Annotated in this window: 44 protein-coding genes (1 of these 44 cut by a window edge); 22 read left to right on the top strand and 22 right to left on the bottom strand. The window is 60.5% G+C overall.

All coding sequences use genetic code 11. The features are described from left to right. Window positions 1-27: the final stretch of a 2-amino-4-hydroxy-6-hydroxymethyldihydropteridine diphosphokinase gene (folK, locus tag ACP7B3_RS12230; protein ID WP_369302029.1), read on the top strand. The gene continues 492 nt to the left of window position 1, outside the view; 27 of the gene's 519 nt are visible here — the last part of the coding sequence; the start codon falls outside the window, past its left edge; it ends in the stop codon at window positions 25-27. 191 nt (window positions 28-218) lie between these two features. On the opposite strand, the gene ACP7B3_RS12235 is transcribed toward folK, so the two are convergent. The 11 genes from ACP7B3_RS12235 to ACP7B3_RS12285 all read right to left on the bottom strand — a co-directional run bounded on the left by ACP7B3_RS12235 (window position 219) and on the right by ACP7B3_RS12285 (window position 14,386). Further along, on the bottom strand, window positions 219-1,448 hold the full coding sequence (locus tag ACP7B3_RS12235; RefSeq protein ID WP_426178897.1) for a multifunctional CCA addition/repair protein: 1,230 nt from the start codon (window positions 1,446-1,448) through the stop codon (window positions 219-221). Between the two features lie 63 nt (window positions 1,449-1,511). Next, window positions 1,512-3,077: a SpoVR family protein gene (locus ACP7B3_RS12240; RefSeq protein WP_106575525.1), complete on the bottom strand. Its 1,566-nt coding sequence runs from the start codon at window positions 3,075-3,077 to the stop codon at window positions 1,512-1,514. Then, entirely contained in the window at window positions 3,074-4,345 is a 1,272-nt protein-coding gene (locus ACP7B3_RS12245) for a YeaH/YhbH family protein (RefSeq protein ID WP_106575524.1), read from the bottom strand. Before ACP7B3_RS12245 ends, ACP7B3_RS12240 begins: the two co-directional genes overlap by 4 nt. 113 nt (window positions 4,346-4,458) lie before the next feature. Continuing rightward, window positions 4,459-6,381, bottom strand: a complete 1,923-nt coding sequence (locus ACP7B3_RS12250) for a PrkA family serine protein kinase (RefSeq protein WP_003194732.1) — start codon at window positions 6,379-6,381, stop codon at window positions 4,459-4,461. Between the two features lie 285 nt (window positions 6,382-6,666). Further along, entirely contained in the window at window positions 6,667-6,996 is a 330-nt protein-coding gene (glpE, locus tag ACP7B3_RS12255; RefSeq protein WP_106575523.1) for a thiosulfate sulfurtransferase GlpE, read from the bottom strand. Between the two features lie 9 nt (window positions 6,997-7,005). Continuing rightward, a complete protein-coding gene (locus ACP7B3_RS12260) occupies window positions 7,006-7,854 on the bottom strand; it encodes a symmetrical bis(5'-nucleosyl)-tetraphosphatase (RefSeq protein ID WP_426178900.1) in 849 nt (282 codons plus the stop codon). Beyond that, entirely contained in the window at window positions 7,854-8,234 is a 381-nt protein-coding gene (gene apaG, locus ACP7B3_RS12265; RefSeq protein ID WP_106575521.1) for a Co2+/Mg2+ efflux protein ApaG, read from the bottom strand. The genes ACP7B3_RS12260 and apaG overlap by 1 nt, the downstream gene beginning before the upstream one ends. Window positions 8,235-8,465: 231 nt before the next feature. Further along, on the bottom strand, window positions 8,466-9,278 hold the full coding sequence (rsmA, locus tag ACP7B3_RS12270) for a 16S rRNA (adenine(1518)-N(6)/adenine(1519)-N(6))-dimethyltransferase RsmA (protein ID WP_145157458.1): 813 nt from the start codon (window positions 9,276-9,278) through the stop codon (window positions 8,466-8,468). Continuing rightward, the gene (pdxA, locus tag ACP7B3_RS12275; RefSeq protein ID WP_404485429.1) at window positions 9,275-10,264 is read right to left on the bottom strand and encodes a 4-hydroxythreonine-4-phosphate dehydrogenase PdxA; all 990 of its coding nucleotides are present in this window, start codon (window positions 10,262-10,264) and stop codon (window positions 9,275-9,277) included. The genes rsmA and pdxA overlap by 4 nt, the downstream gene beginning before the upstream one ends. Continuing rightward, window positions 10,261-11,601, bottom strand: a complete 1,341-nt coding sequence (locus ACP7B3_RS12280) for a peptidylprolyl isomerase (protein WP_145157454.1) — start codon at window positions 11,599-11,601, stop codon at window positions 10,261-10,263. Before ACP7B3_RS12280 ends, pdxA begins: the two co-directional genes overlap by 4 nt. Next, window positions 11,576-14,386 carry an LPS-assembly protein LptD gene (locus ACP7B3_RS12285; protein ID WP_145157452.1) on the bottom strand — a complete coding sequence of 937 codons (2,811 nt, stop codon included), beginning with the start codon at window positions 14,384-14,386 and terminating at the stop codon, window positions 11,576-11,578. The genes ACP7B3_RS12280 and ACP7B3_RS12285 overlap by 26 nt, the downstream gene beginning before the upstream one ends. Before the next feature lie 130 nt (window positions 14,387-14,516). On the opposite strand from ACP7B3_RS12285, the gene ACP7B3_RS12290 reads away from it, so the two are divergent. From ACP7B3_RS12290 to ACP7B3_RS12300, 3 genes are read left to right on the top strand one after another with little or no spacing between them, the layout of a single operon-like run. Next, entirely contained in the window at window positions 14,517-15,542 is a 1,026-nt protein-coding gene (locus ACP7B3_RS12290) for an aminoglycoside phosphotransferase family protein (protein WP_404485423.1), read from the top strand. Beyond that, a complete protein-coding gene (murU, locus tag ACP7B3_RS12295; RefSeq protein WP_369302034.1) occupies window positions 15,539-16,213 on the top strand; it encodes an N-acetylmuramate alpha-1-phosphate uridylyltransferase MurU in 675 nt (224 codons plus the stop codon). The genes ACP7B3_RS12290 and murU overlap by 4 nt, the downstream gene beginning before the upstream one ends. Before the next feature lies 1 nt (window position 16,214). Then, window positions 16,215-16,982: a TerB family tellurite resistance protein gene (locus ACP7B3_RS12300; RefSeq protein ID WP_145157446.1), complete on the top strand. Its 768-nt coding sequence runs from the start codon at window positions 16,215-16,217 to the stop codon at window positions 16,980-16,982. 56 nt (window positions 16,983-17,038) lie between these two features. On the opposite strand, the gene ACP7B3_RS12305 is transcribed toward ACP7B3_RS12300, so the two are convergent. Continuing rightward, window positions 17,039-18,013 carry an alpha/beta hydrolase family protein gene (locus ACP7B3_RS12305; protein ID WP_426178904.1) on the bottom strand — a complete coding sequence of 325 codons (975 nt, stop codon included), beginning with the start codon at window positions 18,011-18,013 and terminating at the stop codon, window positions 17,039-17,041. Between the two features lie 77 nt (window positions 18,014-18,090). On the opposite strand from ACP7B3_RS12305, the gene ACP7B3_RS12310 reads away from it, so the two are divergent. From ACP7B3_RS12310 to trpE, 10 genes are all read left to right on the top strand, one after another. After that, window positions 18,091-20,085, top strand: a complete 1,995-nt coding sequence (locus ACP7B3_RS12310) for an ATP-binding protein (RefSeq protein WP_426178906.1) — start codon at window positions 18,091-18,093, stop codon at window positions 20,083-20,085. 18 nt (window positions 20,086-20,103) lie between these two features. After that, complete coding sequence (locus ACP7B3_RS12315) at window positions 20,104-20,733, top strand: response regulator (protein WP_106575511.1); 630 nt, start codon at window positions 20,104-20,106, stop codon at window positions 20,731-20,733. Window positions 20,734-20,962: 229 nt separating this feature from the next. Beyond that, a complete protein-coding gene (locus ACP7B3_RS12320) occupies window positions 20,963-22,075 on the top strand; it encodes an ABC transporter ATP-binding protein (RefSeq protein ID WP_145157440.1) in 1,113 nt (370 codons plus the stop codon). Window positions 22,076-22,118: 43 nt separating this feature from the next. Further along, window positions 22,119-23,159, top strand: coding sequence for an ABC transporter substrate-binding protein (locus ACP7B3_RS12325; protein WP_145157438.1), 1,041 nt, complete (start codon window positions 22,119-22,121; stop codon window positions 23,157-23,159). Between the two features lie 213 nt (window positions 23,160-23,372). Beyond that, a complete protein-coding gene (locus ACP7B3_RS12330) occupies window positions 23,373-24,620 on the top strand; it encodes an ABC transporter permease (RefSeq protein ID WP_426178909.1) in 1,248 nt (415 codons plus the stop codon). Between the two features lie 12 nt (window positions 24,621-24,632). Continuing rightward, window positions 24,633-25,457 (top strand): ABC transporter permease, encoded by an 825-nt coding sequence (locus tag ACP7B3_RS12335; protein ID WP_028618151.1) that lies wholly within the window; start codon window positions 24,633-24,635, stop codon window positions 25,455-25,457. A 195-nt stretch (window positions 25,458-25,652) separates the two neighbouring features. Continuing rightward, complete coding sequence (locus ACP7B3_RS12340) at window positions 25,653-26,801, top strand: iron-containing alcohol dehydrogenase (protein WP_242201934.1); 1,149 nt, start codon at window positions 25,653-25,655, stop codon at window positions 26,799-26,801. 84 nt (window positions 26,802-26,885) lie between these two features. Further along, entirely contained in the window at window positions 26,886-27,560 is a 675-nt protein-coding gene (gene rpe / locus ACP7B3_RS12345) for a ribulose-phosphate 3-epimerase (protein ID WP_003194703.1), read from the top strand. Continuing rightward, window positions 27,557-28,375, top strand: coding sequence for a phosphoglycolate phosphatase (locus tag ACP7B3_RS12350; RefSeq protein ID WP_426178912.1), 819 nt, complete (start codon window positions 27,557-27,559; stop codon window positions 28,373-28,375). Before rpe ends, ACP7B3_RS12350 begins: the two co-directional genes overlap by 4 nt. 68 nt (window positions 28,376-28,443) lie before the next feature. Then, window positions 28,444-29,925, top strand: a complete 1,482-nt coding sequence (gene trpE, locus ACP7B3_RS12355; RefSeq protein ID WP_426178914.1) for an anthranilate synthase component I — start codon at window positions 28,444-28,446, stop codon at window positions 29,923-29,925. A 133-nt stretch (window positions 29,926-30,058) separates the two neighbouring features. Here trpE and estP read toward each other — a convergent pair whose 3' ends face one another. Beyond that, complete coding sequence (gene estP, locus ACP7B3_RS12360; RefSeq protein WP_426178916.1) at window positions 30,059-31,981, bottom strand: esterase EstP; 1,923 nt, start codon at window positions 31,979-31,981, stop codon at window positions 30,059-30,061. A gap of 421 nt (window positions 31,982-32,402) precedes the next feature. Between estP and ACP7B3_RS12365 the strand changes: the two genes are divergently transcribed. The 4 genes from ACP7B3_RS12365 (at window position 32,403) to ACP7B3_RS12380 (ending at window position 35,741) form a co-directional block, all read left to right on the top strand. Next, a complete protein-coding gene (locus tag ACP7B3_RS12365) occupies window positions 32,403-32,996 on the top strand; it encodes an aminodeoxychorismate/anthranilate synthase component II (RefSeq protein ID WP_145157424.1) in 594 nt (197 codons plus the stop codon). Window positions 32,997-33,005: 9 nt separating this feature from the next. After that, the gene (gene trpD, locus ACP7B3_RS12370; protein ID WP_010206948.1) at window positions 33,006-34,055 is read left to right on the top strand and encodes an anthranilate phosphoribosyltransferase; all 1,050 of its coding nucleotides are present in this window, start codon (window positions 33,006-33,008) and stop codon (window positions 34,053-34,055) included. After that, on the top strand, window positions 34,052-34,888 hold the full coding sequence (gene trpC, locus ACP7B3_RS12375) for an indole-3-glycerol phosphate synthase TrpC (RefSeq protein WP_145157423.1): 837 nt from the start codon (window positions 34,052-34,054) through the stop codon (window positions 34,886-34,888). The genes trpD and trpC overlap by 4 nt, the downstream gene beginning before the upstream one ends. Before the next feature lie 157 nt (window positions 34,889-35,045). Beyond that, window positions 35,046-35,741, top strand: a complete 696-nt coding sequence (locus ACP7B3_RS12380) for a lipoate--protein ligase family protein (RefSeq protein ID WP_426178918.1) — start codon at window positions 35,046-35,048, stop codon at window positions 35,739-35,741. Here the strand turns inward: ACP7B3_RS12380 and crp are convergent. After that, a complete protein-coding gene (gene crp, locus ACP7B3_RS12385) occupies window positions 35,738-36,382 on the bottom strand; it encodes a cAMP-activated global transcriptional regulator CRP (protein WP_106575498.1) in 645 nt (214 codons plus the stop codon). The genes ACP7B3_RS12380 and crp overlap by 4 nt on opposite strands. A 250-nt stretch (window positions 36,383-36,632) precedes the next feature. Here crp and ACP7B3_RS12390 point away from each other — a divergent pair, with 250 nt between their 5' ends. Then, on the top strand, window positions 36,633-37,055 hold the full coding sequence (locus ACP7B3_RS12390) for an OsmC family protein (protein WP_005792019.1): 423 nt from the start codon (window positions 36,633-36,635) through the stop codon (window positions 37,053-37,055). Window positions 37,056-37,122: 67 nt separating this feature from the next. On the opposite strand, the gene coq7 is transcribed toward ACP7B3_RS12390, so the two are convergent. The 6 genes from coq7 to hemJ all read right to left on the bottom strand — a co-directional run bounded on the left by coq7 (window position 37,123) and on the right by hemJ (window position 41,575). Beyond that, the gene (coq7, locus tag ACP7B3_RS12395) at window positions 37,123-37,770 is read right to left on the bottom strand and encodes a 2-polyprenyl-3-methyl-6-methoxy-1,4-benzoquinone monooxygenase (protein WP_426178921.1); all 648 of its coding nucleotides are present in this window, start codon (window positions 37,768-37,770) and stop codon (window positions 37,123-37,125) included. A 117-nt stretch (window positions 37,771-37,887) separates the two neighbouring features. Beyond that, window positions 37,888-38,226 (bottom strand): histidine triad nucleotide-binding protein, encoded by a 339-nt coding sequence (locus ACP7B3_RS12400; RefSeq protein ID WP_106575496.1) that lies wholly within the window; start codon window positions 38,224-38,226, stop codon window positions 37,888-37,890. Window positions 38,227-38,271: 45 nt separating this feature from the next. Beyond that, on the bottom strand, window positions 38,272-39,060 hold the full coding sequence (locus ACP7B3_RS12405) for an SDR family NAD(P)-dependent oxidoreductase (RefSeq protein ID WP_426178923.1): 789 nt from the start codon (window positions 39,058-39,060) through the stop codon (window positions 38,272-38,274). A 62-nt stretch (window positions 39,061-39,122) separates the two neighbouring features. Continuing rightward, window positions 39,123-40,088, bottom strand: coding sequence for a DUF805 domain-containing protein (locus tag ACP7B3_RS12410; protein ID WP_426178925.1), 966 nt, complete (start codon window positions 40,086-40,088; stop codon window positions 39,123-39,125). 71 nt (window positions 40,089-40,159) lie between these two features. Next, window positions 40,160-41,122, bottom strand: coding sequence for an NAD(P)H-dependent flavin oxidoreductase (locus ACP7B3_RS12415; protein ID WP_169367715.1), 963 nt, complete (start codon window positions 41,120-41,122; stop codon window positions 40,160-40,162). A 24-nt stretch (window positions 41,123-41,146) separates the two neighbouring features. Continuing rightward, window positions 41,147-41,575 (bottom strand): protoporphyrinogen oxidase HemJ, encoded by a 429-nt coding sequence (hemJ, locus tag ACP7B3_RS12420; RefSeq protein WP_119737710.1) that lies wholly within the window; start codon window positions 41,573-41,575, stop codon window positions 41,147-41,149. 136 nt (window positions 41,576-41,711) lie between these two features. On the opposite strand from hemJ, the gene argC reads away from it, so the two are divergent. Next, window positions 41,712-42,746: an N-acetyl-gamma-glutamyl-phosphate reductase gene (gene argC, locus ACP7B3_RS12425; protein WP_145157408.1), complete on the top strand. Its 1,035-nt coding sequence runs from the start codon at window positions 41,712-41,714 to the stop codon at window positions 42,744-42,746. 165 nt (window positions 42,747-42,911) lie between these two features. Beyond that, window positions 42,912-43,262, top strand: coding sequence for an iron-sulfur cluster insertion protein ErpA (gene erpA, locus ACP7B3_RS12430; RefSeq protein ID WP_003176443.1), 351 nt, complete (start codon window positions 42,912-42,914; stop codon window positions 43,260-43,262). Window positions 43,263-43,326: 64 nt separating this feature from the next. Here the strand turns inward: erpA and ACP7B3_RS12435 are convergent, their stop codons facing one another. Next, window positions 43,327-44,418 (bottom strand): anhydro-N-acetylmuramic acid kinase, encoded by a 1,092-nt coding sequence (locus ACP7B3_RS12435; protein WP_404485386.1) that lies wholly within the window; start codon window positions 44,416-44,418, stop codon window positions 43,327-43,329. Between the two features lie 3 nt (window positions 44,419-44,421). Beyond that, on the bottom strand, window positions 44,422-45,834 hold the full coding sequence (locus tag ACP7B3_RS12440; RefSeq protein ID WP_426178928.1) for a peptidoglycan DD-metalloendopeptidase family protein: 1,413 nt from the start codon (window positions 45,832-45,834) through the stop codon (window positions 44,422-44,424). 209 nt (window positions 45,835-46,043) lie between these two features. Here ACP7B3_RS12440 and tyrS point away from each other — a divergent pair, with 209 nt between their 5' ends. Beyond that, window positions 46,044-47,243, top strand: a complete 1,200-nt coding sequence (tyrS, locus tag ACP7B3_RS12445) for a tyrosine--tRNA ligase (RefSeq protein ID WP_145157402.1) — start codon at window positions 46,044-46,046, stop codon at window positions 47,241-47,243. Window positions 47,244-47,659: the final 416 nt, after the last annotated feature.

Here is a 47,659-nt window from a genome sequence, read left to right on the forward strand (position 1 = left end):
CCACTCACCCCGAAAAATCTCCTGTAACGCTCGTCTGCCCGGATTCAAACGTGGACGCTGGCTCGCAAATCCCCTGTGGCGAGCGGGCTTGCCCCGCGTTGGGCTGCGTAGCAGCCCCACAACAGGCGCTGAGTTTTACCAGGAAAACCTCAGTGTTTTTACTGGGGCCGCTGCGCAGCCCAACGCGGGGCAAGCCCGCTCGCCACAAAGCTTGCTCGCTACACGTTGTGGTGTTCCTTGTAGGCTTTCAGCGCCTTGAGCCGCTCGCGCTTGAGCGCCTCGCCCAGCTCGGGGCCTTTGAAGCCTTTCTCCAGCAACGGCGCCACTGCTACTTCGCGCGCAACCTTGGCCGCGCCGCGTAAATAATCCGCCTGTGGATAACTTCGTTGCTCAAGGCCTTTGCGGCCGCGTGCATCCATTTCACAGCTCACCACAAATTCCTCAAAGCGCTGCGGCCGGCGGTACACGTCAAAACTCTGCAGCAGCTCCAGCAATGTCGAGGCTTTCAATTCCAGAGCGCGGTGGCCATGGGTGTGATATTGGCCCACCAGCAGCGCCAGCTCCTGGCAATCCTTTGGCACCTTGAAGCGTTCGTTGACCGCCTTGATCAGCGTCAAGCCTGTCTTTTCATGAGCAATATGCTGCGGCAACTTATCCACAGCCGTCAGGCCCTTGCCCACGTCATGCAGCAGGCAGGCCCAGCGTACGGTGAGGGGGTATTTGTGCAGGGCGGCCTGTTGCAGCACGCTCAAGGTGTGCAGGCCGGTGTCGATCTCGGGGTGATGGGCCTCCGGCTGCGGCACGCCGAACAGCGCGTCCACTTCCGGCATCAGGGTTTTCAGCGCATGGCAGTCGCGCAGCACCTGGATGAACACCTGAGGTTGATCTTCCATCAAGGCCCGGGAGATTTCCTTCCAGCTTCGCTCGGGCGTCAGGGCTTCCAACTCGCCGGACTCACTGAGTTGGCGCATCAGTCCGAGCGTGTCGGGCGCTACCGTGAAACCCAGGGAGGCATAACGCGCTGCGAAGCGCGCAACACGCAGTACGCGCAAGGGATCTTCGGCGAACGCCGGGGAAACATGACGCAGAATGCGCGCCTGCAGGTCGCGCTGGCCGTGGTAAGGATCGGTCAGGTTGCCGTCGCCGTCCTCCGCCATCGCGTTGATGGTCAGATCGCGACGCATCAGGTCTTCTTCCAACGTGACCTCGGGGCTGGCATGAAACACAAAGCCACCATAACCCCGGCCACTCTTGCGCTCGGTGCGGGCCAGGGCGTACTCGTCGCCGTTTTTCGGGTCCAGGAACACCGGGAAGTCAGCACCCACCGGCTTGTAGCCCTTGGCGAGCATTTCTTCAGTGGTTGCGCCGACGACAACGCGGTCGATGTCGGTGACCTCGATGCCGAGCAAACGATCACGCACCGCGCCGCCAACTGTGTAGATTTTCATGAAAAAGCCTCCATTAGCGGCACAGGATACCGCCTGTGCCTGACCAATGGAGGCTTTGCTGTGTCAGAGATGAACGACGGCCAGGTCCAGGCGGCCGTAGTCGTTGTCGCTGTGATCACTGCGCGGTGGCACATGGTGAGTCTTCATCACCTGGTCGCCCTGCAGGGTTTCCAGATGAATATCGAAGCCCCACAACCGATGCAGGTGCTTGAGCACTTCCTCAGTGGATTCGCCCAAGGGTTTGCGGTCGTGCTGCTGGTGACGCAGGGTCAACGAGCGGTCGCCGCGCACATCGATGCTGTAGATCTGCACGTTAGGCTCTCGGTTGCCCAGGTTGTATTGCGCCGCCAATGTCTCGCGGATGGTGCGGTAGCCGGGCTCGTCGTGAATTGCCGGCACCAGCAGGTCGTCCTTGAGGTCGTCATCCATGATGCTGAACAGTTTGAGGTCGCGAATTACCTGGGGTGACAGGTACTGCAGGATGAAGCTCTCGTCCTTGAAGCTGCTCATGGCGAACTTGATGGTCGACAACCAATCACTGCCGGCGATTTCCGGGAACCAGCGGCGATCCTCTTCGGTGGGGTGTTCGCACATGCGCCGGATGTCGCGGTACATGGCAAAGCCCAGCGCGTAGGGGTTGATGCCGCTGTAGTACGGGCTGTCGAAGCCGGGTTGGAACACCACGCTGGTATGGGAAGTGAGGAACTCCATCATAAAGCCGTCGGTGACCAGGCCTTCGTCGTACAGGTCATTCATCAAGGTGTAGTGCCAGAACGTCGCCCAGCCTTCGTTCATCACCTGGGTTTGGCGCTGTGGATAAAAGTACTGGGCGATCTTGCGCACAATACGTACGATTTCGCGCTGCCATGGCTCCAGCAGTGGCGCGTGTTTTTCCAGGAAATACAGGATGTTTTCCTGAGGTTCGGCGGGGAAGCGTGCATTGTCTTTATCGCTGTTTTTCCCGGTTTTCTTCGGAATGGTGCGCCACAGGTCGTTGATCTGCTTCTGCAGGTGCTCCTCGCGCTCCTTCTGGCGCAGGCGCTCTTCCTCGGCGGAAATCGGGTACGGGCGTTTGTAGCGGTCAACGCCGTAGTTCATCAGCGCATGGCAGGAGTCGAGCAGGTCCTCAACCGCGTCGATGCCGTGGCGTTCCTCGCATTGCATGATGTACTGCTTGGCGAATACCAGGTAGTCGATGATCGAACTGGCATCGGTCCAGGTGCGGAACAGGTAGTTGCCCTTGAAAAAGCTGTTGTGCCCGTAGCACGCGTGGGCGACCACCAACGCCTGCATGCAGATGGTGTTTTCTTCCATCAGGTAGGCGATGCACGGGTCGGAGTTGATGACGATCTCGTAGGCCAGGCCCATCTGGCCGCGTGTGTAGGACTTCTCCGTACTCAGGAAGTGTTTGCCGTAGGACCAATGGTGATAACCCAACGGCATGCCGACCGAGGCGTAGGCATCCATCATCTGTTCGGCGGTGATCACTTCGATCTGGTTGGGGTAGGTGTCCAGGGCATAACCTGCCGCGATGCGGCTGATTTCCCGGTCATAGGCCTGGATCAGTTCAAAGGTCCACTCGGAGCCGGTGGAAATGGGTTGGCGCTTATGCTCTTTTTTGGCGGTCATGTCACTAACCTGCGCTGGAAGAGTTCACGGAAGACCGGGTAGATATCGCCGGCCGAGACCAGTTGCTGTTGGGCGAACGTGTCGGCAAAGGCTTCACCGATACGCTCATATTCGAACCACAGGGCCTGGTGCTCACGGGGAGTAATTTCGACGTACGTGTAGTACTGCACAAACGGCATGATCTGGTTGATCAGGATATCGCGGCAGATCGGCGAGTCGTCGTTCCAGTTGTCGCCGTCGGACGCCTGAGCTGCATAGATATTCCATTCATTGGCCGGGTAGCGCTCGGCCATGATCTCCTGCATCAGTTTCAACGCACTGGATACGATGGTACCGCCGGTTTCCCGCGAGTAGAAAAACTCCTCTTCGTCGACTTCCCGGGCGCTGGTGTGATGGCGGATGAACACCACGTCGATCTTGTCGTAGTTCCGCTTCAGAAACAGATACAGCAAGATGAAAAAGCGCTTGGCGATGTCCTTGGTCGCCTGGGTCATCGAGCCGGACACGTCCATCAGGCAAAACATCACGGCCTTGGAGCTGGGGTTGGGTTGTTTGACCAGCAGGTTGTATTTCAAGTCGAAGGTGTCGAGAAACGGCACGCGGTGAATCCGCGCACTGAGCTTCTCGATTTCTGCCTCGATTGCCTGGATATCGCCGAAGTTGTCTGGCTCTTCGCGTTTTAAGCGCGCCAACTCTTCCTTCGCCTGTTTCAATTTGGCGCGGCTGCTGCCTGACAGCGCGATACGCCGGGCATGGGCCGAGCGCAACGTGCGGATGATGTTGATCCTGGATGGGTTGCCTTCGTTGCTGATGCCGGCGCGCACGGTCTTGAAGGTGTCGGTGCCGGTCAGGTTGCGTTTGACCAGGTTGGGCAGCTCCAGGTCTTCGAACATGAACTCCAGGAACTCCTCCTGGGTGATCTGGAACACAAACTCGTCCATGCCTTCGCCAGAATTGCCCGCTTTACCTGGGCCTTTACCGCCGCCGCCACCTTGGGGGCGCTGGATATGTTCGCCGGTGGTGAACTCCTTGTTGCCCGGGTGCACGACGGTCTGTTTGCCGCCGCGACCGTGGTGCAGCACCGGTTCGTCAATGTCGCGTCCAGGAATACTGATTTGCTCGCCATGCTCCATGTCGGTGATGGAGCGGCGGCTGACGGCCTCTTCAACGGCCTTTTTGATGTGGTCACGGTAACGCCGCAGGAAACGCTGGCGGTTTACCGTGCTCTTGTTCTTGCCATTGAGGCGTCGGTCGATCACATAGCTCATGGGGAGCCCTCCGGGCAGCTTCACGTTACAAGCTTCAAGCCGCGAGCTGGAAGCTTAGAGACAAGCGGTCAGCTGCCAGGCCAAAGGCCCGGCAGTACACGCCCGTCGCTGCCTTACTGTGATTTACGAACCCGCAGGTACCACTCGGAGAGCAGCCGTACCTGTTTGTCGGTGTAGCCACGCTCGACCATTCGAGTGACGAAGTCGTTGTGTTTTTGCTGGTCCTCCTTGCTGGCCTTGGCGTTGAAGCTGATGACCGGCAGCAGATCCTCGGTGTTCGAGAACATTTTCTTCTCGATGACCACCCGCAGCTTCTCGTAGCTGAGCCAGGTTGGGTTCTTGCCGTTGTTGTTGGCGCGGGCGCGCAACACGAAGTTGACGATTTCGTTACGGAAATCCTTCGGATTGCTGATGCCGGCGGGTTTTTCGATCTTCTCCAGCTCCTCGTTGAGGGCCACACGGTTGAGGATTTCGCCGGTTTCCGGATCGCGGTATTCCTGGTCCTGAATCCAGAAGTCCGCATACAGCACGTAGCGGTCGAAGATGTTCTGGCCGTACTCGCTGTAGGACTCCAGGTAAGCGGTCTGGATTTCCTTGCCGATGAACTCGATGTAACGCGGCGCCAGGTATTCCTTGAGGAAGCGCAGGTAGCGTTCACGGGTTTCGGCCTGGAATTGCTCCTGTTCGATCTGCTGTTCCAGCACGTACAGCAGGTGCACCGGGTTGGCGGCGATTTCGTGCGGGTCGAAGTTGAAGACCTTGGACAGGATCTTGAAGGCGAAACGAGTGGAAAGGCCGTTCATGCCTTCATCCACGCCCGCGGTGTCGCGGTATTCCTGGATCGACTTGGCCTTGGGATCGGTGTCCTTGAGGTTTTCGCCGTCGTACACGCGCATCTTCGAATAGATATTCGAGTTCTCGGGTTCCTTGAGGCGCGACAGCACGGTGAACTGGGCGAGCATCTTCAAGGTATCGGGCGCGCAATGGGCCTTGGCCAGCGAGCTGTTGAACAACAGCTTGTCGTAGATCTTGATCTCATCGCTGACGCGCAGGCAGTAGGGCACCTTGACGATGTAGATCCGGTCGATGAAGGCTTCGTTGTTCTTGTTGTTGCGGAAGGTGTGCCATTCCGATTCGTTGGAGTGGGCCAGCAGGATCCCGGTGAACGGAATCGCGCCCAGGCCTTCGGTACTGTTGTAGTTGCCTTCCTGGGTGGCGGTCAGCAGTGGGTGCAGCACCTTGATCGGCGCCTTGAACATCTCCACGAATTCCATCAGGCCCTGGTTGGCCCGGCACAGCGCGCCCGAGTAGCTGTAGGCGTCGGCGTCGTTCTGCGGGAATTCCTCGAGTTTGCGGATATCGACCTTACCCACCAGCGCCGAGATGTCCTGATTGTTCTCATCGCCCGGTTCGGTTTTTGCCACGCCGATCTGGTTGAGGATCGACGGGTAGAGTTTCACCACGCGGAACTGGCTGATGTCACCGCCAAACTCGGCCAGGCGCTTGGTGGCCCAGGGCGACATGATGGTGTTGAGGTAGCGCCGTGGAATGCCGAAGTCTTCTTCGAGGATCGCGCCATCTTCCGTGGCGTTGAACAGGCCCAAAGGCGACTCGAACACCGGCGAGCCCTTGATCGCGTAGAAGGGCACCTTCTCGATCAGCTGTTTGAGCTTTTCAGCCAGAGACGATTTACCGCCGCCGACGGGGCCGAGCAGGTAGAGGATTTGTTTCTTCTCTTCCAGGCCTTGGGCGGCGTGGCGGAAGTAGGAGACGATCTGGTCGATGCATTCTTCCATGCCGTGGAAGTCTTCAAAGGCCGGATAGCGGCGGATCACCTTGTTGGAAAATATTCGCGACAGGCGCGAATTATTCGCGGTTTCCACCAACTCAGGCTCACCAATCGCCAATAGCAGACGTTCGGCGGCAGACGCGTAGGTACTGCGGTCCTGTTTGCACAGCTCGAGATACTCTTGCAGCGTGAGTTCTTCCTGCTGTGTGGACGCGAAGCGTTGTTGGAAGTGGCTAAAGATACTCATGACGTCGTCACCTCGCTCGATACGTGGAGCCGACGCCGGGTCAATCAGTCGATGCTGGCAGTCATTGGTGATCAACCAATGGCCGTTTTCCCCCCAAACACCCTGAAACGCTACCGATGACCCGCACGCCGGTGTACCGGCTCTCCCCTGATTCGGATGGCCTGCGCTTAAGGATAGTTCGGAATCCGGGAGGTCAAGGCGGGATACGCAATTAGTTTGGCTGCGCCGTTCGTCAGAAACGGCGCGAGCCCAAGCGTCACGCGGGGTAGCGGGGTGTGAAAAAAATTATTGCGAATCGCCTGAGGCAATTTCTGCAGGATAGGTCGCACGCCACAGCTCAAAGCCGCCGTCCAGGCTATACACGTCAGAGAAGCCCTGGCTGATCAGGTAGGCGGCCGCGCTCTGGCTGGAGTTGCCGTGGTAACAGGCGACGATCACCGGCGCGTCGAGGTCGGCGGCACGGATGAAGTCGGCAATGTTGGTGTTATCCAAATGCTGCGCACCGCTGATATGCGCGGCGGCATACGTCGGCTGATCGCGGATGTCGACCACCACCGCGCCTTGCTCGCGCAGCGCCTGGGCTTGTTCGGGAGGGATACGTTTGAATTCGCTCATGGCGGGCTCCTATGGCTTGGCGGCCGGCTGTTTCACAGAAAGGGGGGATTCGCACTGGCAGCTCAGGCGCTCGCCGGTGTCGATGTTCATCAGGGTCATGGCGCCGCCCCACACGCAGCCGGTGTCGAGGGCGAACACGCTGGGTTCATCACATTTGCCTTCAAGGGCCGCCCAGTGGCCGAAGATGATCTTCGTGTCACGGGTCTTGCGCTCCTTGTGGGCGAACCAGGGTTTGTAGCCGGGCAGGGCGGTGTCGGCGCCTTCCTTGCTCTTGAGGTCCAGCTTGCCTTCGGCGGTGCAGAAGCGCATGCGGGTGAAGTAGTTGGTGATCACGCGCAGGCGGGCCACGCCGGTAAGGTCGTTGTCCCACTTGACCGGCTCATTGCCGTACATGCCGTCGAGAAAGGCGGTGTAAAGGTTGTCATCGGCCAGGGCGCTCTCAACTTCGGCGGCGCACTTGAGGGCTTTTTTCACCGTCCACTGGGGCGGGATGCCCGCATGGACCAAAGCCATGTTGCGGCCTTCGTCGTAATGCATGAGCTTTTGCCGACGCAGCCACTCCAGCAGCTCGGTACGATCCGGCGCTTCGAGGATCTCGCGCAGCGTGTCGCCCTTTTTCAAACGCTCGATGTTATTGCCGGCCGCCAGCAGGTGCAGGTCGTGGTTGCCCAGTACGCATACCAGCGAATCACGCAGGCTATATAAGTAGCGCAGGGTTTGCAGGGATTCGGGCCCGCGATTGACCAGGTCACCCACCAACCACAGGCGGTCGCTCGCCGGGTTGAACGCAACTCGCTCCAGCAGGCACTTGAGGGGTTCCAGGCAGCCTTGCAGGTCGCCGACCGCGTACGTCGTCATCAGTGCAGGGCTCCCGGCACGGCGAGGCGGAAGGGCGCGATGACAGCGTCGAACAGTTTGCCGTCAGTGGCTTTCATCTGATAAGTGCCCTGCATGGTGCCGACTTTGGAGGTCATCACCGTGCCACTGCTATACGTATGGCTGGCGCCAATGTCGATCAACGGCTGCTGGCCAACCACGCCGGCGCCGCGCACTTCCTCGACCTGGCCGTCACCGTCGGTGATCACCCAATGGCGCGACAGCAGCTTGGCCGGCACCTGCCCGTTGTTCTTCACCGTGATGGTGTAGGCAAAGGCGAAACGGTTGTGTTCGGGTTGCGATTGGTCCGCCAGGAAGCGGGTGACGACGCTGACGTCGATCTGGTAGCGAGGATCGGACATGCAAGAGGCCTTAAAAGCAAAAGCGGAGGACAGCAGATGCGGATCAGTCTAGGCCATGAGGAGGGCACTAGGCCAGACATGTGTCGGGCAGCCGGCAAGCGTTATCGGTATAACGCTGAGCAAATGTGGGAGCGGGCTTGCCCGCGAATGCGCAGTGTCAGTCACTGAATGTGTAACTGATGCACCGCCATCGCGGGCAAGCCCGCTCCCACATTTGTATCGAATTACAGCTTATTCCACGGTCGGCGCGGGCTGGATCGCAAGCTGATCAGCCAGGCGCACAAACGCGGCCAGGTCCAGTTGCTCGGGGCGCAGGCTGCCATCGACGCCGGCGGCTTCGATTTCGGCGTTGCTGAGCAGTGCCTTGAGCGTGTTGCGCAGGGTTTTGCGGCGTTGGTTGAACGCCTCGCGTACCACGCGCTCCAGCAGTTTGTGATCCTTGGCCGGGTGCGGCAGCACGGCGTGAGGCACCAGGCGCACAATGGCCGAGTCGACCTTCGGCGGCGGGTTGAACGCGCCAGGGCCGACATTGAACAGGTGCTCAACGCGGCAATGGTACTGAACCATGATCGACAGACGGCCCCAATCACCACCGCCAGGGCCGGCCGCCAAACGCTCAACCACTTCTTTTTGCAGCATGAAGTGCATGTCGCGGATGATCCCTGCGTTGTTCAGCAGGTGAAAAATCAGCGGCGTGGAGATGTTGTACGGCAGGTTGCCCACTACCCGCAGGCTGTTGGGCGCGGCGTTAAGGCTGTTGAAGTCGAACTTCAGCGCGTCGCCCTGGTGCAGATTGAAATTGGGTTTGTCAGCAAACTGCTGGTTGAGGATCGGGATCAAGTCCTTGTCCAGCTCCACCACGTCCAGTTGCCCGCCACTGGCCAACAGGCCTTGGGTCAAGGCGCCCTGGCCCGGGCCGATTTCCAGCAGGCGGTCCTCCGGCTTGGCGTGGATGGAGCGCAGGATGCGGTCGATTACGCCAGCGTCGTGCAGGAAGTTTTGCCCGAAGCGCTTGCGCGCCCGGTGTTGATAATGCTCAGTCATATACGGGTCTCGGCCATCTGATAGGCGGTTTCCAGGGCCACGTGCAGGCTGCCGGTATCGATCTTGCCGCTGCCCGCCAGGTCCAGGGCAGTGCCATGGTCGACGGAGGTACGGATGATCGGCAGGCCCAGTGTCACGTTGACTGCGGCGCCGAAGCCTTTGTATTTCAGCACGGGCAGCCCCTGGTCATGGTACATCGCCAGCACTGCGTCGCAGTGCTCCAGATACTTGGGGGTAAACAGAGTGTCTGCAGGCAGCGGGCCACGCAGGTCCATGCCTTCTTGGCGCAGACGCTCTAATGTCGGTTCGATGATGTCGATTTCTTCATGGCCCAAATGGCCGCCTTCACCGGCGTGCGGGTTGAGCCCACAGACCAGGATGCGCGGTTGGGCAATGCCGAATTTCTGTTGCAGGTCGGCGTGCAGGATGCGCGTGACGCGCTCCAGGCGCTCGGCGGTGATCGCGTCGGCGATATCACGCAACGGCAAATGCGTCGTCACCAGTGCAACGCGCAGGCCGCGTGTGGCCAGCATCATCACCACTTGAGCGGTATGGGTCAGCTCGGCGAGGAATTCGGTGTGGCCGGAAAAGGCGATACCGGATTCGTTGATCACGCCTTTGTGTACCGGCGCGGTGATCATGCCGGCGAAGTCGCCGTCGATGCAGCCTTGACCGGCGCGCGTCAGGGTTTCCAGTACAAAGGCCGCATTGGCCTTGTTCAGTTGCCCGGCAACCACCTTGGCTGCAAGCGGCGTGTCCCAAACGTACAGGCTGCCCGCAGGTGCCGGTAGGTCGGGCCAGTTGCCCGGCGACACGTCCAGCAGATTGACAGCCACACCCAGCTGCGCGGCCCGCTCAAGGAGCAGGTCGCGGCTGGTAATGGCTATCAGGGGGTGTGGCTGAGGGTGCGAGGCGAGCAGCAGGCACAGGTCAGGACCAATGCCGGCCGGCTCGCCGGGTGTTACCGCGAAACGCTGGGGTTTCACTGTGCTGCCTGGTCGGTGCCTGTTTGCTCGGCGCCTGGCAGCTTGTTTTCCACGTAGGCTTCGTCACGGATCTGACGCAACCAGGTTTGCAGCTCTTCATCGTATTTGCGGTTACGCAACACGGTCAGTGCTTGCTGCTCGCGGGCCTGCGTGGTGTTGTCAGTGGCGCGACGGCCAAGGACTTCCAGTACATGCCAGCCATATTGGGTCTTGAACGGCTTGGACAGAACGCCTTGCGGGGTCTTGGCCATCACGTCCTGGAACTCAGGCACCAGCGCTTTCGGGTCGATCCAGTTCAGGTCGCCACCGTTGAGGGCCGAACCCGGGTCTTCCGAGAAGCTCTTGGCCAATGTGGCGAAGTCTTCACCGCCTTCGATGCGGTCATAGATCTTCTGGGCCAGTTCCTTGGTTTGCGCTTCGGTGCGGATCTCGCTTGGTTTGACCAGGATGTGACGAACATGCACTTCGTCTTTCAGCGAGGTCTCGCCGCCGCGCTTGCCGAGCAACTTGAGGATGATAAAGCCGCCTGGCGTACGTGCTGGCTGGGTAATGTCACCCACGTTCATCGCGCTCAGCTCACGGTCGAACGGAGGTGGCAGTTGAGCAGCTTTACGCCAGCCCATGTCACCACCGTCCAGAGCGTTGTCACTGCCGGACACGGCAATCGCCGTCTGGGCAAAGTCAGCGCCGGCTTTCAAGCGGTCATAAACAGCCTGGGTTTTTGCGGCTGCAGCATTGAGCTGTTCGGCGTTGGCGCTGTCTGGCGTCGGGATCAGGATGTTGGCCAGGTGCAGTTCTTCGGAGAGCTGCATCTTGCCCAAGTCCGATGCCAGGAAGTTTTTCACTTCCTGCTCGGACACCTGCACCCGCTCGGCCACACGGCGCTGACGCACACGGCTGATGATCATTTCACGGCGGATCTGGTCACGGGCGTCCTCATAGGACAAACCGTCGTGAGCCAGCGCCGCACGGAACTGGTCAACGCTCATGTTGTTGCGTTGAGCGATAGTACCGACCGCCTGGTTCAGCTCTTCGTCCGAAATACGGATGCCGGAACGATCGCCGATCTGCAGTTGCAGGTTTTCGACAATCAGGCGCTCCAGAACCTGCGGGTCCAGCACGCTGGTAGGCGGTACGCCGCCGCCACGCTTGGCGATGGTTTGCTGAACTTCCTTGACCCGTTGGTCGAGTTGGCTCTGCATGATCACGTCGTTATCGACGATGGCCACAACCTTGTCCAGCGGTTGGACCGCAGCGTGTACCGAAGCGGTCCCCAGGAACAGTGCGCCCAGTACTAGCGGGCGCAGACAATCAGAAAGCTTGGTCTTCACGTTCACGATAACCTTCAATGCCTTTGTCGAGGAAGCTCTCTACCTTGGCGCCGGTCAGGCCGCCGAGTCCTTTAAGGACGATCTGGAAGAAGAGCCCGTGGTCACCCTTTTCGTTCAGCGGGGCGATCTGGCTGTATTCGTCGTTGGAAACCCAGTAACGGTTGATGACGCGCAGTTTCCAGCAGCAGTTGTCGTACTCGAAACCACCGAATGCTTCCAGGGTACGGTTGCGTGCATAGTCATACTGCCAGCGGGTGATCAGGTTCCACTGAGGAATGATCGGCCACATCATCGAGAAATCGTGTTGCTGGATTTTGTAGTAATCCTTCACGAAGTTTGGTGAACCTTCGGTGCCGTAGTCGCCACCGAACTGGTATTTGCCAGTCAACTGGTTATAAACCACCTGGTCGTTACGATAGCGGTAACCAACGTTGATAACCTTGTTAGGGTTGTCTTCCGGCTGGTAATGGAACATTGCGCTGCCGGAACGAGGACTGTGGCTTTCGGTATCCCAGTTATAGTCGGCGGTGGCGCGCCAATCGCGGTTGAAGCGGAACTCGTAGTCCAGTGCAATTGGCGAAACATTGGATTGTGCATCTGCGCGCTGGCTTGCCAGGATACCCGGCAGTTGGACTTCACGATCCTTGAAGTACACCGCTTGCCCAATCGCAACACGTTGACGTTCGAAGCCGTTTTCTTCGATCCAGCGGCTGGTTACGCCCAGCGACAGCTTGTTCTCGTCGCCAATCCGGTCGGTACCGCTGAAGCGGTTGTCGCGGAACAGCGAGGCGTAGCTGAACGAGTACTCGCTGGAATCGAATACCGGAATATCGCTCTGGTCCTTGTTTGGCACATAGAGATAGAAGGCTCGCGGTTCCAGGGTCTGGCGATAGTCTTTACCGAACCAGTTGGTGTTGCGGTCGAAGTACAGACCGCTATCAATACTGGCGATTGGAATTGCACGGTCTTGGGAGCTTTTGAATTCTCCACCCGCATAAGGGTCAGCTGCAGTAGCTGCCGCCTGTTGAGCGACGATCTGGTTCTTACCCGTGCTGTCCAAGTCAAGATCGTACTTGGTGTAGACGTACTTGAGCTTCGGCGTAACAAAACCGTAGGTCCAATTCATCGGGTATTCAACAGCCGGCGCAACGTTCAGACGAGTACCGTTTGCACGGGTCAGGCCGGTGACGTAGGTATCCAGACGTGGCGAGACGAAGCCGTTCTCGTCGGTAAAGTTTCCGCTATCGAGGCTGCGTTCGAATCGAACAGCTTCAGTCTCGTAGGTAAAGTTCAGCCCGGCCGGGTGGTACGGCAGAGACCCGTTGAAGGTGATCTGCGGCAACCGGTTATACGGGGTGATCTGAGAGATCGTCGCCAGCTGGTAGGCCTGAAGGTTCAGGCGCGCCTGGAAATCGTCGCCACGATAAGCCACGGAACCCTGCTGGTTGACGTAGTCTCGCGGCTGAACACCTTCTTGGTAGGTCTTCAGATCCTGGAAGAAGTAAGGGTCGCTGATGTTGGTGTAGTCGACCTGCGTCGCTATACGTGAATCCAGACCGCCCTTGTGCTGCCAGTTGACCATGTAACGGTCTTTTTCGTAGTCGCTCTGACCTTTACGCTCGTCGCTGTCGTCATTCAGGTACGCGCCGCCGAACTGACCTTCGCTGGACTTGGTGAGGTAGCGGAATTCGCCTTCCACCATCATGCCGCGCTTGGTCATGTACTGCGGATACAACGTGGCATCGTAGTTCGGTGCCAGGTTGAAGTAGTACGGCGTAACCAGAGTAAAGCCGGTTTCGCTGCCGGTGCTGAAGCTTGGCGGCAGGAAGCCGGATTGACGACGGTCGTCGATCGGGAAGTAGATATACGGGGTGTACAGGATCGGAATGTTCTTGACCCGCAACGTCGCGTTGGTCGCCGTACCGAAACCGGTGGCCGGGTTCAACGTGATGTTGTTGCCTTTGAGCTGCCAGGCGTTGCTGTCCGGCTCGCAGGTGGTGTACGTGCCGTCCTTGAGACGGATGATCGCGTTCTCGGCACGCTTGGCGTACAGCGCGTTACCGCGGATACGCGACTTGTGCAGCACGTATTCGGCGTTGTCGATCTGGGCGGCGCCGGTGTCGAGCTGGACCTGGGCATGGTCACCCACGATCAGGGCGCCGTTGTCGCGCAGACGCACGTCGCCGTTCAGCTCGCCACGGTTCTCGGCCTGATACAGGCTGGCTTCCTGAGCCTCCAGCTGCATGCTGCCCTGACGCATGACAACGTCACCGGCCAGGGTCGCGACCTGTTGTTCCTGCTCGTAACGCGAGGCCTTGGCGCCGATGAAGGTCGGCGCATCGCTCTTGTTCGTCTTGTCGTTCATGCCAGGACGAACCGGTTCGATGTACGCACCGGAGCAATAAGGACCGGTTTCAGCCAGTTGGGCTGCGGTCAGCTTCTCGCGAGGCACCCAGTCCAGGTGGCTGTAGTCGGCGCTGCGCGAACGCAGGCCACGGCCCTTGGCTTCGGTGACCAGAGCGGTCTTCGGTTCGGCCTCGGCGCTGCCGCCAGCATTGGCTTGCGCCGTGCTGCCGGCCGAGCTGACGGCTGCGCCGTCATGCACCGGGCGTGGTGGCAACGGGGCTGCGGCGGTTTTTGGCGCGCAATCCCAGGCACCCGAAGCAGAGACTGAGCAGTCATACTGTTCCGCGGCGACCACGAATGAGGTGGCGAAAGGTTGCATGGCCAGCAGACTGCCGGTTACCAGCAACGGAAATTTTCTACGAAACGCGGGGGATTTCAATGCCATCTTATTAGTCCGGGCTTCCTGCGTGCCATCTGCCCGCGGTGTGGGCCGCACGCCTCTCGATGGTCTGAAAAAGATGCGTGATAATAAAGCATGACCCGCTTGACGGCTAGCGCCGTCGGAGACCCTTGTAATGCCCGAGCAAGATCTACGTTTACAACAGCTGAAAGTCTGGCTGGATGAGCAGTTGCCGATCCTTTTCAACGCTCAGGACTGGGGCGCCGTACCCCCGGCCACATTGACCGCGGCCAGCAGCGACGCGAGTTTCAGGCGTTACTTCCGGTGGGAAGGCGGTGGGCAAAGTTTCGTCGTTATGGACGCGCCACCCCCCCAGGAAAACTGCAAACCTTTCGTCGATATCGCTGATTTGCTGGCGAAATCAGGAATAAATGTGCCAAAAATTTATGCAGAAGATTTGCCGCGCGGCTTTCTTTTGCTCAATGACCTGGGCAAAAAAACCTATCTGGACGTGATTGACGAGCAAAACGCCGATCAATTGTTCACCGATGCCATCGACGCGTTGCTGGCTTTTCAGCAATTGCCGATGGACGCGCCGCTGCCCAGCTATGACGTCGCCTTGTTGCGCCGAGAGCTGGAACTGTTTCCGGAATGGTACGTTCGCCGGCACTTGGGTATCGAGTTGGATACCCAGCAACAGGCCTTGTGGCAGCGCGTCAGCGATCATTTGATCGACAGCGCCCTGGCCCAGCCTAAAGTGCTGGTGCACCGCGACTATATGCCGCGCAACCTGATGATCAGCGAACCGAACCCCGGTGTGCTGGATTTCCAGGACGCCGTCTACGGCCCGGTCACCTACGACATCACGTGCCTGTTCAAGGATGCCTTCCTCAGCTGGCCGAAAGCGCGCGTACGCGCGTGGCAACGGGGCTATTGGGAACGTGCCGGGCAACTGGGCATTCCCGTGCAGGCCGATTTCGAAGAATTCCAGCGTGCCAGTGACTTGATGGGCGTGCAGCGTCACCTCAAGGTGATCGGTATTTTCGCGCGTATCTGCCATCGCGACGGCAAGCCACGCTACCTGGCGGACGTACCGCGCTTCTTTGCTTATATAGAAGCGGTGCTGGCAGACCGTCCTGAGCTGGGCGAGTTGGGCGAACTGCTCGCCAGCCTGCGCCAACCTGTCGAGGCGAGCGTATGAAAGCCATGATCCTGGCGGCCGGCAAGGGTGAGCGCATGCGCCCACTGACCTTGCACACGCCCAAACCCCTGGTGCAGGCGGGCGGCAAGCGGCTGATCGAGTATCACCTTGAGGCGCTGGCCAAGGCCGGCTTCAGCGAAATCGTGATCAACCATGCGTGGCTCGGCCAGCAGATCGAAAGCTACTTGGGCGATGGTGCGCAGTTTGGCCTGCGCATCCAGTATTCGGCCGAAGGCGAGCCGCTGGAAACCGGCGGCGGGATTTTCCAGGCATTGCCGTTGCTGGGGGACGAGCCCTTCCTGGTGGTCAATGGCGATATCTGGACCGACTACGACTTCACCCAATTGCGCCGGCCACTACAGGGCCTGGCGCATCTGGTGATGGTGGATAACCCGGCGCATCACCCCACCGGCGGCGATTTCTACCTGGATCAAGGGTTGCTTCATGATGCGGCGCCCGGTGCCGATAACCTGACCTTCAGTGGCATTTCAGTGCTCGACCCTCAATTGTTCGCGGGTTGCAGTGCCGGTGCCTTCAAGCTGGCGCCGCTGCTGCGGGCGGCCATGGCCAACGGTCTGGTAACGGGGGAACACATGACGGGACGTTGGATTGATGTCGGCACGCTGGAGCGTCTGGCGCAGGTTGAAACCTTGCTGACTGCGGGGCAATAAGATGTTGTGGCCAGGGACACTGATCGGTGCCGGGGCTGGCTTTGCCATTGCCAGTATTCCGGGGGCCTTGTTGGGGGCATTGCTGGGGCAGGCGCTGGATCGCCGCCTTCAGCTGCAAAGTTGGGCGCAACTGCGCGAGCGGCTGGGCGGGCGCCCGGCGTTGCGCAATGACGAACTGCTGTTCGTGCTGTTGGGGCGCCTGGCCAAGAGCAATGGCCGCGTGGTGGATGGGCATATCCAGCAGGCGCGCCAGGAGATGCGTGCGCTGGACATGACCGAGTCGGCCCAGCGCCGGGCGATCAGCGCGTTCAATCGGGGCAAGTCCGGTTCCGACCGGGTGCGCAATTACCTGCGCGTGCTCAAGGCCCAGCCCCATGCCGCAGAGGGTTTACTGCGCGCCTGTTGGCGCATGGCCTGGGCGGACGGCAAGGCGGATAACGCCGAGCGCGACTTGATCGACCTGTGGGGCAAATGGCTCGGCTGGACGCCGCAACAGTTGCAGGCGCTGGCTGCCGATTACGTGCAGGAGCGCAAGCCGTTGGCCAATCGCGCGGGTGCCTATCAGGATGCGATGCGGATTCTGGGGGTCACCTCCACCAGCGAGCCGAGTGTGATCAAACGCGCCTATCGTCGCCTGCTCAGTCGCCACCACCCGGACAAGATTGCCGGCACTGGCGCCAGCGCCGCACAGGTGCGCGAAGCGACCGAGCGAACCCGTGAGCTGCATAACGCCTATGCGTTGATTCGCGAGCGCCGGGATTTTCGCTAGCCAGCACAAATCCTGAGTTGCCAACTCCCACAGTTGATTGGGTTATCAGATCAAGGTTACTCAGCCGCAGTCTGCGGGCTCAACCACCCGCGGATCCGCCGATACAACTGCTCCTGCTCAGCCGAACTGTTGCCGGGCAAGGTCTTGAGTGACACCTGTTTATAGCCGTCATTCTTCCCGCGCTTGGCGGCCTGGACGCGTGCCAGTGCGTTTTTGCGCGCCTGGGCGTCGTCCTGATAGAAAACATCCGCCGTCGGCACCTTCAGCGCCGGGGCCAGTTGTTGCAGGTCTGGCTGCCTGGCCGCCGGCGTCTTGCCTGCCACCATCACCAACTTTTGCACCTGGGCCGGTTGTTTCTCGCTCAGGTAACGCGCCGCCCACCAGGCGCCCGTGCCATGGCCAAGCAGCACCACGCTGCGCGCGCTCTGGGTCTGGGCAAAGGCAACGGCGGCATCGATACGGTCGAAAATGCGTTTGGCGTCGGTCTTGTCTTGTTCATCGGCGCCCGGCACTACCGCAGGATCAGTGCCTTCGGCTTCGGCGCTGGCGGCTTGTTCGATGGGTTTGGCCGCGGTGCTGCCGTCTTTGCTGCTGGTATCGACGGCGGCCTTGGGCGATTCCAGGACGCGCGGCGGCAAGGTGTCGACGTTCACGTCCGGCAGTGACAGGCTCAGCGTGCCCCAGTTGGCGTCGGGTAATTTGCGCCGCAACGGTGCGATTGCTTGCGGCCAGTCAGCGCTTTCCCCGGCGCCCGGCACGATAATCACCACGCCTTCGGGCTCGGCGCTGTTGGCCGGCTTCCACAGGGCCAGGAATGAATCGCTGCCGGCCTGCAATTGTTGCTGTTCCTGTTGCGGCACTTGACGTTCCAGGGCGCTGGCTTCTTCCTGGCTGCGCTCGGGCAGGGGTTGGCGTTCAACCGGTTTTTCGGCGGCGGGTGCAGGCGCGTCGGCGGCCTGAACAGAAAAGGCGCTGGTAAATAGCAGCGACAGGCACAATGCTGGCAGTGCCGAACGGTGGATAAAGGGCATCGTTAATTCCCGGCCAGAAGTGATTCCAGCAGCCTAATGGGTTGGTCAGTATTTGTCAGTGATGTGAGACGTGGATCATGGGTTTTCGCTGTCTGCTGGTTATCGGCGGTTTGTGCTTGGCCTTGATGGCGAACGCTGCGCCCGCGTCTGCCATACCGCAGGCGCCGCTCAATGCGCAGCAGCGTGAGTGGCTGGCCCAGCATCCGGAGCTGCGCGTGGGCCTGGTATTGCAGGCGCCTTACGCGCAATACGATCGGCGCCTGCAGCGTTTGTCCGGGGCCAATGTCGAGTTGATGCAGTGGCTGGCCAAGGCGCTGAACATCGAGCTGACCTGGCGCAACTTCCCCAGCCAGGAGCAATTGGACGCTGCGGTGCGCGACGGCGAGGTGGATATCGCCCCTGGCCTTCAGCAAACACCGGCCGGCTTGCGCCTGTGGTTATTCAGCGACCCTTATATGCGCGTGCCCCAGCATATCGTCGGCATCCGCGAAGGCGGCGGCGCGGTGGAGCTGGAAAAACTCGACGAGCGTTCCCGCGTTGCCGTACGCATGCCCAGCACGCTGGCTGATTACCTGCGCAGCAACTATCCCAACCTCAACCTGCAAGGCGTGCCCATGGAGCGCCAGGCCCTGCAATTACTGGTGAGCCAGCAGGCGCGTTATGCCGTGGTGGATGAGGCGCAATTGAGCCGTTTGTCCGGTGAGGCCGAGTTTGCCGGGCTGACGGTGGTCGGCGATATCGGCCTGCCGCAATTGCTGCGCGTGGCCACCCGCCGCGAATGGCCGGAACTGGCCGGCATCATGCAAAGCGCGTTGCGCGCGATACCGGCCCGCGACCTCGACCAATTGCACAGCCGCTGGCTGCAACCTAAATACCCGCAGCTGACGCAATCGCCGGGCCTGTGGCAAAACCTCAGCCTGCTGTTGGCGATGTTTTTGCTCGCCAGCCTCGCAGTGGTGTTCTGTCAACGCCGTCACCAGCGCGTGCTCGAACACAACTTGCTGGCTGCCCGTGAAGAGAGTGCCGCACGCGCTGCCGGCGCCGAAGCCTTGCGGCTGACGCAGTTCTCCATCGATCAAAGCACCGTTGGCATCCTGTGGGTCAATTGGGACAGCCACGTGCGTTACGCCAACCGCGCCGCCGAAACCATGTTGGGCTATGGGCCGGGCGCGCTGATCGAGCGACCGCTGATCGATCTCGACCCGACCCTGAACATGGACCGCTGGCTCAATGTGTGGAAGCGCGCGCGTGCCAGCGAAGAAGGCCCGCAAACCTTCGCGGCCAATTGCGTGCGCGCCGACGGCAGCATCCTGCCGGCCGACGTGTCGCTGAGTTTCCTGCGCTTTGCCGATGCCGAATACCTGGTGGTCTACCTGAATGACGTCACCGAGCGCCGCCGCTATGTGGCCGCCCTGCTGCAAAGCGAAACACAACTGCGCGAGCTGTCGGCCCACCTGGAAACCGTGCGCGAAGAAGAAAAGGCGCGCATCGCCCGTGAGGTGCACGACGAACTCGGGCAGATGCTCACGGTACTCAAGCTGGAAACCTCGATGTGCGAGCTGGCCTATGCCCAACTGGACCCAGGCCTGAACGAGCGCTTGAACAGCATGAAGCGCCTGATCGCCCAGCTGTTTCAGCTCGTGCGCGATGTGGCGACCGCGCTGCGCCCGCCGATTCTTGACGCCGGCATCGCCTCGGCCATCGAATGGCAAGCCCGGCGCTTCGAGGCCCGCACCCACATCCCCTGCCTGGTACAAGTCCCGGAAAACCTGCCGGCCCTGAGCGATGCAAAGGCCATCGGCCTGTTCCGCATCCTGCAGGAGGCGCTGACCAATGTGATGCGCCATGCCCAGGCGCATACTGTCGAGCTGACCTTGAGCGTGGAGGGCGCCGACCTGCGGCTGACCATCAGCGATGACGGCGTCGGGTTCGTCGAAACCCAGGGCCGCCCGGTGTCCTTTGGCGTCGTCGGCATGCGCGAGCGCGTATTGATGATGGGCGGGCAACTGAGCCTGCACAGCGAACCGGGGGAGGGCACCACCTTGAGCGTCACGGTGCCGTTGGATGCATAACCACAAGAGGAAGCCCCTGTGATTCGCGTATTGGTAGCCGAAGACCACACCATTGTCCGTGAAGGCATCAAGCAATTGATCGGCCTGGCCAAAGACCTGCTGGTGGTCGGCGAGGCCAGCAACGGCGAGCAATTGCTGGAGACCTTGCGCCATGTCGCGTGCGAGGTGGTGTTGCTGGATATCTCGATGCCCGGCGTGAATGGCCTGGAAGCGATCGCGCGCATCCGCGCGTTGCACAATCCGCCGGCGATTCTGGTGCTGTCGATGCACGATGAAGCACAGATGGCCGCCCGCGCCTTGAAGGTCGGCGCGGCCGGGTACGCCACCAAGGACAGCGACCCGGCGCTGCTGCTGACGGCGATTCGCAAGGTCGCGGCGGGCGGGCGTTACATCGACCCGGACCTGGCCGACCGCATGGTCTTTGAGGTCGGCCTTACCGACGCGCGGCCGCTGCATTCGCTGCTGTCGGAGCGTGAGTTCTCGGTGTTCGAGCGCCTGGCCCAGGGCGCCAACGTCAATGACATCGCCCAGCAACTGGCGCTGAGCAGCAAGACCATCAGCACGCACAAGGCGCGTTTGATGCAAAAGCTCAATATCACCTCGCTGGCCGAGCTGGTGAAATACGCCATGGAGCACAAACTTCTGTAAGCCCGGCAAACCGGCTCCAACAGAGGCGCGTGTCTGTTTACGACACGGGCTTTGCCGGCAGACGCTGATGATTGCCGCTGCACTGTTCTGTGCCCGCCATCCGTGTAGGGCAATCCCTACCCCGAACCTTCCATCCTGCTGATGCAAATCTCTCCTGGCCCCCGATTTCCGGGGCCTCGCGCCTGGACTACGCTTGTGCCACAGCCGTCCAAAACAAAAAGGTGTGGGTATGAGCGAGGTGGATTCAAATGATGTGCTGGTCAGCTTTCGTGGCGTGCAGAAGAGCTACGACGGCGAGAACCTGATCGTCAAAGACCTCAACCTGGAGATTCGCAAGGGCGAGTTCCTCACCCTGCTCGGGCCGTCCGGTTCGGGCAAGACCACCAGCCTGATGATGCTCGCCGGTTTCGAGACGCCCACCGCCGGGGAAATCCTGCTGGCCGGGCGCGCCATCAACCACGTGCCGCCGCACAAACGCGACATCGGCATGGTGTTCCAGAACTACGCGTTGTTCCCGCACATGACCGTCGCCGAGAACCTGGCGTTCCCGCTGTCGGTGCGTGGCCTGAGCAAGACTGACGTCAGCGAGCGGGTCAAGCGCGTGCTGAGCATGGTTCAGCTCGATGCCTTCGCCCAGCGTTACCCGGCGCAACTCTCCGGTGGCCAGCAACAGCGCGTGGCCTTGGCGCGAGCGCTGGTGTTCGAACCCCAGCTGGTGCTGATGGACGAACCCCTCGGCGCCCTCGACAAGCAACTGCGCGAACACATGCAGATGGAGATCAAGCACCTGCACCAGCGCCTGGGCGTCACCGTGGTGTACGTGACCCACGACCAGGGCGAAGCGCTGACCATGTCCGACCGCGTGGCGGTGTTTCACCAGGGCGAGATCCAGCAGATTGCCGCGCCGCGCACCTTGTACGAAGAACCGAAAAACACCTTCGTGGCCAACTTCATTGGCGAGAACAATCGCCTCAATGGCCGCCTGCACAGCCACACAGGCGAGCGTTGCGTGGTGGAGCTGGCGCGCGGTGAAAAGGTCGAGGCGCTGGCGGTGAATGTCGGCCAGCTCGGCGGTCCGGTGACGTTATCGGTACGCCCGGAGCGCGTCAGCCTCAATGGCTCCAGCGAGTCCTGCGTGAACCGCTTCTCCGGGCGCGTGGCGGAATTTATCTACCTGGGCGACCACGTGCGCGTGCGCCTGGAAGTCTGCGGCAAGACCGACTTTTTTGTGAAACAACCGATTGCCGAGCTGGACCCAGCCCTGGCGGTCGGCGACGTGGTACCGATTGGCTGGCAAGTCGAGCACGTTCGCGCACTCGACCCACTTCTAGAGGCGAATTAATCGCCCCATGGCTTCACCAACCCTGCACGTGGAGAGAACAACAATGTTGAGATCCCTTAAATATTCCGCCCTGGTCATCGGCTTGATGGGCGCGACACAGGCCATGGCAGGCCCGGACCTGACAGTCGTGTCCTTTGGTGGCGCGAACAAGGCGGCCCAGGTCAAAGCCTTTTACGCACCGTGGGAAAGCGCGGGCAACGGCAAGATCGTCGCCGGTGAGTACAACGGTGAAATGGCCAAGGTCAAGGCCATGGTCGACACCAAGAGCGTGTCCTGGGACCTGGTGGAAGTGGAATCGCCGGAACTGTCCCGTGGCTGCGACGAAGACATGTTCGAGCCGCTTGACCCGAAACTGTTCGGCAATGGCGCCGACTACGTGAAGGGCGCGATCCAGCCGTGCGGTGTGGGCTTCTTTGTGTGGTCCACGGTGCTGGCCTACAACGCCGACAAACTGGCCACCGCACCGACCAGTTGGGCGGATTTCTGGGACACCAAGAAATTCCCAGGCAAACGCGGCCTGCGCAAGGGCGCCAAGTACACCCTGGAATTCGCCTTGATGGCAGACGGCGTGGCGCCCAAAGACGTGTACAAAGTGCTGGCCGGTAAAGACGGCCAGGACCGCGCGTTCAAAAAGCTCGACGAGCTCAAGCCGTCGATCCAGTGGTGGGAAGCCGGCGCACAGCCGCCGCAGTACCTCGCCTCGGGTGACGTGGTGATGAGCTCGGCCTACAACGGCCGCATTGCTGCCGTGCAAAAAGAAAGCAACCTGAAAGTGGTGTGGAACGGCGGCATCTACGACTTCGATGCCTGGGCCATTCCCAAGGGCCTGGCCAAGGACCGCGCCGAAGCGGCGAAGAAGTTCATCGCCTTCTCGGTACAGCCGCAGCAGCAGAAGACCTACTCGGAAAACATTGCCTATGGCCCGGCCAACACCCAGGCCGTGCCGCTGCTGGCCAAGGACGTGCTGAAGGACATGCCGACCACGCCGGAAAACATCGCTAACCAGGTGCAGATCGACGTGAGCTTCTGGGCGGATAACGGCGAGCAGCTCGAGCAGCGCTTCAATTCGTGGGCGGCCAAGTAACGGCCTTCAGTCGAGCCTGTTCCCTGTGGCGAGCGGGCTTGTCCCGCGTTGGGCCGCGCAGCGGCCCCATTGAATTCACCGAGTTCGTTCAGCCAGAACGCGGCGGTTGGTTTGGGGCTGCTCTGCAGCCCAACGCGGGGCAAGCCCGCTCGCCACAGCGTAGGCCCAGGCCACATAGGTTTGTGGTCATTTTTCAGTATTCCGGAGTCAGCCATGGCCATCGCCGTTCCCTCCAACGAGGTCAACAGCCCCACCCTCAAGCAGCGCCTGGCGCGTGCCGAGCGGCTTAACCGCTGGAAGGCCCAGGCCCTGATTGCGCCGCTGGTGCTGTTTTTGCTGCTGGTGTTTCTGGTGCCGATTGTTGCGCTGCTTTACAAAAGCGTCGGCAACCCGGAAGTGGTGGGCGGTTTGCCGCGTACCGTGGTGGCGGTCAAGACCTGGGACGGTCGTGGCCTGCCAGGTGAGCCGGTCTACCAGGCGCTCAGCGAAGACCTGGGCGAAGCGCGCAAAAACCAGACCTTGGGCGATCTGTCCAAACGCTTGAACATGGAACTGGCCGGCTACCGTAGCCTGCTGACCAAAACCGCGCGGGCGCTGCCGTTTACCGAAGCGCCCGGCTCTTATAAAGAAGCGCTGGAAAGCCTCGACGAACGCTGGGGCGATCCGGCGTACTGGCAGGCGATCCGGCGCAACACCAGCAGCCTCACGCTTTACTACCTGCTGGCGGCGGTCGATCACCGCATCGACGACCTCGGCGAAGTGGCCCCGGCCACGCCTGATCAGGCGATCTACCTGGACATCTTTGCCCGCACGTTCTGGATGGGCCTGGTGATCACCTTCGTCTGCCTGCTGCTGGCGTATCCATTGGCTTACCTGCTGGCCAATCTGCCGGCCCGCAAAAGCAACCTGCTGATGATCCTGGTGCTGCTGCCGTTCTGGACCTCGATTCTGGTGCGGGTGGCGGCGTGGATCGTGTTGCTGCAGTCCGGCGGCCTGATCAACAGCGCACTGATGGGCATGGGCCTGATCGATCAGCCTCTGGAGTTGGTGTTCAACCGCACCGGGGTCTACATCTCGATGGTGCACATCCTGTTGCCGTTCATGATTCTGCCGATCTACAGCGTGATGAAAGGTATCTCGCCCACCTACATGCGCGCGGCGATTTCCCTGGGCTGCCACCCGTTCGCCAGCTTCTGGCGCGTGTACTTCCCGCAGACCTACGCCGGGGTGGGCGCCGGTTGCCTGCTGGTGTTCATCCTGGCGATTGGTTACTACATCACCCCGGCGCTGCTCGGCAGCCCGAACGACCAGATGGTCAGCTACTTCGTCGCGTTCTACACCAACACCAGCATCAACTGGGGCATGGCCACGGCCTTGGGCGGCTTGCTGCTGCTGGCGACTGTGGTGCTGTACCTGATCTATAACCGGTTGGTGGGCGCCAGTCGCCTGCGCCTGAGCTGAGGAGACCTTGCGATGCTGAGCCCTTATATGTCACCGGTGGAGCGGGTGTGGTTCTACAGTTTGCGGATCCTGTGCGGCTTGATCCTGCTGTTTTTGATTTTGCCGGTACTGGTGATTATCCCGCTGTCGTTCAACAGCGGCAGTTTCCTGGTGTACCCGCTGCAAGGCTTCTCGCTGCACTGGTATCAGGATTTCTTCGCCTCGGCCGAATGGATGCGCGCGCTGAAGAACAGCATCATCGTCGCCCCGGCCGCCACGGTGTTGGCCATGGTTTTCGGCACCCTGGCGGCGATTGGCCTGACGCGCGGCAACTTCCCCGGCAAGGCGCTGGTGATGGCCCTGGTGATTTCGCCGATGGTGGTGCCGGTGGTGATTATCGGTGTGGCCAGTTACTTGTTCTTTGCGCCGTTGGGGCTGGGCAACAGCTTCTTCTCGTTGATCGTGGTGCACGCGGTGCTGGGTGTGCCGTTTGTGATCATCACCGTGTCGGCGACGTTGCAGGGCTTCAACCATAACCTGGTGCGGGCGGCAGCCAGCCTGGGCGCTTCGCCGCTGACCGCGTTCCGCCGGGTGACCTTGCCGCTGATCGCGCCGGGGGTGATATCGGGGGCGCTGTTTGCCTTTTCCACCTCGTTTGATGAAGTGGTGGTGACGCTGTTTCTCGCCGGCCCCGAGCAAGCGACCCTGCCTCGGCAGATGTTCAGCGGCATCCGCGAAAACCTCAGCCCGACGATTGCGGCGGCGGCCACGCTGCTGATTGCCTTTTCGGTGCTGTTGTTGCTGACGCTTGAATGGCTGCGCGGCCGCAGCGAGAAACTGCGCACCGCCCAAGTGTAACGGTCGGAACCGGATCAACTGTGGGAGCTGGCTTGCCTGCGATAGCATCACCTCGGTTTGCCTGTGACACCGAGTCCCCGCATCGCAGGCAAACCAGCTCCCACATTGATCGTGCCATTCAGTGGGTGAATAGTTCACAACCGAAAATCCCCAGCTACTCTTGTGCCAGCCCATCATTAATAAGAGGCCGCGCACATGAGTACTTCCTCATTCAAGATCGCCCACAAACTGCTGACCGGCGCTGGCGCCATCGAACAGCTGGCCTTTGAACTCACGCGCCTGGATGTGGATAACCCGCTGATTGTCACCGACGCTGCGCTGGTCAAATCCGGCACCGTGGCGCTGGCGCTTGAACACTTGGGCGAGCGTACCTATGAAATTTTCGACCGCGTGCTGCCCGACCCGGAAATCGCCATCGTCGAAGACTGCATGCGCGTGTACCGCGAAGGCGGGCATGACGGCTTGATCGGCGTGGGCGGCGGCAGTGCCATCGACATTGCCAAGAGCGTCGCGGCCTACGCCGGTTACCACGGCGCGCTGGCGGATTTGTTCGGCGTCGACCAAGTGCCGCGCAAGGGCCCGCCGCTGATCGCGATCCCGACCACGGCCGGCACCGGCTCGGAGGTGACCAATGTGGCGATCCTCTCCGACAAGGCTGCACAGCTGAAAAAGGGCATCGTCAGCGATTACCTGCTGCCGGACGTCGCGCTGATCAGCCCGCAAATGACCCTTACGTGCCCGCGCAGTGTCACCGCCGCCAGTGGCGTGGATGCGTTGGTGCATGCCATCGAATCCTACCTGTCGCTGAATGCCTCGCCGATCACCGACGCCCTGGCGATTGGCGCGATCAAGCTGATCGCCAACGCGCTGCCCAAAGCCTACGCCAACCCGGCCAATCTGCAGGCCCGCGACGACATGGCCACCGCCAGCCTGATGGCCGGCATGGCGTTCGGCAATGCCGGCGTCGGCGCGGTGCATGCCTTGGCGTACCCGCTGGGCGGGCGTTTCAATATCGCCCACGGCGTGAGCAATGCGCTGTTGCTGCCCTATGTGATGCACTGGAACAAGCTGGCGTGTGTGGAGCGCATGCAGGACATTGCCCAGGCCATGGGCGTGAATGTCAGCGGCTTGAGTGTCAACGACGCCGCCGACCAGGCCGTCGAGGCGATGACGCGACTGTGCGCCGCAGTGGAGATCCCGGCAGGCCTGCGCAGCTTCGGGGTGCCCGAGGACGCGATCCCCGCCATGGCCACGGAAGCGGCGGGTATTGAACGCCTGATGCGCAACAACCCGCGCAAGCTCAGCGCGGCGGATATCGAGAAAATCTACCGGGCTGCGTATTAACCGTTGAGTTAGGTCACGGTGCGCGCAGCAAAGCATGAGGTATACAATGCGCGCCATCGTGATTTAGCTCAAAAAAGGTGCGTCATGCAGCCCTTCGTTATCGCTCCATCGATTCTCTCCGCCGATTTCGCCCGCCTGGGTGAAGAAGTGGATAAGGTGTTGGCCGCCGGCGCCGACTTCGTGCACTTCGATGTCATGGACAATCACTACGTGCCCAACCTGACCATCGGCCCGATGGTCTGCGCGGCGCTGCGCAAGTACGGCATCACCGCGCCCATCGATGCGCACCTGATGGTCAGCCCGGTGGACCGTATTGTCGGTGACTTCATCGAGGCCGGCGCGACCTACATCACCTTCCACCCGGAAGCCACGCTGCACGTCGATCGCACCCTGCAACTGATCCGCGAAGGCGGCTGCAAGGCAGGCCTGGTGTTCAACCCGGCCACTCCGCTGAGCGTGCTTGAGTACGTGATGGACAAGGTCGACATGGTCTTGCTGATGAGCGTCAACCCAGGCTTTGGCGGGCAGAAATTCATCCCCGGCACCCTGAACAAACTGCGTGAAGCCCGTGCGCTGATCGATGCGTCGGGCCGTGACATCCGCCTGGAAATCGACGGTGGGGTCAACGTCAACAATATCCGTGAAATCGCCGCCGCCGGCGCCGACACCTTTGTGGCCGGCTCGGCGATCTTCAATGCCCCGGACTACCAGGCCGTCATCGACAAGATGCGTGCCGAGCTGGCGCTGGCGCGTCCATGAGCGGCTTTGAGCAGCTGTTCCCCGGCAAACTGCCACGGCTGGTGATGTTCGATCTGGACGGTACGTTGATCGATTCGGTGCCGGACCTGGCAACGGCGGTGGACCAGATGCTGCTCAAGCTGGGGCGCAAGCCTGCAGGGATCGAGTCGGTACGCATGTGGGTCGGCAACGGCGCGCAGATGCTGGTGCGCCGGGCCTTGGCCAACAACATCGATGCCGAAGGTGTCGATGAAGTGGAGGCCGAACACGCCCTGGAATTGTTCAACGCGGCCTATGAAAACGGCCACGAGCTGACCGTGGTTTACCCCGGCGTACGCGACACGCTCAAGTGGCTGCACAAGCAGGGCGTGGAAATGGCCCTGATCACCAACAAGCCGGAGCGTTTTGTCGCGCCGCTGCTGGATCACATGAAGATTGGCCGTTACTTCCGCTGGATCATCGGTGGCGATACGTTGCCGCAGAAGAAACCCGACCCGGCGGCGCTGTTCTTCGTGATGAAAATGGCCAATATCCCGGCCTCCCAGTCGTTGTTTGTCGGTCACTCGCGCAGTGATGTGCTGGCCGCCAAAGCCGCGGGCGTACAGTGTGTGGCGCTCAGTTATGGCTATAACCATGGCCGACCGATTGCCGAAGAAGCGCCGGCGCTGGTGATTGATGACCTGCGGCTGCTAATCCCCGGTTGCTTGGGAGCGGGCGCTGAGATAACGTTGCCCGACATCGAACCAACCCCTTCTGGAAACGCCATCGTGGTGGTCACTCGCAAACTCTGGATGAAAGTCATCAAGGCCCTGGCCCGCTGGCGTTGGCGCGCCTGACTGATCCTGGCCGCGCTGCGGCACGTTTGCACACCTGACCGTTTGACCCTCAAGCCACGAGGCACCTCATGATCCGCGAAGAATTCCTGCGTTTGGCCGCTGCCGGCTATAACCGTATCCCGTTGGCCTGCGAAACCCTGGCCGACTTCGATACGCCGCTGTCGATCTACCTGAAACTGGCCGACGAGCCCAACTCCTACCTGTTGGAATCGGTACAGGGCGGCGAGAAGTGGGGGCGTTACTCGATCATCGGCCTGCCGTGCCGCACCGTGCTGCGGGTGCACGACCATCATGTGAGCATCACGCTCGATGGCGTCGAGATCGAAAGCCACGACGTTGAAGACCCGCTCGCCTTCGTCGAAGCCTTCAAGGCGCGCTACAACGTGCCGACCATCGCTGGCTTGCCGCGCTTCAACGGCGGCCTGGTGGGCTACTTCGGCTACGACTGCGTGCGCTACGTGGAAAAACGCCTGGGCAAATGCCCGAACCCGGACCCGCTGGGCGTGCCGGACATTCTGCTGATGGTCTCCGACGCGGTGGTGGTGTTCGACAACCTCGCCGGCAAAATGCACGCGATTGTGCTGGCGGATCCTTCCCAGGCCGACGCCTTCGAGCAAGGCCAGGCCAGCCTTGAAGCGCTGCTGGAAAAACTGCGCCAGCCGATCACTCCGCGCCGTGGCCTGGACCTCAGCCGTCCACCGGCTGCCGACCCGGTGTTCCGCTCCAGCTTTACCCAGGATGACTACGAGCGCGCGGTGGATACCATCAAGGAATACATCCTCGCCGGTGACTGCATGCAGGTGGTGCCGTCGCAACGCATGTCCATCGACTTCACGGCCGCACCGATTGACCTGTACCGCGCGCTACGTTGCTTCAACCCGACGCCGTACATGTACTTCTTCAACTTCGGCGACTTCCACGTGGTGGGCAGTTCGCCGGAAGTGCTGGTGCGCGTCGAAGACAACCTGATCACCGTGCGCCCGATTGCCGGCACACGCCCACGCGGCGCGACCGAAGAGGCCGACCTGGCGCTGGAAGAAGACCTGCTGAGCGACGACAAGGAGATCGCCGAGCACTTGATGCTCATCGACCTGGGCCGCAATGACACCGGCCGCGTCTCGGAAATCGGCTCGGTGAAGCTCACCGAGAAGATGGTCATCGAGCGCTATTCCAACGTGATGCACATTGTCTCCAACGTGACCGGCGAGCTGAAGGAAGGCTTAACCGCCATGGACGCGCTGCGCGCGATTCTGCCGGCGGGCACCTTGTCGGGCGCGCCGAAGATTCGCGCGATGGAAATCATCGACGAACTGGAGCCAGTCAAGCGTGGTGTGTACGGCGGCGCCGTGGGGTATTTCGCCTGGAACGGCAACATGGACACCGCGATTGCGATTCGTACGGCGGTGATCAAGGATGGCGAACTGCACGTGCAGGCCGGTGGCGGAATTGTGGCTGACTCGGTGCCGGCGCTGGAATGGGAAGAGACTTTGAACAAGCGCCGCGCGATGTTCCGTGCGGTGGCGTTGGCCGAGCAAACTCCGCAAAACTAAAACCAGATAGAGATCCAACTGTGGGAGCTGGCTTGCCTGCGATAGCATCACCTCGGTCTATCTGATCACCGAGGTGTCTGCATCGCAGGCAAGCCAGCTCCCACATTGGTTTTTCGCTGATCTTGCGAGCAGTTTAGAAATCCAGGCTCACTCCGACATTCACCCCTTGTTGGGTCAAATTGTCATCCTTCCTCACGTTATACGCCGCCCGTAACGCCAGCTCCTGAGTCAGTTTGTGGCTGACGCCGAGGCTTAAGCGATCCGAATTGCTGCGCGGCGTGTAGCCGTCCAGCTTGAAATCGATCCCTGGCACGCTGTTGAGCGACATCTTCACCTTCTGGGTATCGTTTTCGAATTCATGCTCGTGGGCTACTTCGCCAAACACCTGGGTTTGCGGCGTGACACGGAAGCTGCCCTGCAAGCCGACGCCCAGGCGCTTGGAGTCGCGTTGTTGATCATCAAAGGTCAGTGCGGTGGAGCGGTTGTCCTTTTCCGAATAGCCATCGACCTCGACCCGCGCATAGTCGGCGCTGATGAACGGTGACAGGTGCCAGTCGCTGCCGGCGCCGGCAATGTCGTAACCCACTCGGCCGCTGAGGGCCCAGAGCCAGCCGTCGGTGTCGCCTTTTTCCGAGCCTTCGCTGACGCCCAGGGCGAACTTGCGCTTGAGGCTGTCGAAGTCCAGTTTGCCGCCGGTCAACGCGGCATCGGCCCACCAGTGGTTTTGCTGGTATTGGGCGAAGGCGGTGCCCATGTAGCTGTTGAGCTTGTAGTCCGAATCGCTGGCGCCGGCTTCAAGCGTCTGCCGATACAGGCCGGCTGCCACGCCTACGCGCCAGTTTTCGTCGAGCCGGTAGCTGCCCCCGACATTCAGGTTGTAGCCACTGCCGTCGCCGCTGGCCGAGCTGTTTTGATCATCGAAGTTCAGGCGCTGGCCGCCACCGGCCACGATGGCGCGCCATTGGCCCACGGCTTGCCAGTTGCCGTTGTCCGCCTGCCATTGGTTGCGCAGTTCGTCCTGGTGGGCGCGCAACGTGCCTTGGGCCATCTCTGGCAGCAAGGTCAGTTCCCACGGCGCCGCAAGCAGTGAATAGGCGTAGTCGGCGATCAAGCGTTGCCCGGCGATGGTGGGGTGGACCGAGTCGTTGTAGATCAGCTTGGTCGGGTCCGGGTTGGTGCCGCCGATGCCGTAGGTCGGGTTGGCGGTGCAACTGTTGCCACTGAAGCAGGTGCCGGTGAGGTTTTGTCCGGTGGCCAGGCCAAAGCGGGCCGGGCTGGCGAAGGCTTCATTGAGCAGCAGCGGAATATTCAACGGGATGATCTGCGCGTCGATCTGTGACAGGCGCAGCACCAGTGATTGGTTGAAGAGGTTGCTCAGGGCCGAACTCGACGCCTGCAGCGGCGTGCCGTTGATGGCCGGAGTCAGGCCCAGGTCGGGCAGCATCCACACCATGATGTAGCGCGCGCCGGCTTGTTGCAGGGCTTGGGCGCTGTCGGCCAGGCGCCCGCCGGCGGCAACGGCCTGGCCTGGGCTGAGGACGCGGCCTTGCAGGAAGTCATTGCCGCCACCGGACAGGAAATACAGCGCGTTGGGGTCGGCCCGCCCGCCGTTTGCCGGGAGATAACCCTGGCGACTGCGAAGCACCGTACCGCCACCCGGGTTGCCAGGCGGAATCGCCGCGTTGGAGACCGAGGTAATGGAATCCAGGATGTTGTCGGTACGGTAGCCGCCGACTGCCCAGTTGTTGCCGTCGGGCAAGCCTTGCGCCGCGCGAACCGGCGAGGTGGAGGCATTCAAGTCGTTTGGCGCGACGCCCAGTCGGGAGCCGAGCAAGGTCGACGAAACCAGGCCGTAATCGCCCTGGAAGGTCGGCCCGGTGCGGTTGGTAAAGCGTAACGTGGCGCCATTCGAGCCATCGGGGAACTGACCGGCATCGGCCAGGCTGTCGCCGAAAACGACCATGGTTGAATACGGTGAGGAGGCTGCGAACGCCTGCGCGCAGGCCAGTGACAAGAGGCAGCCGGCAAGCGGTGCGAAAAACGGAGGTCTGAACATGCAAAATTCCATTTAGTTGTTTTTGTATCGGAAGCGAAACACTAGCAATGTAGTGAGGGTTTTCCGTGAAGAAAACAGTTTTTTCCTATAAAGATTTCGTCGTGATTACCCCGTATTCGCGGCTCCATATTGCACCGCTGGCGAGGCTACGTTACTGTGCCTGAACGTATGAACGAGACCCTCCCCGTGTTGATCATCAGCAAACTCTTGATGCGAGTAGTCAAGGCACACGCCCGTTGGCGTTGGCGCGCCTGACATTTTTCTCTGCCGGCTTGGCCGGACCTGTACCGATTTGCCTTCTTCACCCGTTGTTTGACGCCCCTTGCCGGCTCACCCTGGCAACCGGAACGTGCGTCTGGCAGCGGGTCACTCCTGGAAGGCGGTCATTCGAAATCAGTGAATTCAAGAGGTTTGAACCCACATGTTGCTGATGATTGATAACTACGACTCCTTTACCTACAACGTTGTGCAGTACCTGGGCGAGCTCGGTGCCGAGGTCAAGGTCGTGCGCAATGATGAACTGACGGTCGCCGAAATCGCCGCGCTTAACCCGGAGCGCATCGTGGTTTCGCCAGGCCCTTGCACGCCGACCGAAGCCGGTGTGTCCCTGGAAGCAATCAAATATTTCGCCGGCAAGTTGCCGATCCTGGGCGTGTGCCTGGGCCACCAGTCCATTGGCCAGGCCTTTGGCGGTGATGTGGTTCGCGCGCGCCAGGTAATGCACGGCAAAACCAGCCCGGTGTTCCATAAAGACCTGGGCGTATTCCACGGCCTGAACCTGCCGGTGACGGTCACCCGTTACCACTCGCTGGTGGTCAAGCGTGAGACCCTCCCCGAGTGCCTGGAGCTGACCGCCTGGACCCAACTGGACGACGGTTCGGTCGATGAGATCATGGGCCTGCGCCACAAGACACTGAATATCGAAGGGGTGCAATTTCACCCCGAGTCGATCCTGACCGAGCAGGGCTACGAGCTGTTCGCTAACTTTCTCAAGCAGAGCGGCGGCACGCGCTAAGGACTTTCCATGGATATCAAGACTGCCCTGAGCCGTATCGTCGGCCATCTGGACCTGAGCACCGCTGAAATGAGCGATGTGATGCGCGAGATCATGACCGGCCAATGCACCGACGCGCAGATCGGCGCGTTCATGATGGCGATGCGCATGAAGAGCGAAAGCATCGACGAAATCGTCGGCGCCGTGTCGGTGATGCGTGAGCTGGCCGACAAGGTCGAACTCAAGACCCTCGACGGCGTGGTCGACGTGGTCGGCACCGGCGGTGACGGTGCGAATATCTTCAACGTATCGACGGCTTCCTCCTTTGTGGTCGCGGCCGCCGGTTGCACCGTGGCCAAGCACGGTAACCGCGCGGTCTCTGGCAAGAGCGGCAGCGCCGACTTGCTGGAAGCGGCCGGGATCTACCTGAACCTGACGCCGGTACAAGTGGCGCGCTGCATCGACAGCGTCGGCATTGGCTTCATGTTTGCCCAATCCCACCACGGTGCGATGAAACACGCGGCCGGCCCGCGCAAGGACCTTGGCCTGCGCACCCTGTTCAACATGCTCGGCCCGCTTACGAATCCGGCCGGTGTGAAACATCAGGTGGTGGGTGTGTTCAGTCAGGCGCTGTGCCGCCCGTTGGCCGAGGTGTTGCAACGCCTGGGCAGCAAGCACGTGCTGGTGGTGCATTCCAAAGACGGTTTGGACGAGTTCAGCCTGGCCGCCCCGACCTTTGTGGCGGAACTGAAGAACGACCAAGTGACCGAGTACTGGGTCGAGCCCGAAGACCTCGGCATGAAAAGCCAGAGCCTGCATGGCCTGGCGGTGGAAAGCCCGGCCGCCTCGCTTGAACTGATTCGGGATGCCCTGGGGCGTCGCAAAACGGAAAACGGCCAGAAAGCTGCCGAAATGATCGTGCTCAATGCCGGCGCGGCACTGTACGCCGCCGATCACGCCTACAGTCTCAAAGAGGGCGTGGCCCTCGCACATGATGCATTGCACACCGGGCTCGCTCGCGAGAAGCTCGAAGAACTGGGTGCCTTTACTGCGGTGTTCAAGATGGAGAATGAAGGATGAGTGTGCCGACCGTTCTGGAAAAAATCCTGGCCCGCAAGGCGGAAGAAGTCGCCGAGCGTCGCGCCCGCGTCAGCCTGGCCGAGTTGGAAGCTCAAGCGAAGATCGCCGATGCGCCGCGTGGTTTTGCCAACGCCCTGATAAAGCAGGCCAAGGACAAGCAGCCCGCGGTCATTGCCGAGATCAAAAAAGCCTCACCCAGCAAGGGCGTGATCCGCGAGCTCTTTAATCCTGAAGACATTGCCAAGAGCTACGAGAAGGGCGGCGCAACCTGCCTGTCGGTACTGACCGATATCGATTTCTTCCAGGGTTGCGACCTGTTCCTGCAACAGGCCCGCGCGGCGTGCAAGTTGCCGGTGATCCGCAAGGATTTCATGGTTGACCCCTACCAGATCGTCGAGGCCCGTGCCTTGGGCGCCGACTGCGTGCTGCTGATCGTCTCTGCACTGGATGACGTGAAGATGGCTGAGTTGGCGGCCGTGGCCAAAAGCGTTGGCCTGGATGTGCTGGTGGAAGTCCACGACGGCAATGAGCTGGAACGTGCACTGAAAACCCTCGATACACCGTTGGTGGGGGTCAATAACCGTAACTTGCACACGTTCGAGGTCAGCCTGGAAAACACGCTGGACCTGCTGCCGCGTATCCCGCGTGACCGTCTGGTGATCACCGAGAGTGGCATCCTCAACCGCGCCGATGTGGAGCTGATGGAAATCAGCGGGGTGTACTCGTTCCTGGTGGGCGAGACCTTTATGCGCGCCGAGAACCCGGGGGCGGAGCTGCAGCGTTTGTTCTTCCCGGAGCGTGGTGTGGCGGTTAGCGGTTCCACATTAGACTGATTTGGAATGCGGTCAAAAATGTGGGAGCGGGCTTGTGTGGGAGCTGGCTTGCCTGCGATAGCATCACCAGGGTGTAACTGATACGCCGCGGTGCCTGTATCGCAGGCAAGCCAGCTCCCACATTAGTTTTGTGTCTATCCAGAGAAGTAGGTGTTTGATGATTCAACCCCTATCGATGACCGTAGAAGCAGGCCTCGCTGCCGAGCAAGACCTGTTGGCGGCCGTTTGCGCTGGCGAGCGAGCGTTCGGGCTGCTGTTCTGGCAGCCCTGCGATCAAGCACTGGTCATGCCGCGCCGCTTGAGCCGCTTGCCCGCGTTTGAAGCCGCGAGCCGCGTATCAGCCGATGCCGGTTGGCCGGTGCTGCTGCGCGAAACCGGCGGCGAGCCGGTGCCGCAGTCTGGCGCTACGGTCAATATCGCCCTGGTTTACGCGCCGCCGCGCAGCGAAGGTGATCAAGGGCGCATCGAAACCGGTTATCAGCGCTTGTGCCAGCCGATCTGCGACTTATTGATTGAGTTGGGCGGTGACGCGTCCGTCGGTGAAGTCGACGGAGCGTTTTGCGACGGTCGTTACAACGTCAACCTCAACGGTCGCAAGATGGTGGGCACCGCCCAGCGCTGGCGACAGAGCGGCGGCCGCCCGGTGGGGTTGGTGCACGGCGCCCTGTTGCTGGATGACGATCGCGAAGAGTTGATTGCAGCGGTCAACCGTTTCAATGAAGCCTGCGGCCTCGACCAGCGCGTACGTGCCGACAGCCATATCGCACTGCATGAAGCCTTTCCCGCGCCGGATGCGATCAGCCGGCTGGATACCTTGTACCGTCAAATGCTGGCCGGCTTCCTGCCGGGTTAACGCGTACCGAACACCACCATCGTCTTGCCTTTGACGTGCACCAGGTTGCGCTCTTCCAGGTCCTTGAGTACGCGACCGACCATTTCCCGTGAGCAGCCGACAATGCGCCCGATTTCCTGGCGCGTGACTTTGATCTGCATGCCGTCCGGATGGGTCATGGCATCCGGTTGCTTGCACAGCTCCAGCAGGCAGCGGGCCACGCGGCCGGTGACGTCAAAGAACGCCAGGTCACCGACCTTGCGCGTGGTGTCGCGCAGGCGCTGGGCAATCTGGCCGCTCAGGGCGTAAAGGATGTCGGGATCATGCTGGGCCAATTCGCGGAATTTCGCGTAACTGATTTCGGCAACGTCGCATTCAATCTTGGCGCGCACCCAAGCGCTGCGTTCCTGCTCTTTGCCGGCTTGTTCGAACAGCCCCAACTCCCCGAAGAAATCGCCGGTATTGAGGTAGGCGATAATCATCTCGCGACCGTCTTCATCCTCGATGAGGATGGTGACCGAGCCTTTGATGATGAAGAACAGTGTTTCGGAACGTTCGCCCGCGCAGATGATGTTGTGCTTGGCCGGATAACGCCGGCGCTGGCAATGCATCAGCAGCTTGTCGAGATTCTTGATCTTGGGTGTGGGAGTAAGAGCAACCATGGTTGTATCCCGGAAAGACTGCACGGTGTGGTTGGATCTATTTTTTTATCCAGCGATGTCGGCATTGATACACGCTGTACAAAGGATGGCAATGCGCCATTGATTTGGCGCCAGCTTACCAGACACATTCTGCCTCGATTAAGGAATTTACCGAGCAAACGCTGTCATTGATCGCTTTGCAGGCAGGACGCTGCGGTTCCAGGGCCCTGTGCTAAGCTGGCGACCCTTTTTTAGCAGTGGAGTCTGGGCGATGAAGGCACGCATCCAATGGGCGGGCGAAGCCATGTTCCTCGGTGAGTCGGGCAGTGGCCATGTGGTGGTCATGGATGGCCCGCCGGAAGCCGGTGGCCGTAACCTGGGCGTACGTCCGATGGAAATGCTCCTGCTGGGTGTCGGCGGTTGCAGCAATTTCGACGTGGTCAGCATCCTGAAGAAATCCCGCCAGGCCGTGGAAAGCTGCGAAGCCTTCCTGGAAGCCGAGCGCGCCACTGAAGACCCGAAGGTGTTCACCAAGATCCACATGCATTTCGTGGTGAAGGGCCGGGCGCTGAAAGAAGCCCAGGTCAAGCGTGCCATCGAGCTGTCGGCCGAGAAGTATTGCTCGGCGTCGATCATGCTGGGCGCGGCCGGTGTGGCAATCACTCATGATTATGAAATCATCGAGTTGGGTTGATCGCCAAGCGGCAAAAGAAAAGGGCGCCTGTGTGGCGCCCTTTTTTTGTGGGTCAGATTCAATGCACTTAGATGCGATAGGTGCTCTTGGTCATGACTTTGGCCAACAGGCTCATGCCAAACCGCACCGGTGCCGGGAAGCGGAAACCGCCGGCATCCAGTGCGCTTTCTGCGTGGTGTTCTTCATCGATGCGCATCTGCTCGAGGATGGCCCGGGACTTTTCATCCTCGGCCGGCAGCTGTTCCAGGTGTTCATCCAAATGCTTGCACACCTGATGTTCCGTCGCAGCGACAAAGCCAAGGCTGACCTTGTCACTGATCAGGCCGGCAGCGGCGCCGATACCAAACGACAAACCGTAAAACAGTGGGTTCAGCACGCTCGTATGGCTGCCCAACTGACGAATGCGCTGCTCACACCAGGCCAGGTGGTCGATTTCTTCCTCGGCGGCATGTTCCATCGCCGCACGCACCTGCGGCAGCTTGGCGGTCAGCGCCTGGCCCTGGTACAGCGCCTGGGCACAGACTTCGCCGGTATGGTTGATGCGCATCAGGCCGACGACGTGGCGGGTGTCGCTCTCGCTCATCTTCGAATCCGGCTGCACGATTGCGGGCGATGGGCGGTACGGTTGGCCGCTGAACGGCAACAGCGTGCGCATGGCCATGTCGGCTTGCAGCAACAGACGGTCAATCGGCGAGTAGTGACGTTGGGTAGTCATGCTGACCTCCGGGAAGAATCTCGGCGGCCAGTTTACCGCAAGAGAGGGCGAAGCGTTTGCGCTGAGTCAAGGGCATGAAGTCGCAGCCCTGGGCCGCGACCTCTGCAGGAAGGCTGATCAGCCCGGTGGCCAGTTCATCTGGCGCTGCCCCAGCACGTGCATATGAATGTGATAAACGGTCTGCCCGCCTTCTTCATTGCAGTTCATCACCACGCGAAAGCCTTTCTCGCAGCCCTGTTCCACAGCCAGACGCTGAGCGGTAAACAGAATATGGCCGGCCAGGGCTTTATCGTCTTCGGTGAGGTCATTGAGGGTGCGGATCGGCTTTTTTGGAATGACCAGAAAATGCACGGGCGCCATCGGGGCAATGTCGTGGAAAGCGAGGACCTGGTCATCTTCATAGATGATCTTCGCCGGTATTTCCCTGTTGATGATCTTGGTGAACAGAGTATCCACAGCTGTTTCTCCATTGTGAAAGTGCAGGGGAGTGTACCCAGGCCGTCAACGTGGGCAATAGGCCTTGTTGATGGCGCCGGCAATCTTGCGGGTCAGCCAGCGGGGGCTCAGGCGTGGGCTGAACGCCAGCCAACGGTTACGCCGCCCGGGAATGATGATGGCTTTGTTTCTTTCCAAGGCCCGCACGGTATAGAGCGCGACTTCTTCCGGGCTCATCAGTTGTTGGCTGCGGTCGAGTTTGGCGGTGTCCATTTGCGCGGTACCAAAAAAGGCTGTGCGCGTAGGGCCGGGGCACAGCACCGAGACCTTGATGCCACAGGTCTTCAATTCTTCGCGCAGCCCTTCGGAGAAGTGCAGCACATACGCCTTGCTGGCGTAATAGCTGCTCATCCAGGGGCCCGGCTGAAACGCGGCGACCGAAGCAACGTTAAGAATCTGCCCGCCGCCATGCAGCGCCATGGCATTGCCCAGGGCATGGCACATACGGGTCAGGGCCAGGACGTTGACTTCGATCAGGTCTTGTTCGGTCATCCAGTCCTGGGCCAGGAACGGTCCGCTGGTGCCGATGCCGGCGCAGTTGACCAGCAGATCGATCTGCCGCTCGCCCTCTTCAAGCTCCAGCAGGAACCCGGACAAGCGCAGCGGCTCGCCCAGATCGCAGGCGCGAAACAACACCTCGACGCCGAAGCGTTGAGTCAATTCGATTGCAATGCTTTCCAACTGATCACGCTGGCGGGCCACCAGAATCAAGCTGCGGCCGCGACGGGCCAATGCTTCGGCCAAGGCCAGGCCAATGCCGCTGGAGGCACCGGTGATCAGAGCGTAACGGGTCATGCCTTTCTCCATCGCAACGCCGCCGGGCCTGTGACAGAGGCATCACAGGCGCCGGGCGTTTCTCACTGTTCTGGAGAGTCTACAGGTTCGGCTGCGTCGTCAGCACTTTGCGCGCCGTCTTCTTCATCAACGATGACGCTTTGATCGGTGTCGTCATCGGCATTGATGGAGCTGCTTTCGTAGCTATTGCTCATGTTGGCTTCGAGTTGATTCAGGTAGCCGTTCATGCCCAGTGTGGCCAGGATGGCAAGCATCACCGGAATGAACGCCAGCCACAAGGTAGCCAGCACCTTCACCGCAGTGGAGTTGCGTGGTGGCGGAGGGCCGTATTGGTTGGCACCTGGATTACCGGGCAGCACCAGCAGCAACAGCGGGAAAATGCTGTTCACAAATGGCACCAGGTTCAGGAAATACAGCCAGCCAGACCAGCCCAGATCGTGCAGGCGTTGCACGCCGATTTGCACGCTGACCCAGACCAGCGCAACAAACAACGCGAAACCCAGCAGCGCGCCGAGAATAGCGCCGGCTGTTGGCGAGGCGGTGGCCACGGCGATACTGGCGGTGCTGATGATGCCCGCGGCGACCAGCATGGCGAGGGTCAATACCAGCGTCCAGGCCAGGTAGCGCAGGCGACCGATGCGCCCGTGAATGGTGAAAACCTTGAGCGTTGCGAATGCCTCGGTGTTATCCCCCACGGCTGCACGGGGTGGCGCGTAAGGCGAGGCGGCGGCGCGCGAAAAATCAGCGGCGCTGGTCTGCGTTTCGTGGGTTTCGGCAAGGCTGAACGCCACGGGTTGTTCATCTTCGATGCGGGCATCAACACCGGCGTTTTTCAGCGCCGTCAGGTAGGTCTCGGCATCGGCGCGCGACAGGTCACGCTTGAGCGCAACCGGGCGTCCGGTAAAGAGCTTTTCGATCGACTCGACATCGCTCTTGAACAGCTCGGCCAGGTTGAGTTTGGCCGTGGTGCTTTCGACACCCGGGAGCAAGGCTCCGTCAAACACGATCTTGAAACGGTTGTCGCTCATGCGGGCATCCTTGTCACTGGTAAAGGAGGGGAGTTGCCGGCCCGCTTCAATCGGCAGGCCTGGCGAGTGTATCAGCGTGGCCAGCGCAGTTGTGTCGCCTGTTCGCGGGCCTTGCGGTATTCGGCATCCAGGCGGGCAATCAGTTCATCGACGCCGGGCAGATCATCAATCTCACCGACGCCCTGGCCCGCAGACCACACTGTTTTCCATGCCTTGGCCTCGTCGCTCAACGGCTTGAGCTTGGAGCCGAAGTTGACTTCGCCTTTGCCCTGTAAGGCTGCGAGGTCGAAACCGGCGTTTTCCAGGCTCTGGCGCATAAAGCTGGCGGGCACGCCGGACACAGCGGGAGTGTGCACGATGTCGGCGGCACGCGATGTGAGCAGCATCTCTTTATACGCATCCGGGGCATGGCTTTCAGTGGTGCCGATAAAGCGTGTACCGAAGTAGGCGAGGTCTGCGCCTAACAGCTGGGCGGCGAGGATCTCGTGGCCATGGTTGAGGCAGCCGGCCAACAGCAGGGTTTTGTCGAAGAACTGCCGAATCTCGGCGATCAGCGCGAACGGACTCCAGGTGCCAGCATGGCCGCCGGCGCCTGCAGCCACCGCGATCAGGCCGTCGACACCGGCCTCTGCGGCTTTCTCGGCGTGGCGCCGCGTGGTGACATCGTGAAACACCAGACCACCGTAGCTGTGCACGGCATCGACCAGTTCTTTCACCGCACCCAGGCTGGTGATGACGATCGGCACTTTGTGCGCCACACAGATCGCCAGATCGGCCTCCAGGCGAGGGTTGCTGTTGTGCACGATCAGGTTGACGGCATACGGCGCGGGGTTATCCAGCTGCGCCAGGCCTGCTTCGATTTCTTCCAGCCAGGCCTTGAAGCCGCTGCTTTCACGTTGGTTCAGTGCCGGGAAACTCCCGACCACGCCATTGCGACAGCAGGCCAGTACCAGTTGCGGGTTGGAAATCAGGAACATCGGCGCAGCCACCACGGGCAGGCGCAGACGTTGTTCAAGCAAAGCGGGCAGCGACATTGGAGGTACCCCGAGTGATTGAAGTTAGAACGGTTTGACCACGACCAAAATTACGATAGCCAGCAATATCAGAACCGGTACTTCATTGAACCAGCGATAAAAGACATGGCTGCGGGTGTTTTCGCCACGGGCAAAGCGTTTTACCTGTGCGCCGCACATATGGTGGTAACCGATGAGCAGCACGACCAGAGTCAGTTTGGCGTGGATCCAGGCACCGGATTGAAAGATCGCAGGGTTGAGGTAGATCAGCCAGCCGCCGAATATCAGGGTAGCGATCATCGCCGGGCCCATGATGCCGCGGTAGAGCTTGCGCTCCATGACGCTGAAGCGTTCCTTGCTGACGGTGTCTTCACTTTGGGCGTGATAGACGAACAGGCGTGGCAGGTAGAACAGCCCGGCAAACCAGCAGACGATGGCGACGATGTGGAAGGCTTTGATCCATAGATAGAGCATTTCTAGTTATTCCCAGGTTCACGGTAACTGAAGATAGTAGTGGCTCATGCGCCCGTACGTCACGTTGACGGTTGTCGCAGGACGATGTGGCCCCTATTATCGACGGCTTTCCAGTGGGTTCGTTGAGGGCAGGTTTATGGTCAAGGTCGGTATCGTCGGCGGCACGGGTTACACCGGTGTCGAATTGCTGCGTCTGTTGGCTCAGCATCCGCAAGCTGAGGTGGTGGTTATCACTTCCCGATCCGAGGCGGGGCTGGCCGTGGCCGATATGTACCCGAACCTGCGAGGCCACTACGACGGCCTGGCGTTCAGCGTGCCGGACATCAAGACCCTTGGCGCCTGTGACGTGGTGTTTTTCGCGACGCCTCACGGGGTGGCGCATGCACTGGCCGGTGAACTGCTGGCGGCGGGCACCAAGGTCATCGACCTGTCGGCCGATTTCCGTCTGCAGGATGCTGACGAATGGGCCAAGTGGTACGGCCAGCCGCACGGCGCGCCTCAATTGCTGGAAGAGGCGGTATACGGCCTGCCTGAAGTCAATCGCGAGCAGATCAAGCAAGCACGCCTGATCGCGGTGCCGGGTTGCTATCCGACTGCCACGCAGTTGGGTTTCCTGCCATTGCTCGAAGCCGGGCTGGCGGACACTTCGCGCCTGATCGCAGACTGCAAGTCGGGTGTGAGCGGCGCCGGTCGCGGGGCAGCTGTAGGTTCGCTGTACTCCGAAACGTCGGAAAGCATGAAGGCCTATGCGGTAAAAGGGCACCGCCACTTGCCGGAAATTCGTCAAGGGCTGCGGCGTGCTGCGGGCAAGGATGTCGGTCTGACGTTCGTGCCGCACCTGACGCCGATGATTCGTGGCATTCACTCCACGCTGTACGCAACCGTGGTCGATCGTTCGGTAGATCTGCAGGCGCTGTTTGAAAAGCGGTATGCCAACGAACCGTTCGTCGATGTAATGCCAGCTGGCAGCCATCCGGAAACCCGCAGCGTGCGCGGTGCCAACGTCTGCCGTATCGCCGTGCACCGTCCGCAGGATGGCGACCTGGTGGTGGTGTTGTCGGTCATCGACAATCTGGTCAAGGGCGCCTCGGGCCAGGCGGTGCAGAACCTGAACATCCTGTTTGGCCTGGATGAGAAGCTGGGCCTGTCCCACGCGGGCATGCTGCCGTAAGGCTTGACTGCTGGTGTGCAAAAGGCCCGTTGATCGGGCCTTTTGTGTTTTTAATGGCGGCAACGCAGATTGATATACCGTAACAATAGTTGACCGCTTTTCTAGGAGAAGCGGATAATGCCCGCCATTACGCATATGGCGGCGGTACGCCGGGAGATTATCAGCATGAGCGTTGAGTCCTTCACCCCCACGGCTTTGCAATTCACCCACGGTGCTGCGCACAAGGTGAAGAGCCTGGTCGATGAAGAGGGTAATGATCGCTTGAAGCTGCGCGTATTTGTTACGGGCGGCGGTTGTTCAGGGTTTCAGTACGGTTTTACCTTCGATGAAGATGTGGCCGATGATGACACTATCGTCGAGCGCGAAGGCGTCAGCCTGGTCGTGGACCCGATGAGCTTCCAATACCTGGCAGGTGCCGAGGTGGATTATCAGGAAGGTCTGGAAGGTTCGCGTTTCGTGATCAAGAACCCGAATGCCACCACGACGTGTGGGTGCGGGTCTTCGTTCTCGATCTGATCCACTGCAGATAAAAAACGCCGCTTGGCTTTGAAAGGCCAAGCGGCGTTTTGCTGTCTGGGAGTTAGGCCGGGTAAATCGCGCCCAGTACCCGCAGCCCACGTGCGCCGGTGACGCTGGGGCGGTTGGCGGCAATGCCTTCAAGGCAGCAATGGGCCAGCCAGGCGAAGGCCATGGCCTCGACCCAGTCGGGATCGACGCCATAAGTGGCGGTGCTGCTGACTTGGGTGGACGGCAGCAGCGCCGCCAGACGGTTCATCAGTGTGGCGTTATGCGCGCCGCCCCCACAGACCAGTAGCGTTTCAGTCTCGGACTGTGCAGTTTGCAAGGATTCAACGATGGTCAGCGCCGTCAGTTCAAGCAGGGTTGCCTGTACGTCCTGAGGCTTAAACGCGGGCAGTGTGCCAAGGTGGTGCTGCAGCCAGCTCAGGTTGAAGACTTCACGTCCGGTACTTTTCGGGCCTTGGGTGAGGAAGAAGGGGTCGCTGAGTAGGCGGCTGAGCAACTGAGGCTCAACCTTGCCACTGGCGGCCCACTGGCCGTCACGGTCAAAGTGCTCGCCGCGCTGTTGGTGAATCCAGGCATCCAGCAAGACGTTTCCGGGGCCGCAGTCGAAGCCGGCCACCGGTTTGCCGGTCTCGATCAGGCTGAGGTTGCTGAACCCGCCAACGTTTAATACGGCACGGTTGCCGGTACGCTCACCGAACAACGCCTCATGAAAGGCCGGCACGAGCGGCGCGCCCTGGCCGCCGGCGGCGACGTCGCGGCTGCGGAAGTCGCTGACCACGGTGATGGCTGTCAGCTCGGTGAGCAGCGCAGGGTTACCGATCTGCACGGTAAAGCCGCGGGCCGGCTCGTGGCGGATCGTCTGCCCGTGGCTGCCAATGGCGCGAATGTCTTCGGGCTTGAGGTTCTGCTGTTGCAGCAAGGCATGGATGCCTTGGGCGGCGAGCGTTACCCAGTGTTGCTGGGCAATCGCTGAACGGGCGATCTCGTCCGGGCCGCTGGCGCACAGGCTTAGCAGCTCGGCGCGCAGGGTCTCGGGCATCGGGATGTAGTGCGTGGCGATCAAGTTGATCGCCGGGTCTTGTTCGATCAGGGCGATATCCAGGCCATCAAGGCTGGTCCCGGACATCACACCTATATAGCGCGGCATACCTTAGCGCTTCGCCGAGGCCAGCAGGGTAGAGCGCTCCTGGTCCATGCGGGCCATCAACGGCTGGCTTTGCTGCAGGAAGCGTGCGCGCTCGGCTTTGGCGATCGGGTCGGCCATTGGCAGCTTCTGACCCAATGGATCGACGTGGACGCCATTTACCTGGAATTCATAGTGCAAGTGCGGCCCAGTGGACAGCCCAGTGGTGCCGATGTAGCCGATCACCTGGCCTTGCTTGACGTTGCTGCCTGTGGATACGCCTTTGGCGAACCCTTGCATGTGGCCATACAGCGTGCGGTAGGTGTTGCCGTGCTGGATGATCACGGTATTGCCGTAGCCACCGCGACGCCCAGCCAGCAGCACCTTGCCATCGCCGGCTGCTTTGATCGGCGTGCCACGCGGGGCGGCATAGTCGACGCCTTTGTGAGCGCGGATCTTGTTGAGGATCGGGTGTTTGCGGCCCATGGAGAAACGCGAGCTGATGCGGGCGAAGTCTACCGGCGTACGGATGAAGGCCTTGCGCATGCTGTTGCCATCAGCGGTGTAGTAGCTGGTATTGCCTTGTTTGTTGGTATAGCGAACGGCGGTGTAGGTCTTGCCACGGTTGGTGAAACGCGCCGAAAGGATGGCGCCAGTGCCGACCACTTTGCCGTTGGCGACTTTCTGCTCGTAGATCACGTCGAATTCGTCGCCTTGGCGAATGTCCTGAGCGAAGTCGATGTCGTAGCCAAACACGCTGGCCATGTCCATGGTCATGCTGTGGGACAAGCCCGCGCGGGCGGCCGATTGCGACAGCGAACTGTTGATCACGCCATGTATGTAGGCCGAGCGCATCACCGGTTTGGTGGTGATGCGGTTGAAGGCAAAGCCTTTGGCGCCTTTGGTCAGCGTGATGCTTTCGAGGTCGCTGACATTGCTGTGCAGGTTGTTCAGCTGGCCGTTGGGTGCCAACTCGAATTGAAGCTTCTGCCCGTGCTTGAGCTGAGTGAATTGCTTGGCTTGTTTATCGCTGGCCAGCACCTCATTAACAGTAGAGGCGGGCAGGCCCACTTTCTCGAACAGCGTTGAAAGAGTGTCGCCTTTGGCCACGATCACTTCGCGGTGCAGGGGATTCTTGTCCGCGACGGCCGCAGGCGGCTCTTGAGTGGCGTGTTGAGTGTCTTCGGGAGTGCTTTCTATCTGCGCAAAGGGTGATTCAGTGGGTGCATTTGTGGCTTGTTGCGCGTCGGCGGCGTCTTGATCTTGTGTCAGTTGTTCAACTGGACTTTCCAGGTCAAGGCTCAGGGATGTTCGTTTGGCTTCTACGTCACTGGAAGGGAATACCAGGAGTGCCAGGCTGAGAAGAGCGGCGATACCACTTGCGGCGAGCAGGTGGGTCTTCGGGTAAAGCGGCGGCGCTTTAGACGGTTCTGTGGTCATAAGTAATTTTGACTTTGAAGATGAAATGGAAAAGATGAATGACATGATGAAGATGAAATAACTGTATAAAATATAACCAAATCATCTGTGGCGCAAGCTTGCGAATGCTGGGCTTGCTGAACGGTGTCCGTGCGCAGGGCAAAACTTGTAATTAGTCCCTGATCTTGTATGGTTGGTTCCCTTTTGAATCTGAGCCTTGCGGGTCTGTTATGAAGTCGGTTGAAGAGCAGCTAGCGCTGATAAAACGTGGTGCGGAAGAACTGTTGGTCGAGGCCGAGCTGATCGAAAAGCTCAAGCGTGGCCAACCCCTGCGTATTAAGGCTGGCTTCGATCCAACGGCGCCGGATCTGCACCTGGGCCACACCGTGCTTATTAATAAGCTGCGTCAGTTCCAGGAACTGGGGCATCAAGTCATCTTCCTTATAGGTGACTTCACCGGGATGATCGGTGATCCAAGCGGCAAGAGCGCGACGCGCCCGCCGCTGACCCGTGAGCAGGTTCTCGACAATGCCGAGACCTACAAGACTCAGGTGTTCAAGATTCTCGATCCGGCCAAGACCGAAGTGGCCTTCAACTCCACCTGGATGGACCAGATGGGGCCGGCTGACTTTATCCGCCTGACATCCCAGTACACCGTGGCACGCATGCTTGAGCGCGATGACTTCGACAAGCGCTACTCCACTAATCAGCCGATCGCGATTCACGAGTTCCTGTACCCGCTGGTTCAAGGGTATGACTCGGTGGCGTTGCGCGCGGACGTTGAGTTGGGGGGTACTGATCAGAAGTTCAACCTGCTGATGGGGCGTGAGCTGCAACGTGCGTATGGGCAAGAGGCGCAGTGCATTCTGACCATGCCGTTGCTGGAGGGGTTGGATGGCGTCAAGAAGATGTCCAAGTCCTTGGGTAACTATGTAGGTATCCAGGAAGCGCCGGGTGTGATGTACGGCAAGCTGGTTTCGATTCCGGATGCGTTGATGTGGCGTTACTTCGAGCTGTTGAGTTTCCGCTCGATGGACGAGATCAATGCGCTGCGTGCTGACGTCGAGGCGGGTGCCAATCCGCGTGACGTGAAGATCAAGTTGGCCGAAGAGATTGTGGCGCGCTTTCATGGTGAAGAGGCTGCGGCAAGTGCTCACCGTGCGGCAGGCAATCGCATGAAGGATGGCGAGTTACCGGATGATCTGCCGGAGATCGAACTGACTGCTGCTGAAGCGATGCCGATCGCTGCTGTCCTTAATAAGGCTGGCCTGGTGAAGAACTCGGCGGTTGCGCGTGACCTGCTGGGTTCCGGCGGCGTGCGTATAGATGGTGAGGTTGTTGATCGCACCTTTATATACGAGCTGGGGGCTACCCACGTTTGCCAGGCAGGTAAGAAGGCATTTGCGCGTATTACGCTTAAATCCGAATAAACCTGAAATTAAGTGTTGACGGCGTTTTATATCTGTCTATAATTCGCCCCACTTCCGGCGCAGTCGAAACGGAAAACTCCTTGGTAAACAAAGAGTTACGCGAGATTCGACAGCGAGTTGCTTCAGTTCATCGAAGCCCAGAAGGAGTTGGTAGGGCGGTGTTGTTTGGCTCTATTAACGTTTCGATCTTCTCGGTCGAAAGCGGAGAAAAAGAGGTGTTGACAGCAGCGTGTAACGCTGTAGAATTCGCCTCCCGCTAACGAGAGATCGGAAGCGCAAGTGGTTGAAGTTGTTGAAGAAATCTTCGAAAACTTCTGAAAATAATCACTTGACAGCAAATGAGGCTGCTGTAGAATGCGCGCCTCGGTTGAGACGAAAGATCTTAACCAACCGCTCTTTAACAACTGAATCAAGCA

The organism is Pseudomonas sp. TWRC1-2 (genome assembly GCF_049896685.1).
GTDB lineage: Bacteria > Pseudomonadota > Gammaproteobacteria > Pseudomonadales > Pseudomonadaceae > Aquipseudomonas.

Excerpts from the sequence above, each read along its gene's own strand:
- tyrS (WP_145157402.1), top strand. The coding sequence starts at position 46,044 with ATGAAGTCGGTTGAAGAGCAGCTAGCGCTGATAAAACGTGGTGCGGAA.
- ACP7B3_RS12250 (WP_003194732.1), bottom strand. The coding sequence starts at position 6,381 with ATGAGTATCTTTAGCCACTTCCAACAACGCTTCGCGTCCACACAGCAG.
- rpe (WP_003194703.1), top strand. The coding sequence starts at position 26,886 with ATGCAGCCCTTCGTTATCGCTCCATCGATTCTCTCCGCCGATTTCGCC.
- trpD (WP_010206948.1), top strand. The coding sequence starts at position 33,006 with ATGGATATCAAGACTGCCCTGAGCCGTATCGTCGGCCATCTGGACCTG.
- ACP7B3_RS12235 (WP_426178897.1), bottom strand. The coding sequence starts at position 1,448 with ATGAAAATCTACACAGTTGGCGGCGCGGTGCGTGATCGTTTGCTCGGC.
- ACP7B3_RS12365 (WP_145157424.1), top strand. The coding sequence starts at position 32,403 with ATGTTGCTGATGATTGATAACTACGACTCCTTTACCTACAACGTTGTG.
- murU (WP_369302034.1), top strand. The coding sequence starts at position 15,539 with ATGAAAGCCATGATCCTGGCGGCCGGCAAGGGTGAGCGCATGCGCCCA.
- glpE (WP_106575523.1), bottom strand. The coding sequence starts at position 6,996 with ATGAGCGAATTCAAACGTATCCCTCCCGAACAAGCCCAGGCGCTGCGC.
- ACP7B3_RS12290 (WP_404485423.1), top strand. The coding sequence starts at position 14,517 with ATGCCCGAGCAAGATCTACGTTTACAACAGCTGAAAGTCTGGCTGGAT.
- ACP7B3_RS12300 (WP_145157446.1), top strand. The coding sequence starts at position 16,215 with ATGTTGTGGCCAGGGACACTGATCGGTGCCGGGGCTGGCTTTGCCATT.
- ACP7B3_RS12435 (WP_404485386.1), bottom strand. The coding sequence starts at position 44,418 with ATGCCGCGCTATATAGGTGTGATGTCCGGGACCAGCCTTGATGGCCTG.
- erpA (WP_003176443.1), top strand. The coding sequence starts at position 42,912 with ATGAGCGTTGAGTCCTTCACCCCCACGGCTTTGCAATTCACCCACGGT.
- estP (WP_426178916.1), bottom strand. The coding sequence starts at position 31,981 with ATGTTCAGACCTCCGTTTTTCGCACCGCTTGCCGGCTGCCTCTTGTCA.
- ACP7B3_RS12320 (WP_145157440.1), top strand. The coding sequence starts at position 20,963 with ATGAGCGAGGTGGATTCAAATGATGTGCTGGTCAGCTTTCGTGGCGTG.
- crp (WP_106575498.1), bottom strand. The coding sequence starts at position 36,382 with ATGGTTGCTCTTACTCCCACACCCAAGATCAAGAATCTCGACAAGCTG.
- rsmA (WP_145157458.1), bottom strand. The coding sequence starts at position 9,278 with ATGACTGAGCATTATCAACACCGGGCGCGCAAGCGCTTCGGGCAAAAC.
- ACP7B3_RS12260 (WP_426178900.1), bottom strand. The coding sequence starts at position 7,854 with ATGACGACGTACGCGGTCGGCGACCTGCAAGGCTGCCTGGAACCCCTC.
- ACP7B3_RS12285 (WP_145157452.1), bottom strand. The coding sequence starts at position 14,386 with ATGGCATTGAAATCCCCCGCGTTTCGTAGAAAATTTCCGTTGCTGGTA.
- ACP7B3_RS12305 (WP_426178904.1), bottom strand. The coding sequence starts at position 18,013 with ATGCCCTTTATCCACCGTTCGGCACTGCCAGCATTGTGCCTGTCGCTG.
- ACP7B3_RS12330 (WP_426178909.1), top strand. The coding sequence starts at position 23,373 with ATGGCCATCGCCGTTCCCTCCAACGAGGTCAACAGCCCCACCCTCAAG.
- ACP7B3_RS12440 (WP_426178928.1), bottom strand. The coding sequence starts at position 45,834 with ATGACCACAGAACCGTCTAAAGCGCCGCCGCTTTACCCGAAGACCCAC.
- ACP7B3_RS12410 (WP_426178925.1), bottom strand. The coding sequence starts at position 40,088 with ATGAGCGACAACCGTTTCAAGATCGTGTTTGACGGAGCCTTGCTCCCG.
- ACP7B3_RS12335 (WP_028618151.1), top strand. The coding sequence starts at position 24,633 with ATGCTGAGCCCTTATATGTCACCGGTGGAGCGGGTGTGGTTCTACAGT.
- ACP7B3_RS12340 (WP_242201934.1), top strand. The coding sequence starts at position 25,653 with ATGAGTACTTCCTCATTCAAGATCGCCCACAAACTGCTGACCGGCGCT.
- argC (WP_145157408.1), top strand. The coding sequence starts at position 41,712 with ATGGTCAAGGTCGGTATCGTCGGCGGCACGGGTTACACCGGTGTCGAA.
- ACP7B3_RS12390 (WP_005792019.1), top strand. The coding sequence starts at position 36,633 with ATGAAGGCACGCATCCAATGGGCGGGCGAAGCCATGTTCCTCGGTGAG.
- coq7 (WP_426178921.1), bottom strand. The coding sequence starts at position 37,770 with ATGACTACCCAACGTCACTACTCGCCGATTGACCGTCTGTTGCTGCAA.
- ACP7B3_RS12405 (WP_426178923.1), bottom strand. The coding sequence starts at position 39,060 with ATGACCCGTTACGCTCTGATCACCGGTGCCTCCAGCGGCATTGGCCTG.
- apaG (WP_106575521.1), bottom strand. The coding sequence starts at position 8,234 with ATGTCCGATCCTCGCTACCAGATCGACGTCAGCGTCGTCACCCGCTTC.
- ACP7B3_RS12245 (WP_106575524.1), bottom strand. The coding sequence starts at position 4,345 with ATGAGCTATGTGATCGACCGACGCCTCAATGGCAAGAACAAGAGCACG.
- ACP7B3_RS12240 (WP_106575525.1), bottom strand. The coding sequence starts at position 3,077 with ATGACCGCCAAAAAAGAGCATAAGCGCCAACCCATTTCCACCGGCTCC.
- trpC (WP_145157423.1), top strand. The coding sequence starts at position 34,052 with ATGAGTGTGCCGACCGTTCTGGAAAAAATCCTGGCCCGCAAGGCGGAA.
- hemJ (WP_119737710.1), bottom strand. The coding sequence starts at position 41,575 with ATGCTCTATCTATGGATCAAAGCCTTCCACATCGTCGCCATCGTCTGC.
- trpE (WP_426178914.1), top strand. The coding sequence starts at position 28,444 with ATGATCCGCGAAGAATTCCTGCGTTTGGCCGCTGCCGGCTATAACCGT.
- ACP7B3_RS12415 (WP_169367715.1), bottom strand. The coding sequence starts at position 41,122 with ATGTCGCTGCCCGCTTTGCTTGAACAACGTCTGCGCCTGCCCGTGGTG.
- ACP7B3_RS12350 (WP_426178912.1), top strand. The coding sequence starts at position 27,557 with ATGAGCGGCTTTGAGCAGCTGTTCCCCGGCAAACTGCCACGGCTGGTG.
- ACP7B3_RS12310 (WP_426178906.1), top strand. The coding sequence starts at position 18,091 with ATGGGTTTTCGCTGTCTGCTGGTTATCGGCGGTTTGTGCTTGGCCTTG.
- ACP7B3_RS12380 (WP_426178918.1), top strand. The coding sequence starts at position 35,046 with ATGATTCAACCCCTATCGATGACCGTAGAAGCAGGCCTCGCTGCCGAG.
- ACP7B3_RS12325 (WP_145157438.1), top strand. The coding sequence starts at position 22,119 with ATGTTGAGATCCCTTAAATATTCCGCCCTGGTCATCGGCTTGATGGGC.